The sequence below is a fragment of the Vibrio sp. 10N.261.46.E11 genome (assembly GCF_041472735.1).
In the GTDB taxonomy this organism is placed as follows: domain Bacteria; phylum Pseudomonadota; class Gammaproteobacteria; order Enterobacterales; family Vibrionaceae; genus Vibrio.
In genome coordinates, this window is sequence record NZ_JBFRQW010000018.1 from 35058 (window position 1) to 92728 (window position 57671).

Genomic DNA, 57671 nt, shown 5'->3' on the forward strand with positions numbered 1-57671 from the left:
TTCTTATCTTCTTATCTTCTACACAGGTGTATACAGTACTTTTCTGCCAAAACCACTGTATATACCTGTATAAAGCTTACATTTCTTCAACTTATGAGACAAAACAACAAATTCATTCAAATTTAATTTCTATAATACTTTCAACAACTTAAACAAAGACAGCATCTATAACCAAGCAAAATCGTCCAATAATCCTTCAAAAAACGCTTGATCTTATAAGCAACAAAAACTACTGTATACACATACAGTATGTATATAAGGACAGCAAAATGATTCCAGCACACGTTAAAGCACAACACTCTAGCCCGCTAACTCACTGCGCATTTACATCCGTCTCTCGTGACACAAAAAGTTCAAACGAAGAAGCGTTGTTTGCCAAAATGGCGTTGCTGTCCAATCAACATCAGTGGTTACTGTTTACGGCTCAAACACCAAGACCATCGGCTAAACAGCTGCAGCTACATAATGTTTGCTGTGATCGTGTTATTCACATGAAAGCCTCTAATCAAATGACAGAAGTAGAAACCGTCGAGAAAGCCATTCGATCTAAGAATGCGAGCGCGATTGTTGCGAGTGCTTCGATTGATCAATTCAGTCAGCAATACCTAAGAACATTAGGAATTCGCTTTCAATGTGAAGTCTTCTTTATCGATGCCAATTCAGAGCGTATTCACTAAACCGCCTGCCTTGCTAATAACATATTGGCTTAATAACATTGTTGGCTCAAAAACATAGCCCACAGACATGGCTTAATCTTTTAGCTAACAAATTTAAGTTAACAACATAGCTCCAAAACACAGTCCAAATATACTGCCTTCCCCTGCCCTACAATTCGCCAATTTTTTAGCGATTAGTTAAGCGGGGGTTTTTAATTAAACAACATATTTAGCAATCGTTTGCTTTTCCTCTGGAAGCAAATAGTAGATTGGGTATAATGCCCGTCTAATCATGTGCACACCGCACTTCTCTGTATGACGTTTGATAAAAGATAGGAATGTCTAAATGAGCCTTGCTGATCAAGTTCTTGCCGTAAATGATGACCTACCAATCCGTACTGATAAACCTGTCCACAGTGGCAAGGTTCGCTCAGTCTACTGGTTAACTGAAGAAGATAGCCAACGACTAATTAAAGAGAAAGGCTACGATGTAGCACCAGATGCGCCTTTAGCAATCATGGTGATCAGTGACCGTATCTCTGCATTTGATTGTATCTGGCGTGGTGAAGGGAATCTAAAAGGTGTTCCAGGTAAGGGAGCGGCTCTGAATGCTATCTCTAACCACTGGTTCAAATTATTTAAAGACAACGGCCTCGCTGACAGTCATATTCTTGATATCCCTCATCCATTCGTATGGATTGTACAAAAAGCTCGCCCAGTCATGATCGAAGCGATTTGTCGTCAATACATCACAGGCTCTATGTGGCGTGCGTACGCGAACGGCGAACGTGAATTCTGTGGTATCGAGATGCCTGAAGGCCTAGAGAAAGACAAGAAGTTACCTGAGCTACTTATCACGCCTTCTACAAAAGGGATTCTAAAAGGTATTCCTGGTGTACCAGAAGCTGACGATGTGAACATCACACGTAACAACATCGAAGACAACTTCGCAGCATTCAATTTTACTCAAGCAAGTGACATTGCGCATTACGAGAAGCTGCTAAAAGAAGGCTTCAACGTAATTAGCCAAGCGCTAGCAAAAGTCGATCAAACCTTTGTCGATACGAAATTTGAATTTGGTTACGTCAACGATGCTCAAGGTAATGAAAAGCTTATCTACATGGATGAAGTCGGTACTCCAGATTCATCTCGCATTTGGGATACTCAGGAATACAATAACGGCAACATCGTTGAGAATTCAAAAGAAGGTTTCCGCCAGTTCCTACTTAACTACTTCCCTGATCCGGACATTCTTTTGAACAAAGAGCGTATGACAGAGCGTGAAGCGTTAGCTCGTGACAATGAACTTCCATTGGATTCATTAATGTCTCTGTCACGTACTTATCTTGATATCGCGGCGAAGATTACAGGTGCGGAAATCGTACTGAGTGAGAATCCTAAGCAAGAGATCATCGATGTATTGCGTGCTGACTATGGTCTAGTTGACTGATTGCATTCTAGAAAGCGAGTAAGCTCGTAAACACAAGTTCCAGATACTAAAAGGGCCTCATCATTATTGAGGCCCTTTTTCGTGTGCGATTTTTAATATTTTTTGAGCTCGCTCCTAAGCTCTAAGCTCTAAGCTCTAAGCTCTAAGCTCTAAGCTCTAAGCAATACTGATAGATTAAAGCTTAATAGTAAACTCTTCTCCGGTATTCTCGGCAATCACCAAATGACTGCGCGATTCGATGTACTCGATCTGCTCTGCTTCAAGAGAATATGGCATAGCGACTTTGAGTTCATTGATCCCCTCTAGCTTGGCTAGCTTGAGTAAGGTAACAATGTTTGATTCATCGCTTTTACGTGTCGACATTGATTTCAATGCCATCTGCCATAATCGATCTTCAGGGCTTGCGAGCTCTTTAATACTATCTCGCCAGACGGTACTAAATACTGGCGCAATCGTGGTTAGAGCTTCCAGAAAAGTCCATTTTTTACTGCATGAGGCGCCAAGAAATGTTGTGTAATCAAACTCTACACGCGTCTCTGTCTGTTTATCCATGATGTCCCCCGACACTTTGACAACACAATATACTCAATATCTATCAACTCTTTCTTTATAGCAATAGGATATAGAAGAATAGTCTTTTATGACCTTTTGATTGGTTAAAAAGGCATATAAAAATCAAACTTGTAACAAAATAAGTACTGAAAAAACATATATGCACCTATTTGATTAATATTTTGGAGATAAAACTAATCCATCTATTTGATATCAATTATCCGACTCGCTTTTTTGTACTGAATACGCCAGCCAGACCATGTCGGGAGCTCCCAACGTTTTGGCGATAACTTTCGACTGCCCGATTGATAATGAACGTAAATCAGTTTGCGTGCTGGCAGGTATTCTACTTCGAGTTGTAAATCGGCAAGGCTCAATGAAAACGGATACTTTTCCGAAAACTCTGAATAGAGCCAAGTCGGGATACCATCGAATGGAATATCAGCATGGTCGAACATTTCCAATTCGCTCACATCAGTGACACCTAACACTTCAAGCTGCTCTATTAACCATAGCTCAAAGTTAATGTTCTCAATTTCTGGTGTGTATTGGGTTTGTTCATCGAGACCAAGTTTCACATACAACTGCCAATGTTTGATTTGTTGAGTGCGAGCTTCTGCAAAACCGGGAAGTTTAACCCCATTCGATACAAGATCGACGATCGGCTTTAACGATAGTTGCCCTTCCGCTGTCACGAGCTTGGTCGTGATCGTGCGGCCGGCATACACCAATGTCATCTCAGTAAAAACGCCATCATCATTGACCACGGTTTCACCTTGTTGCCACTCTCCCATCTCAGCTTCAATCACAAGATCCAAAGGAATAGGTGCAGTGACCGTCGCTAAGGTCAGTGTTTGCTTAACGCCTCTTCCCGGCAAACTATGGGTATCAAGCACCAACATCGCTTGTTCATTATCCGGGAAACGATTCTGACGGCCGAGAACTACTTCTAACACTCCGTTGGCAAAGGCTTCTTTCCTTTTCAGTCTGCGCACAAACACTAACTCAGGATGCAGCTGAATAATGGTTTCAAGTAGAGCGGTACGTTGGTAGCGAGAGGCAACCTCTAGCTGCGGAAGTTCAAACACCTCACGCATTTGCTTCGCCAGTCCTTGTGCTTCATTCAATGCCTGCTGGTCGATTTCTAGATTCGGATATTCGCGACCGCGAACGATCTGAATCAACAGGGATAAATCACACCCTTCTTTCTCTTTTTGCGCCAGAGCTTCAAGGTGTTCTGCATTGGTTGGTAATTGATACAAGCGAGCAGGAACGGACAGCGCCGCAGTGAGATCCACCATCGCCTCTTTGAGTGCTTTGGTTTTGATTCGAGTAACAATATCGGCATACAAAGCATCAATCGGCAACGGATACAGCTTTTTGCCATGCTCGGTAATTTGATGCTCGGCGTTAATCGCTTCCATCGTCAGCAAGGTTTGAGTAGCACTGTTTAGTGATTTTTCAGGAATAGGATCAAGGAAAGGTAAACTCTCAAGCGGAACACCACAACAGGCCGCCGCCAACATCGGTTCGATCAGCTCTTCACGCTGCAATTCAGGCGGTGTGACTAACTCTAACGCCGCATGCTCACCATATAGACGAACACAGACACCATCCATCACTCTACCCGCACGGCCAGCTCGTTGCTTGGCACTCGCTCGTGATATGGATTTAAGCATCAGTGTGGTTCTTCCGTTTCGTTGAACGGTGCGTCTTTCTAATCCTGAATCTATTACCACGCCAATGTCAGGAATGGTTAATGAGGTTTCTGCAACGTTAGTAGCAAGAATGACCTTTCTCAGGCCATAACCGTTCGCATTGATATCGATATTACGACCCGATAACGCCAAATCTCGTTCTTTATCACTGACCGATGCGTGCAGTTTCACCACTTGAATATCTGGATTCTTCGCCAAGGCTTGTTCACATTGAACGATCTCTTTTTTACCCGGTAGAAAAACCAACATATCGCCAGAAGAAGCGATCAATTGATGATTCACTTCTTCCGCGATGCGCTGCTCTAGATATCGAATATCAGGCAGTGTTCTGGATTCGTTCGCTCGGTGTTCAATAGCAACTTGATAAGTTCGCCCTTCACAGCTTATCCGACCCGCATCCAAATAGTGAGCGAGACGTTCCCCTTCGATGGTTGCAGACGTGATCACCAAGCGATGACTCGCTTTTTGTTTCAGAATCGCCACCAGCAAATCGATATCCCAACGCCTTTCGTGAAATTCATCGACAACGATGACATCAAAGCCAGCGAGTCCGTCTTCAGATAACCAACGCAGCGCGATACCAGGCGTCACAAAAACAACGTTAGTTTTCTCGTTGTATTCAGACTCAAGTTTGATCGCATAACCAATTTTGTCACCAAGCTTTTCGCCCGATTGTAGGGCGAGATATTTAGCTAATGAGGTACAAGCTATTCGTCTTGGTTCAACCACAAGCACTCGCCCATGTTGGCAAGCCCAGAGTGGTAGGCGCGTAGATTTACCCGATCCGGTTTCCGCCTCTACAACAAGGTGTGAATTAACGATTTGTTCGTGAAATACGTTTTGATAAGCATCGATGGGAAGTAATGACATAAAAAGGAGGCGTCGCGAAAAAGTGTGAGCAAAGTATAACGAATTATGGTGCTAAAATTCGATAAGTGTGGGACATGGGTAAGAATATCATTTTGTTTGCTAAGATCGCTGAGAAACTATTTACAATTGAATAACTAAACCGTTATCATTTTTCAGTTACCCTTTCTCCCATATTAGGCATCTAATGAACAACGATAAACGCCCTCTATATATCCCTTATGCTGGTCCTGCTCTACTAAGTACCCCTCTTCTAAACAAAGGCAGCGCATTCTCTGCTGAAGAGCGCAGTTCTTTCAACCTTGAAGGCTTGTTACCGGAAACAACCGAAACAATCCAAGAGCAAGTAGGACGTGCATACAAGCAATATTGTAACTTCGAAAGTGATATGGATAAGCATATCTACCTTCGTAACATCCAAGACACTAATGAAACGCTTTTTTATCGTTTAGTTCAAAACCACATCTCTGAAATGATGCCTATCATTTACACGCCAACAGTTGGCGCAGCATGTGAGAACTTCTCAAATATTTACCGTCGTGGCCGTGGTCTGTTTATCTCATACCCGAACCGCGATCGTATCGATGACCTACTGAACAATGCGACAAACCACAACGTTAAAGTTATCGTGGTTACGGATGGTGAGCGTATTCTTGGTTTGGGAGACCAAGGTATCGGTGGCATGGGTATTCCAATTGGTAAGCTAGCACTTTACACAGCTTGTGGCGGCATCAGCCCAGCTTACATGCTACCAATCGTGCTCGATGTAGGCACAAACAACCCGCAGCGTCTTGCTGACCCAATGTACATGGGCTGGCGTCACCCTCGTATCACGGGTGCTGATTACGATGCATTTGTTGAAGAATTTATTCAAGCCGTTCAACGCCGTTGGCCTGATGCATTAGTTCAGTTCGAAGATTTCGCACAAAAGAACGCAATGCCACTGCTTGAACGCTACAAAGATCGAATCTGTTGTTTCAACGATGACATCCAAGGTACAGCCGCTGTAACGGTTGGTTCTCTACTTGCAGCATGTAAAGCAGCGAACAGCAAACTGTCAGACCAACGCATCACCTTCTTAGGTGCGGGTTCTGCAGGTTGTGGTATTGCTGAAGCTATCATTGCTCAAATGGTGTCTGAAGGTATCAGCGATGCACAAGCACGCTCTCAAGTTTACATGGTTGACCGTTGGGGTCTGCTACAGGAAGGCATGCAAAACCTGCTTGATTTCCAACAGCGTCTAGTACAAACCAATGCGAACACCAAAGATTGGGAAAGTGACGGCACTGGCTTCTCTCTACTAGACGTTGTTCGTCATGCTAAACCAACTGTATTGGTTGGTGTATCTGGCGCTCCTGGTCTGTTCAGCAAAGAAGTCATCAAAGAGATGAACCTTCACTGTGAACGCCCTATCGTGTTCCCGCTATCAAACCCAACAAGCCGTGTTGAAGCGACTCCAAACGACATTATTCGTTGGACTGATGGCCAAGCACTTGTTGCAACAGGTAGCCCGTTTGAGCCTGTGACTCATAATGGCACCACTTACCCAATTGCTCAGTGTAACAACAGCTACATCTTCCCAGGTATTGGCCTTGGTGTATTAGCTGTAAATGCTTCACGTATCACTGATGAAATGTTGATGGAATCAAGCCGTGCGCTTGCTACGTGTTCTCCACTTGCTATCAATGGTTCAGGTGCTCTACTTCCACCACTGGAAGAGATCCACACCGTATCTAAGAAGATTGCTTTTGCCGTTGGTAAAAAAGCGATTGAGCAAGGTGTTGCTCTAGAGATCACTGAAGAAGCACTGCAACAAGCAATTGACCAGCACTTCTGGCAGCCAGTTTACCGTCGCTACAAGCGCACGGCGTTCTAATAGAGCGTACTTGTTCTCAAATAGCACTCTTACAAGAGCCTCTGCAATTGCAGGGGCTTTTTTCTTTTCTCTGTCTTGTCTTTTTAACTGATTTTTCTCATTTTTATTTGGTATTATCGAGCACTCAAAAATTAATGTTCAGCCAAAGGACCATACCGAGAGTGAAATTCGATTCTCACATTTTCCGTAGCTACTTATTAAAAGCTTACAAAAAACTGCAAGGTTTTCTGTTTGGCGCATTCCTCGTGTTCTTAGTAGGCAGCGCTGCGGTTATTGCGATTGATTATTGGGTTTCATGGCAAGCAAGGGATCGCATCATCTATCATATCGATGACGTGCCAGAGCGAGAAGTTGCCGTGGTACTTGGTACCAGTAAATACCTAGGTCGAACACTCAACGAATACTACAAACATCGAATTGACGCAGCGATTGAGCTATTCGATCGTGAAAAGGTAGACCAATTTCTACTGAGTGGCGATAACGCTCATCGTTCTTACAATGAGCCGTGGACGATGAAACGCGACTTATTGAAAGCCGGCGTACCCGATGAACGTATCAACCTAGATTACGCAGGGTTTAGAACCCTAGACTCGATTGTTCGCGCCAAAAAGATATTCGATACCGATAACTTCCTGATCATCACTCAGAAATTCCACTGTGAAAGAGCGCTATTAATCGCAAGCTCTTACGATATTCATGCCCAATGTTTGGCGGTTTCAGGTCCGACTAACCACTCAGGAAAAACCATACGTTTACGTGAAGTATTTGCGCGCACTAAAGCGTTCCTTGACCTTTATATTATAGGTACCACGCCAAAGTTCCTTGGACCTAAAGAGCCAATTCAACCCAGTCCGAAACCAGAGCCATTGCCGATTCCTAGTCCTATTACAGATCCCGCTGCAAATCCTATAGTAGATCCCACGGTAACCCCTATAGCTGACCCCACGGCAAACCCTAGTGAAAATCCGATTGCAACTCCTTCAGTAAGCCCTATTTTAGAACCAGCAGAGACCGATGTGTAGAAAACTACACATTTTGAATTTATTGCCTCACACTTCCCCATTGTTAAGCAAAAACACACCAACACTCCTTTATTAACTTGAGTAACATTCTCCCAACAAAGTCTGACCCTACATCAAGCTATATACCTCGAAAATAATAAGCACGACTCAACGAAGTCGTGCACCAATAAAACGAGGATAAACAAAAGGAGCGTCTTATGACGGCACTTGTTACTACACTGAAACACTGGTTGTTTACCCGCAACAGCATGATATTAATTGGTAATTTCACGCTATTTGCACTGTTGCTCAATACCCTGCCATTCGAAGCGCAAGTGAATACAGGTTTAAGTATTCTCGTGTTCGTAGCCATTCTATGGTTAACAGAAGCTATCCACGTCAGCATCACCGCTTTGCTCGTTCCCCTATTGGCTGTCTTGTTTGGTGTATTCAACACGCCCGCAGCACTGGCTAACTTTTCGAATCCCATCATCTTCCTATTCATGGGTGGCTTCGCGTTGGCTGCCGCACTGAATAAGCAAGAGCTGGATAAAGCGATAGCTGACAAAGTATTGCTGATAGCAAAAGGCAAAATGTCGGTCGCCGTGTTCATGTTGTTCGGTGTGAGTGCCGGTTTATCCATGTGGATTTCAAACACAGCCACCACAGCAATGATGCTCCCTCTTGTTCTTGGTATCATGAACAAAGTCGACCAAAGTGAAGACCGAAACACCTACGTGTTCGTGCTATTGGGTATCGCTTACTGTGCTTCAATCGGTGGTATCGCAACTTTAGTTGGTAGCCCACCAAACGCCATTGCTGCGGCAGAAGTTGGCTTGAGCTTCACAGAATGGATGGCACTTGGCCTACCTATCTCGATGATCTTACTGCCAATCACGATGATTATTTTGTACGTGATGACTAAGCCAAAACTTGACCACAAATTCGAGCTAGACCATGCACCTGTCGAGTGGACAAACAGCAAGAAAATCACACTGTCTATCTTCCTTTTAACGGTAACACTTTGGATATTCGGCAAACCAATCAACGCTATGATTGGCGGGTTCTCTAAGTTTGATAGCTTGGTAGCGATTGGCGCAATTGTACTGCTTGGGGCTTCTAGAGCCGTGGAATGGAAAGACGTTGAGAAGACAACGGACTGGGGTGTACTTATCCTGTTCGGTGGTGGTATCTGTTTAAGTAACATTCTAAAAGCGACAGGAACAAGCGTATTCTTAGCACACTCACTGAGCGGATTTTTAGAAACGGCAGGTGTACTTCTTACCATTCTAGCCGTGGTAGCCTTCGTGGTATTCCTAACGGAATTTGCAAGTAACACAGCCAGTGCTGCACTGCTTGTTCCTGTGTTCGCAACCATTGCTGAAGCACTTGGTATGTCGCCAGTTATCTTGTCAGCTCTGATTGCGGTTGCCGCTTCTTGTGCCTTCATGCTACCAGTTGCGACACCGCCGAATGCGATTGTCTTTGGTTCGGGTCATATCAAGCAGAGAGAGATGATGCGAATCGGTATGGTGTTGAACCTAGTTTGTATCCTAGTACTGACTCTATTCGCTTGGATCTTCTGGTAAGCAATAAATGCTCTAACTGAACTGGCTGCAGTTCCCCCACTCAGCCAGTATAAAAATCCCGCTCAGTGTGAAGCTATCATTTACTTGAAGTTATCACTGAGCGGGCATCAAAAAAACAATCAAACGCTTTTCCCTTTTGGTGGCTCTTTGCCACCTTTTTTGTTTTGGCTATTGGGATAAGAGCCATAAAAACGCCACACGTCACATATGCACGTGTGGCTAATAAACGAATCAAAACAATTTTCAGGTTAGTGACTCAAGATCACCTGATTTCGCCCGGAATGCTTCGCTTGATATAAGGCTTCATCAGCGCGGGCAATGGTCTCTGTCACCCGCTCTTGTTTCATCTCGGCAATGCCGATACTGCAAGTGAGAGAATCCCCATGAATCCAAAGATGTTGGCTAACCAAAAGTCGGATTTTCTCTGCCTTTCTCTGCGCTTCGCCAACTTCGGTTTCAGGGCAAAAAACGATAAACTCTTCACCGCCCCAACGCACAAGTTTGTCCGTCGCACTGATAGAACTGCCAACTACCATACTGAATTCACGTAAGATATGATCACCCATCTGGTGTCCGTATTTGTCATTCACACTCTTAAAGTAATCAATGTCCAGATAGAGCATACTTAACTTGCCGTGACCTTGCTTCACCTGTTGCGACTGCATCTTCAGCCAATCACGGATAGCGTGTCTATTCAGTATTCCTGTTAACTCATCACGATGAGCCTTTTCAAAGAATTCAAAGTTTTGCTCTCTCAATGCCCGATTGACGTTTTTTAAATGATGATGTCTTTTTTCAGCGATCGCCATACGTTTTCTGGAGCGGTGTAATTCTGAAAGTAGGAACACTGTGCCAGTACCCACCCAAATAAACAGCAAGATCAGGAACAAGCTCTCTGCTGAAATATACGAGCCCTCAAACTCAATACTTCGAATAATAATTCGATGATGGCCCAATTTAGCACCAGAAGCGGTAGCAAACTCAACCATATTGACGTTCGAGTATTCAGGTGCAGAGTGCTCTAGCGCAATCTCGTTATCCGCTAACCACCACGTCATCACTTGCAGGTTTTTGATCGGAATCTCAATCACACCATCATCGATACCTGGGGAAAACTCCATCCCGTTGTACTTATGTGTGTACTCATCATCAGGAACCGAATAAGCAGGGTTGTAATTGCGTAGATAAGTTCTCAAACGACCACTGGAGTCAGCCTCCGCATGGTAATCAATATTGACTCTAAAGGTGTGATATTGAGAAAGGTCAAGGCCCACAGTTATGTCTGGGCTGATACGAATCGATAGTCCGCAGTAAGGCCATGGATATTCGGATTTTTTAAGCTCACAATCAAGAATATACTGCCCATTTTCATAGGATAATTGGGAGGTACTCACTCCCCTATCAACTTGATCACTGGTCGCGATAAATTCATATTGTTCAGGAGTAATTGCAGTTATCACACGATTTCCGCTCACACGGTAATACTGCACAATGGCAAGCGTTGCAATAACTAAAAAGATGACAATTTTATGGATCCACTTCACATCTAAGCTTCCGAGCTAAGGTCCCTATCGTTGGGATTTGACGATATAAATGAGTAAAGCTAGTCATTAGCTTGCATACTAATAATTCACTTGGAAACGTTATATCACGCCTTAACAAAATATCATACTATAATTTAATGAACGTATTTCCGGTCAATTATTCACCGCAAGAATCAACTAATATTGCGTATAAATAAAGGCTCTATTTGTTATACTCATCGCATAATCATCGTTAATCTTAGCGCCCGCTTACCCGGCATTCGAGGCGATGAAATAATAATCAAAATACAACGAGTAATGTCATGTCTTTATTAGCAAAAGGAACACTCAAGAAGATGAGTGCTTCCCTTGATGGCGCGGTAACCTACCGTTTGCCTGTAGGGGAAGAGTTTGTAGAGCTAAACCCTCTGATAGGTAAAACTATCAACCTCACCCATACCGGCAATATTTTTTGTTGTTCGTGTGGTAAGAAAACTAAGAAAAGCTACTCTCAAGGCCACTGCTTTGTGTGCATGAAAAAGCTAGCAAGCTGCGACATGTGCATCATGAAGCCTGAGACTTGCCACTACGATCAAGGCACTTGTCGTGAGCCTCAATGGGGTGAAGAAAATTGCTTCGTCGATCACTTCGTTTACCTATCAAATACATCAAGCCTAAAGGTGGGTATCACTCGTCATACTCAGATCCCTACTCGATGGATTGATCAAGGTGCCACCCAAGGCTTACCTATCTTGAAAGTAAAAACGCGTCAGATCTCTGGCCTTATTGAAGTTGAATTAGCGAAACACATTGCTGACAAAACCAACTGGCGTACGCTGCTCAAAGGCGACGGTGACGATATGGAGTTGGTTGAAAAAGCCAAAGAACTATTGCCACTTGTAGAAGATAAGATTCAAGAGATCAGAACGAAGTTTGGTGATGATGCTATCGAGATTCTGAGCGAAAACATCACTTCATTGAGCTACCCAGTTGAACAGCACCCAGTGAAAATTGTATCGCACAACTTTGATAAGAACCCTGAAGTGACGGGCGTACTTCAAGGCATTAAAGGCCAATACCTTATCTTAGATACTGGAGTGATTAACATCCGTAAATTTGGCTCTTACGAAGTTGAAGTTTCTGATTAGTAAACCAACGTTTTTACGAAGCTTCTATTTTGATAAGCCAAACCGCTGCTCAGTAAAAGCCAAACAGCTTTGATCGCTATAAGCTATAAGCTATAAGCTATAAGCTATAAGCTATTAGCTATTAGCTATTAGCTATAAGCTAAACGCTTTGAATTGCTAAAACTAAAATGCCCTCAAGTGATTACTTGAGGGCATTTTTCGTTACGTCTTTGGCTAACGAGTATTCGGTTTAGGCGTTAAAGCACAACCACATCACCGTCTACACAATTCTTACCACTGGCTTTCGCGCGATAAAGAGATTGGTCGGTTAAATTCACTAATGCGTCAATAGTGACGCCATCTTCACATGCTCGGCTATCACTTATTCCAATACTGACACTCACATTAAATCGTACCTTTTCATCGATTTTGAACTCGGCTTGATTGAACTCTTGGCGAATTTTTTCTGAAACCTCGCGCGCTGTTTCAAGAGGCGTATTCGGGATAAATATAATGAACTCTTCACCACCCCAACGGCCTGCCACTCCGCCGACTTTCTCGGCATTACGCTTGGTGATGTCAGCCAAAGCACAAATCACCTCATCGCCGACCATGTGACCGTAAGTGTCATTGATCGACTTGAAGTCATCGATATCTAGTAGCATACAGACAAGGTGGTTGTTAGAGAGTATCTGCTCTCTAAACCATTCATAGATCGCCCTACGATTGAGCAGATCCGTCATTTCATCGTAATTCGCCTGGTGGACCAACTGCTTCTCCAGCATCACTTTTTGAGTCACATCTTCAAGCACCACTTGAACCGCCCGCTGACCTTTCCAAGTAATTGCATTATCGTAAATATTAAAAAAGCGATGAACACCATCGAAACCAATATTTTCGACCACGGTGCTGGTTCCCGACAACTCGCCCGACACGATCGCCTGATAGTGTTTATAGATGCCATCAGTATTCTGCTGTGGCACTAAGTCGAGAATCGAATCCAATGCTAAGACTTGCTCTATGGAAGATCCACCTTGCAGTTTTACCCATGATTGATTGACCATCAGTGGTTTGAAATCTCGGTGAACCAAGATGCCCTGCCCTGATTGCATGATCATGTCGTGATACATCTTATCTTGCTCACGCACTGCATTTTGCAGCTGAATCGCAGGGGAAAGATCGATAACCGTGACTTGCAGTGCAGGCCTTCCCTGCCACTCCGTCACATGATCGATAGAAAACACGGTGAACTCTCTGCCGTTGCGATCAATATTGGTATAGGTGTGAACCTGAGGGTCTCGTTGACCACTGACCGTTTCAAGGTAATTTTGATAGGCTAAAACATGGTACTCTTCTGATATGAGATCGAGAAAGCTATCGATATTAGAAAGTAGTTCTTCCGGAGATTGGTATCCATAGATGCGAGCATAATTAGCATCAACACTCACTACATTCATATCTTGAATCGTTATTACACCGTACGTGGATTCGAAATTTATTGAAGACATTGCCAACTCCGCATTCTCGCTACACTTCATAAGCCGAAGCATAACAACACATCCTGCCAACGCTTCCACACAATCTATCACGCGCTAGGGACATTAATATAATTATCTAGTATATCGTACTGCTTTAGGCTTCTCTACAACTCAATCGTATGCTTAAGTCATCAAAAGTAGACAAATAGCACCTTCTTATTACGCACATCAAAAAACAAGAAGGATATTGTATAGCTATGTAAGCATTATCTATTCGGTTATTCATTCCAATCCGAAAATAAGAGGCTAAGAAGTCGATAGCCAGCCTTGCTCTCAGTGGAAGAAAGCGACTGTTTGATATACGATCCAACTACTGGTACCTGCTCCCCAATATTCTTCTAGCACTGGAACTCACTTTCCATTGGTAAGGCAGCCATTGAAACTTGTGATCGTAGATGTACGGTTGATTACCGATCAGAACCCAACCAGTGATCACGCAGTAGGTGCAACTCTCGTTAAGCATCTGTCTTAGTTAAATCAAGGACTTAATCGACTAACGTTTGTAGTCCAGGTAGGCTTCGCTTAACCGATATAAGTTCATGAAACAAAAAGAGCATACCTCCTACTCAATATTATTGAGAGAAGTATGCTCTTTTCTGATTCTGTCGCTATTAAGTGCTAGTGACTTCGCAAGATCCCTTCAAGCACATTGAACAACAAGTCGATCTCTTCAATCGAGTTGTAATGCATACACCCAATACGCACCACGCCCAGCTCTTCAATACCCAACTGCTTTACCAGCCCTAATGCGTAAAAGTGACCATTCCAAACGCAGATATTATGCTCACCCAGCTTCTTAGCGATGAACTCTGGAGAATGGTCATCAAAGGTAATCGCAAAGGTTGGCGTTCTGAGGTTCGAATCAAACTCCGTTTTACCATAAAGCTTCGCCCCTTCAAGATCGGACAAGCGTTTTAGGAAGTACTCACTCAACTGGCTTTCATGTTTGTTATAAAGCGCGTAGCTTTGCTCTAAACGAGAACGCAGTGAATCTGTTGGCTCACCAAACTGTGCCAAGTAATCGACCGCTGCAATCACACCTGCAAGGCCTTCGAAACTTTGTGTTCCTGTCTCAAATCGGCCTGGGCCAATGTTAGTGGCAGGCTCAACCTTGTAAGGTTTTAACGTGTGTAACCATTGAGGTGCAATGTAAGCAATACCTACATGCGGGCCGAAAAACTTATAAGCTGAACACGCTAAAAAATCGCAATTCAGTTGCTGAACATCAATCAAGTGATGCGGTGCGTAATGCACGGCATCGACATAAACCTGCGCGCCATGCTGATGTGCAAGTTCGATAACTTTCGCCATGTCAACAATCGAGCCTGTCGTGTTCGAAGCAAACGTCACCGCGACAAGCTTGGTTTTCTCGTTAAGTAGCGATTCAAAGTGCGCCATATCCAAACTGCAATCAGACTCGTCTACGCGAACTTGACGAACAATCGCGCCTTTGTCGTCTGCCGCTTGCTGCCAGCTCGATACATTTGAGTAATGGTCTAGCGCAGTGACGATAACTTCATCACCCTCTTTCCAATCGCGGCTGATCGCTCGGCTAAGTTGGAAGGTCAGCGATGTCATGTTCGCACCGAACACAACGTTGCCAGAAGACTCCGCATTAAGCAGTGCTTGTGCGGCTTCTCGCGCTTGCTGCATTAAGCTTGTGGTCTTTTGGCTAGAAAAATAGTGTCCGCCTAGATTTGAATTGAAATGCCCTAAGTATTCGGTCATTGATGCTATAACATTCTCAGGCACCTGAGAGCCACCCGGCCCATCAAAAAAAGTGACTGGCTTGCCATTATGATATTGGCCTAAAGCACTAAACTGTTGGCGCACATCATTAAGAGTGAAGGACATTGCGCGCATCCTTAGCTGTTAGAACAAACACATCCATATAGCCCATTTCATCGTGGTCTATGGTGCGAATCGGTTGTGCATTGTGCCAAAGCTTACTGTCTGCCAGCATCGCAACTTCGCCATCACCTAACACCTTTCTAAAGAATGGCGCTTCATGTGAGTCTTGATACAGCATGATTTCACCACCCACAATGTTGTGACGGTTCACACCGATCAAAGCGATATGGTCAAAACCGTCTTGGTGAACCCCTTCTGGAGCAACCTGAGTTTCTTCAAAAATAGCGGCAATGCGGATCTGATGGATTTCGATTTCTTGCCCGTCTTCAAGCCCGTTGGTTTCAATAAACAGTTCACACATCTCTTGCATGCCTTCGCTGCTTAGAATATTCGCTTCAATCGGCTCGAACTGACGAACAACGTCACCTTGAAAGTGATTAATGTCTTCAGACTGAACAAAGTTATGTTTGTCTAGCTCAACGACTTGTCCATTACTGAATTCAACCACTGAGTACCTTCTCAATCGGAACTGGCCATCTGCATGCTCTGTGCTTGGTAGCTTAGAGAATGATGGTGACAACTCCTTAACTGCATGGTTACTGAGGTGGGTAATATGTAGGGTATTTTCGTGAGCATGTAACATCATCGACTCCTTAATGATTGTTAATTAACTTTCGATATTTAACGTTTTATTTACATAAAGGATACTTGAAGATCTTGCCAAATCAACATTAAACAATCATTTATCCCGTCAAATTTAATAATTCAGACACTAACTCCAACATAGAAATAAAAGGCAGTGTATAACACCAGAATAAAAGATGACCAACTCTTAAAACTAGCACACTCCACTAGCCAGTTATAAATGCCTACAAATTTAAATTTAACGATATTATTAACTGGCAGGCTATATTTCATATTGTGCCAGCCCTTTCGCTTCAATACGCCAGCCTCCTTGCATGAATTCAAGCACCACGGTTGCCATCATTCATTTCTATGATTTGCACATCGAAATACGATCTACCTATCAGTTGCCAAACTATTGACTATTTACACAACAAACTGAAATTGGTTAATTTATCAGTAAGCCAGAATCCACACGCCTTTGCTTGCGCGTCTGGAACAGGTCGAGTTCGGGGGGAACTCGGCCGCCCCAAATGGCTCATTTCTTTTAAGGAAACGAGATGATTGTTCTTTTAGTCTCGAAGATGTTTGAAGTGGAATGTTGCGGATGGGATTTGAAGCAAGAGTATGAAGCATTGGAAATCCACTATGCAATGGATATAGCTTCAAATTTATCGGCAGGCAATCATAAGCACTAAGTGTTATTAGCTAACACGTTTATGCCCCAAAGTTCGCTAGACCAAATACTCTCCAAGATCTGTGTCGTTTATTTTACCCTACAAAAAGTAATCCGATAGAATGCAACTCAACACGATTGAGTCTTCATTATGCTTGTTTAGCCTGTCAGATTACCTATTTAGCTGGTTAAATCGTCAGTTCATCTTATTGAGGATGATAAACCACTGAAAATATTGTTATTATCCTTTTTATTTATCAGTAAATCCGACTCCCATGAGATATGAACCCGCTCCTGTAGCTCCAGAAGAAAGACAAGAAACCACAAGAGAACGTGCAGCACGTCAACGTCTAGAGCGTAGGGCTGAGTTAACCTATACGGCAAAAGATTATGCTCGATGGGCTGAAGATCGAGAGAGGGTTCTTGCTGAACGCAAAGCTGCCCAGCAAGCTTATGACCTAACAGAAAAAGAATGGAACGATGATTTACAAAAGCAAGCTAAAGAATATCAGTGGGACACCTCTCAACAAGAGAACGTGAGTATTGCGGTACTGACTGTTGAAGAAGGTAACGAGTATTTAGACTTGCTCATCAAAGACTCGCATGGACAGCTTTCGAACGGCAAGGACTACACTGGCGTAGGTATGGGGCTTAAAGGCGCTTATGAGGTCGCTAAAGAGCTTGGCGGATTGGGAGCAACAGCTAAAGCGGTCGATATCAATGGAGTGACGAATATTGTGGTTGAGAACTACAATCCTCGATATTTAGATCTCGGTATTCGTTGGCAAGAAGCGACACCTCAAATGCTTAAAATCGGCTATGCACTGAATACTGTTAAAGGTAATGTTAATTTCGTGAAAGGTAACATCTATGTCGAACTTGTTTTCAGTGGTGCAGTCAATGCCGTAGATTACATACTGCATGATGAAAAAACCTTGGGTGAGGTTGTCGGTCAATATTCTGCTGACGTGGTCAAAGGGGTTGTTGCTGGCATAGTTGCACAAGGGTTTACTCTAGTTATTGGTGGGATATCTGCATTTGCTTTTGGCGCAACACTACCTGTGGCTATCGGTTTAAGTGTTTTTGCTATATCTGCCTTTGTAATTGGCGGGCACGTTTCGGATATTGATGATCATTATGAATACACAAAGCCGTTAAAAGATAAAATAAAGGAGCTGATTGATGAAAGTTAGTCGGTTTAAAGCTTTTCTTTTCATGCTGGCCTGTAGCCCAATGATTTGGATTTCTTGGGAACAATCTATAAAAATTATCCATAACTTCAATCATCTAAGTAACACAATAAAAGTTAGCGGTGCTGTCAATGATGCGTCATCTTTTGCTGGCTTCATGATCTCCGTAATAGCATTTATATTCTCAACGATACCTTTCATCACAGGAAAACAGGCGAAATGGATGCCTAAAATAGTATTTATTATTTTAGGCTTTATAACTATTTTATCGTTTATTACTGGTTGGGGTATGAATGTAGCGTTGAAAAAAGAAATTGCGAGTAGAGGCTATATCGAATGCACATCTGAGCGAGAACTCACATTAAAATTCTCAAGTCGGACCTATGTGTTAGATCCTAGCTTGTGTAAATAAGTTAACTTTAAACTCCTTGTGCTAGCGTATGTACACCCATGCGCTAGCTCTCCCAAAGCCGTTTTTCAATACTTGAAGTTATCCATTAATTGCTAATATTCTATTTGTCGTAACGCATTTTTGTCCAAGTGTGAGTTTAAGAACCTGTAACCACTAACACACCCAGATATACACGCTTCTGCAAAGTCGACTTAAAATCACAAGAAGTTGGGGGTGATTAATAGAATAAGGCCCCATCTAGTTTACTGAACACGGCCATAGCCTCTCACTCCAACACCCCATAAACCTTTAGATGGTTTCTCCGATCTTCCAGCCACGAAAACGTTTGTCTCGATTAAGTTCTAAACTATAACGATTAATTACACTTCAGCCCTTGTTTACACTTTTATTGCCTCCATATTTTCCATACAATCCTAAGCGATTATAAATAAAAACAATTTCAATTTCGGAGTCCTCATGAGCGACGTAAAGCACTGTAATTTATTGATTCTTGGTTCTGGCCCTGCTGGCTATACAGCTGCAGTTTACGCTGCTCGTGCAAACCTAAACCCAGTACTTGTTACCGGTATGCAGCAAGGTGGTCAGCTTACCACCACGACAGAAGTAGAAAACTGGCCGGGTGATCCCGAAGGTTTAACGGGTCCAGCTCTAATGGATCGCATGAAAGAGCACGCAGAGCGCTTTGAAACAGAGATCCTGTTCGACCACATTAACGAAGTCGATCTATCAAACCGCCCTTTCCGTCTTAAAGGCGATTCTGGTGAGTACACGTGTGATGCATTGATCATCTCAACGGGTGCATCAGCTAAGTACCTAGGTTTAGATTCTGAAGAAGCATTCAAAGGCCGTGGCGTTTCTGCTTGTGCAACGTGTGATGGTTTCTTCTACCGCAACCAGAAAGTAGCGGTTGTGGGTGGTGGTAACACGGCTGTTGAAGAAGCACTTTACCTATCTAACATCGCGTCTGAAGTTCACCTAGTTCACCGTCGCGACACGTTCCGCGCTGAAAAGATTCTAGTGAAGCGTTTAATGGACAAAGTAGAGAACGGCAACATTGTTATTCACACTGACCGCACGCTAGACGAAGTTCTAGGCGACGACATGGGCGTAACGGGCGTTCGTATTAAAGATACTCAGTCTGATAAGACAGAAGACATCGAAGTAATGGGCGCATTCATTGCTATTGGTCACCAACCAAACACTGAAATCTTCAAAGGCCAAGTCGACATGAAAGATGACTACATCATCGTTCAGTCTGGTCTTGAAGGTAACGCAACACAAACCAGCATCCCAGGCGTGTTCGCTGCTGGTGATGTAATGGACCACAACTACCGCCAAGCAATCACTTCTGCTGGTACAGGTTGTATGGCTGCACTGGATGCTGAACGCTTCCTAGATGGCCTTAACGATAAGTAAATCTGAGATTGCAGATTTAAATATCGAAGCCCTCACCTCAGTAGATGCAGGGCGTCATCACATTTTGTTGTAAATCCCTAGAGCCCAGTGGTATATCCACTGGGCTTTCTTTTGTATACTAGCCGCCCTCAACAAATAATAATTATCATTAAGCCTTCATAATGGATAAGAAAAAACAACGCAGCTTGAACAAGTGGCTTAAGCAACAGAGTAAGTTAGCGAAACGCTGGCTTATGATTGCGATTAGCCTTGGCGTACTTTCAAGCGTGTTCTTAATTGCTCAAGCAGCTCTTCTCGCCTCTATTCTTCACCAGCTGATCATCGAGAATGTCGATAAATCTGAACTGGTTGGTCATTTCGCAGGCTTGGCACTATCGGTCGTTGGCCGTGCTGGCTGTACATGGGGACGTGAAATCGCAGGTTATCGCTGTGGTGAACAGATCCGTGTTTACATTAGGCAGCTCATTCTCGATAAGTTACGCGAACTTGGCCCTGCTTACATCAAAGGCAAACCTGCGGGTACGTGGGCAACCCTGTTGCTAGAACAAGTAGAAGACATGCAAGACTTCTTCTCTCGTTACCTACCTCAGATGTCTCTGTCGGTAATGATTCCATTCATTATTTTGGTTGTGGTGTTCCCAGTAAACTGGGCAGCGGGACTGATCTTCTTGATTACGGCTCCACTGGTACCGATGTTCATGGCACTTGTTGGTATGAAAGCGGCCGATGCAAACCGTAAAAACTTCAAAGCGCTGCAGCGTCTTTCTGGTCACTTTTACGACCGTTTGCAGTCCATGACAACGATTCGTCTTTTCGACCGTACTAGCGCCGAAACCGAAGTATTGAAAGGTGCATCAGAGGTGTTCAGAACGCGCACCATGGATGTATTGAAGATCGCCTTCTTGTCTTCTGCTGTGCTTGAGTTCTTCACGTCTATCTCTATTGCGATGACAGCGGTTTACTTTGGCTTCACTTACATTGGCGAGCTTAACTTCGGCCACTACGGCGTTGGCATTACTCTATTCGCTGGTTTGTTTATCCTTATCTTGGCTCCTGAGTTTTACCAACCTCTGCGCGACTTAGGTACGTTCTACCATGCGAAGCAACAAGCGGTGGGCGCTGCCGAGAGTATTGTTGAGTTCCTAGAAACCGACATCACTAAGGTTAAATCAGGTGACACTGAACTAGACCCAGCTCAAGGCATCAATATTGAGGCTCAAGACCTGAAAGTGTTGAGCCCTGAAGGTGTTCAACTGGTTGGCCCTATCTCGTTTGCACTGAATACTCGCCAGTCGACTGCATTAGTTGGCCCAAGCGGTGCGGGTAAAACAAGTTTAATTAATGCCATTCTTGGTTTCATGCCTTATGAAGGAAGCTTGAAAATCAATGGTATTGAACTGCGTGATTTAGACTTGGCATCTTGGCGTAAGACGATCAGCTGGGTTGGTCAAAACCCATTGTTGCTTCATGGCAGCATTCATGACAACGTCACTCTAGGTAAGCAAGACATCACTGACCAAACCGTTCAAAACGCACTAGAGCAATCTTTTGCTAACGAATTTGTAAACGAGCATGGCTTGGATTACATGATTTCTGATCGTTCAGGAGGCCTATCTGTTGGTCAATCTCAGCGTTTGGCTTTGGCTCGTGCAATGATTCAAGACGGCCAATTCTGGTTGTTAGATGAACCTACAGCCAGCCTAGATACTCGCAGTGAGCAGCTCGTGATGAAAGGCATCAATAGCAATATTGAAAGCCGCACTGCCCTGCTTGTGACGCACCAACTTGCTCCTCTTCAATCGGTCGATAACATTCTGGTTATGCGCGATGGTGGTCTTGTGGAACAAGGTCATTACTCTCAGCTTTCGACTGCGGGTGGTTTATTCGAAGAGATGCTGAACGCGAACTTAGCTCAACAAGACAATAAGGGTAATTTAGATGCGTGATTTACTGCCTTACCTGAAACTCTATAAAAAGCATTGGTTTGGCCTATCGCTAGGCATGCTATTGGCTTTTGCTACTCTGTCGGCTTCTATCGGCTTGTTAACGCTATCGGGTTGGTTCATTTCAGCTTCTGCGGTTGCAGGCCTTACGATTGCGCGTGAAACCTTCAACTACATGCTACCGGGTGGTGGTGTACGTGGTTTGGCAATGAGCCGTACTGCGGGTCGTTGGGGGGAACGTGTTGTGAGCCATAATGCAACATTCAAACTGTTAACTGATTTACGTATATTCTTCTTCAAGAAGCTAGCTCCGCTGATCCCAGGCCGTATCTCAAACCTTCGTGATGCTGACCTTCTCAACCGTTTGGTTGCTGATGTCGACGCCATGGACCACGTTTACTTGCGCTTAGTAAGCCCTGTGACGGTGGGTGTGTTCGGGATATTCTTCCTGACTCTGTTCTTAATGTGGTTCGATAGCTCACTAGGTTTGATCTTGGGTTCTATCCTTCTGATCATGCTGTTGGTTTGGCCAATCTTGTTTTACAAGCTAGGTAAACGTAACGGTGGTGAACTGACACAGAACAAAGCCGATCTTCGTGTGACTACGCTAGATTGGATTGAAGGCTACAGCGAACTGACTCTGTTCGGTGCTGAAGAGCGTTACCGTAATGCGATTCTAGAAACGCAACACAAGCTGATGGCGAATCAGTTTGTAAACGCCAACCTAACCGGTATGGCTTCAGCAGCGCTAATGCTGTTCAACGGTTTGACGCTGGTTCTTATGCTTTGGCTTGCGGCTGACGGTGTGGGTGGCAATGCACCAGATCCGTTCATCGCGCTAATGGCGTTCGCTACTATGGCAAGTTTTGAATTGTTGATGCCAATCGCAGGCGCGTTCCAGCATTTAGGTCAGACTCTGTCTTCAGCACGTCGCTTAAACGAAGTGATTCTGTCGGAGCCTGAAGTTCAGTTTGCTGAAGAGAAACTCGACATCAACAAGCCGCTTGATATTACGTTCTCAAACGTGACGTTCAACTATCCTGATTCTGAGCGCAGTGTTCTGAACGCTGTTGACCTAACGATCCCTGCCACGCACAAGGTTGCGATTGTGGGTCAAACGGGTTCAGGTAAATCGACTCTGATTCAGCTTCTGACTCGCTACTGGGATCCTAAGAAGGGTTACATCTCAATCGCGGGCATTGAACTAACACAATGGAACGAGTCACAACTGCGTGAATCAATCAGTGTGGTAAGCCAGCGTGTCGACATCTTGAATGGCAGCCTACGCGACAACTTGTTGATTGCGAAACCAGATGCCAACGATGAGCACCTAGCGAATATTCTAAAAGATGTTGGTCTAGAAAAGCTGCTTGAGAATGACGGTCTTGATAGCTGGTTGGGTGACGGTGGTCGTCAACTGTCTGGTGGTGAGAAGCGCCGTATTGGTATCGCACGTGCCATTCTTCATGATGCCCCTATCCTGCTTCTAGATGAGCCAACAGAAGGCTTAGATAAGCAAACAGAACACAGCATTATGACGCTGTTCGAGAAGCACTTCGAAGGCAAAACGGTTATCTTCATTACGCACCGTTTGATTGGTCTGGAATCGATGGATTCTATCGTTCTGATTGAACAAGGTGAGATTGTTGAAAACGGCTCTCATGAGAAGCTATTAAACGAAGAAGGACGTTACTTCCAACTTCGTCAGGCAATCTAGCTTCTCATAAGGTATAGAGAAAACCATTCGAAGCCCGAGTTCATGCTCGGGCTTTTTTGTGTATCCATTCCATATAGTTTTATAAGCGTATGACATGTACAAACACTTACAGCCGCAGTTAGTGACCTGTTATCCTTGCACGCTTATTTGTGCTGAATGGTTGGTATTGAAGATAAAGGACCAAAATAACCAACAGCCTCAATATTGTTCTCATGCATACCCAGTCGAGGGTCTTCCTCAAGTCTTCTCAAAATATATTGTTCATTGTCATCTTTCTTGATTTTGTAAACCATGAGCGTTTGGTGTGAACGGAGAAATGCGTTCAGGTTGTTAGGCTTGCCTTCAACTACTTTATCACTACGCACAGTCATTAAGTAAATGGTATCAAGTAAGGTGCCATAATAGCCCGTGCCGACAGCATGAGTACCATCGTGATAAGCGGCTTGAGCTTTGAAACGACCATGAGAGCCAATGATGGTTACATCACGATCGTCAAAATGACTGGTTATTTTGAAGTCGCTCAACATGGCATTTGCCCAAGGTACAAGTAGTGGCAATACAAGTAAGGCAATGATGGATAGAACCTGAGTTTTTCTCGTTAATCCCATACTTTTAACCGTCCTTGAATTACGACTTGGTCGAACTTCTTCTTAATGTCGTCTTTCTGCAATAACCCAATAACTTTGCCATTTTGCTCAGCGATGCGCACGTGGGTTAAACCTCTAAAATAATTTTCCAAGTCCCTCGCCACAACCTTGGCTGCAAACTCGGGGTCAAGGTTCGCTTCATAATCACCATCTAAGGAAAAGAAATACAAAGAATCTCCCAATGATGCGTAGATGCCTCGATGAACTCGATATACCTGCCCTTCATAACTGTGGATGGTCTTATAAAAACCTGATTTTGCGTTGAGGATAATATCGTGGTCATCGTCTTCAAAGTGAGCATAGCCAGAAAAGTAAGTACCCAAAGACAAAAACCACGGCACCAAAAACAGCACCACAATAAAAAGCCCAATCCGTAGGCTCAGAGGTTTAAGGCTAACCACCAGCACCTCCACCGAAACATTCAAAGCACTCGAAGGCCTCGCGATAAACAAAGTAGAACATCATCAGGCCAATAAAGAGGGCGATGGTGACTTCCCAAACTATGGGCTTCTTGCACCAACGTTGAAACACGTTAGAGGCAGAAGACACCGGTGGTTCCTGAGTTGACAACAGTATTTCTGCAGGGTCTTCTAGTATCTGGGAAGCAAGCTCTTGAGGTGTCTCTTTTTTAAGCTTTAATTCGTGAAGATCAATGACGGTTTCATTATTTGCAGCAGATTCGTCATGCGCAATTTCGATATTTTTAGCATTGATGAACACATACCCTTCCCCTGGCAAGTTATTCACTTCAAATCCAATCTCTAAGCTGTCTAATTTTTTTCTCAACTTCATGATAGCAACAGCTAAAGAGTTGTCTCCGACGACTCGACCAGGCCAACCTTTTTCAATTAAAACCTGCTTCTCAATCACTTCTCCATGTGATTCACAAAAAGCCAACAGTAAATTGTACTCACTTCGGTTCAGTTCTAAGGATTGGTTTTCTTGTCCAGAGTCACTGCCTATCAAAGTAATTGTTCGTCTTACTGTATCTATCGATAGCTTTTTAAACATTCTTTTTCCTGAATTACCACCATCTACTAAAAGTAGACTAAAAAAAACATAAAATCAAAATTATCAATCAGTTAACAAAATAAAATCCAACAAATTAAATAATATTAACCGCACATAAAGCACTATTAACGGGCTTTTATTTCCAATTCCGACGTCATTGGAGTCAAATCAACCACATCGAAAGTATGCATGTGATTTCAATTTAAATTCAATGCACCTTTTAATTTTATACATACATTTACAAACAATAGGAAAGAAACATGAAACTTAATAACTTTCTCGTGATGGGCGCGACAGTATTCGCAATGACATCAGGTTCGGTATACGCGGCAGATGACGTAGCGACAGCAGATGCAATTTGGACTGGTGTGATAGGGAGCTCAGTTCCAAGTTCAAACCTTATCATCACTGGCTTAGGTGGTGGCGATATTCAAACTGGTGAGCTGTACATCAAATCTGACGGTACATTTACCTCTTCAGAATTGATTTTAGAGTCACGTCAATTTGACTCTGACACTTCTGAAACAGGCAACAGACAACCAGGCGCTACCTGGACTTACCTCACATCACAGGTTTTGATTGGGGGACAAGTTTCTGATGAAGCTCAAGTGAAAGTTTTCAACGACGGTGAAGAGCTAACACAGACAACTCCGACCGTAGTAGAGGAGTCATATGTAAATCTTACCGTGAAGAACGAGACTGAAGTTAAAAATATCCCAGTACAAGACAGTGCTGTTGTCTCAGTGCAAATGGCAGCTAGCTACGTAGAACAACTTTAAGTCGTTTGGGGAAAGCTGTGAATTACTTAACTCGCCCACTTCTCGTTCTGTTGACTGCAGGCGTTATGAGCTTTTATGCCAATGCAGAAACTCATACGTTCCAGTTAACGAGCGATATCGATAAAAAGAATTTTTTCTCTTATCAGATTACAGAGGTCGCGTTTTCCCCTTCTTCATTGACGCTAAGAGCCGATCCAGAGACCGACTCTTTCCGTGATGCGACAACTCAGCTATTGGTTGAAACCGACATTCCAAGTTCAGACCAATCGACTCGGTTCCAGTTATTCATGACGAGCAATACTGCGCAGTGTTTCAACATTGATAAGCAAGCATTACCAACGCCTGCTGACCTTGTCGATGTCACTGTCGCGGATCAGCCCTTAACGTCATCGAACCCAGTTCTGATGGATTTCAATACCACATCAGACGACCTAAAGAGTGGCGAGTACGACGTCACCTTATCCTTTGGGGCTTTACCGACAGGCTCAAACCTGTGTCAAGGCCAGTTATCTGTTTTAGCGGAGCTTTCACTGTGAAAAATAGCACGTTTATTACAACAACGATCTTAGGTTCGTTGACCTTGTCACAACTGGTTTTTGCTAATGGAAACACTTTAATCCCAGCGGGATTTGAAGATTTTTATTCGCAACAAGAGCGCGATGTCGAGATAAAAAACATTGATGGTCGTTACATGACGATTCCTATGTCGGTAACTTACGATTCAGTGCAATTCAGCAACCCTGAAGATGCAACTGCCGTTGCAAGTGAACTGATGTCATCAGGATTAAATGAGCATACAGCAACACAGATAGTTGCTGGGCTTACTCGTGGCCAGTCGAATACAGTCGATTGCCAAGGTGATCTGAACTTATGTAGCCTGACACCGAAAAGCTACGACACATTTTATGACTACCACTCAAACAAGCTGTACCTCTATGTGAATAAAGAACTGCTTGAGGAGAGTAAACCGAAAGCACTCAAGAAGCATTACGCGTCGACTTACAACGCAAATCCGGGCTTGATTAACAACGCAAGCTTGTACACATCAAGCGATTTTACTAATAACTTGAATGTGAATTTAAGCGATCAATTCATCTTGGGGCTGCCTTATGGCTCAGTTCATGTCGATACCTATCTGAGCAACCAAGAAGATGCATCTGAACTGAATTACGGTTACTACAACCTAGAGTACCAAAACCTGCGTTTAACAGCAGGCTACCACCAAGATCGCTTGGCGCTAAACAGCACCTCTTTCTTGCTCAACAGCACGCAATATCATGACGTAAACGTGAATTTGTCTTCGAGCAAGAACCTAAGCCGTACACCTAAAAACGAAGACCAATCGCTGTACTTCTATGCGCAAACACAAGGCGTACTCAAGATATTCCGCGATGAACAAATCATCGTGCAACAGTCTGTACAAGAAGGCCAAGGCAGCATCAGCTACTCAGAGCTACCAAATGGCGTTTATGACGTAACCGTTGAGATCTCCGTGGGTACCCAAGTGGTTTCTTCTGAATCGGTACGAATTTATAACGCGAATACAGACACATTGAATACTGGCGAATTCGATTACTCGATCGCCGCGGGCCAATTTCAAGACAACGACACTTATCAAAGTGACGAAGACCAACCATCAGGGATGTCTTCAACGAATGAATTCGAAGGCGTGGCATTCCTTCAAGGTGGGTTGGCTTATAAATGGTCGGACACACAAACGGTCGCGATTGGTAGCACTTTGACCAACGAACATGCGATGGGCCAATTGGGTTTTAAAGGCTACCTGCCATTCGATAGCCGTTATGAAATGTTCCTTTCGAACATCGATAGCGAAGCTTGGTATTTGTCTGGTTATTGGAACCTTGGCAGCTTGGGCTTTACCTATGAGCGCCTAAACAACCCAGACCAAAACCCATTTGCAGAATACTTATACGGCGTAAGTGACAAAGAACAGCTCGGTATTTCCACCAGCTACACCATTGGTGAGACGGTGCGTGGGTATAGCTCAGTGAATTACATCGAACAAAGTAATTTATACAACAGTTCGCTAAGTAACTGGTCACTGTCTTCTGGTTTAAGTTCGCCGTTTATTGTCGATTCAACTCTCGACCTGAACGTCACTTTTAACAATGAGCAACTGACATCCAATTGGGACGATGGTGAGCTCTCCATCTCTCTAAATTGGTCGGTACCTCTTTCATCGAAGCTGACTGGCAACACGGGTTTCACCGTCACAGAGAATGGCTTTAGCCAATACACCAACAGCTTAGAGACACAAGATTTAGTCGAAGATCAAGATACAGATTTACGACTTACTGCCAGTAACAGTTACTACGTTAACTCGCCTAATGCGGCGGTGACAAATGTAACAGCGTATGCCGCACAACGTGATGAGCATTACCAAGCTGACGGCTTTGTCTACGCGGCGAACAATGGCGAAAAAGCGTTAAACGCGACATTACGCAGTACCCAAATTATTGGTGGCGAGAGCGTGAGTTTCACTACAGCACAAAGTGATGCTTATGTGATCGTAGATACCCAAAATAACATCCGCTTTGATGCCGATGAACGCAAAACCAAAGGGTTGGTGGTAGTAAGAAGCGATGACCAAGTGATGAACAAACAATACATCTACGACGACCGAGCGGTCATTACGTTAGATGATTACCAAGCCGCAACCATCGAGCTTGATGTCGAGAGCGTTGCTTTGCACAACACTGGCCAACAATCAGTGACGGGATATACACACCCAGGTTCGGTGATTGAATTGAACTCAAATGTGAGCCGTGTGATCAGCTTTGTTAGCAAATTCAAAGATATTTTCGGCAATGATGTACACGACATTGCATGTGAAGGCCCGGCTTGTTTGAACGTATCAAGCATTACGTCTGGCATTCACAAAGTCGATGTACAAGAAGGTCAACAGTTCGCGCTAACCAGTAACGGCCAGCAATGTTACTTACCGTCTGTCGATGATGCGAAACAACTGAACTTTGGTACTAACTTCTGCCAACCAAACTTGAATCCAATGGAATCAATGATGTTGGTAAGTAACAACGAAGAAATAAACGTGATGTACATCGGTGAATTCGATGACATCAACACACTGAACGAACAATTGCATGCACTGACTGACAGCGGGATGGAGTTGATTACCACGCGTCTAGGTCGTACTTCTTTTGTTTACCTGACTGTAAATAAGGATCTTCAACTCAGTCATCAACAACGTCAACACATAGAAAATGTTGCTCGCTACGCCAATTCGGAATCGCTACGAGAGCACAACTTTGTACTTAACCGACCTGAAGGTAACTGATTATGAAAAAGCTTCCTATTTTACTGACTGCTGCTCTTGCAACCTCTGTTAACGCGATGAACGTTGATACCATGTTGTTGGTTGGAGACGAATACGGTAACGGCGTATTCACTTTGACTAACAGCAACAAGATCACGGAATTCATCCAATCCAACATTACTCAATTGGTGGTTGAAAACGGCGAAATCACGCGTGTTCCGTACTCAGAAAACAACTTTGAAGATTGGCGAGTAACGCTGACTCACAACAAAACCATCCTAGAACCACATCGTCAAAAGCAAATTGGCGTGCGCTCTTTGTGTGGTAACAAATGTGACTTCACTGAAGACCAGTACTACCTCGTCAGCTTTGAGCCTTCTCCATACGATCCAGAAGGCAAGCTTAATTCAGCTGTGACGATTAACTTTGGCTACCGTCCTTTGTTTGTTATCCCAGCACAAGTTCAAGATATTGATTATTCGATTTCTTTAGACCAAGGCCAACTGCACATCAACAACACAGGTAACAGCTTTGTGCGTGCCTATATCGATCAATGCACTGATGAAGTAACAGAAGATTGTGAAGTCACGATCATGTCTCTAGCTGGCCGTAAACGTAACTACCCTCTGCCGGAAAACATTGACCTATCGGATCTAAAAGTCACCGTTGTTAACCACGACGAAAGTTACCGCCAAGATGAAACTCTGAGCGAGAACAAATAATGAAACGACTAGTTCTATGGTCGCTACTGTTCGCGGCTATGCCAAATTACGCAGCCACTCTCAACATTAAGATTGAGGGACAACAGATACGCTTTGAAAACGCCATCACGCTCGGTGGAAATAACTACACTTTGAGTGATTGGTCTATCGCGAGTGGCCTCTCGACAACGAGTCAGTTTTTGCCAAGTGCGTTTGTTACCGACAAGCCTGACACCATGACATTAACCAGTAATGCTGGTCAAAGTGTGGAAGCGGCAATTGCGGTCAATGGTCTGCAATACAATACGGCATCAAACCCTTTCACGCGCGGTGACAACCTGTTCGTGACACCGGTATGCAGCCAATCTCAATTGTCAGGAAACATCGTTACGCTTCATGACAGCGATACACAAAACTGCAGTGCGGATTTCTCACTGGAGTATCCGCAATCCATCACGCCGTTTTATTTTTATCGCCCGACCTTCGAGATAGACACAGCCTCACTATTGAACGCACTTCAAGGTCAGGCAAAAGGTGTCTACACGGCAACGATCCCTGCAGACATCAAATACTACTACCGCTCTGCCGGTGGCGCGCTAACCTACCGAATTTTGCCTGACGTTTTTACCGTCAATATCGACTACACACCGAACAGCTTAGAGAGCATCGATGTGGTAGGTGATGGCGTACTGAGCCCAGTGTACGACACAACCAACCATACCGTCTCAGCTCAAACCACATTCAATATCACGGCAATTGGCCAGTTCAGTACTGGCTTATCGATGACGCTACTCACCAATGAGTTTGATCTGACATCTGCGTCAGGTAAAACATCGATTCCCTATTCCATCCAGTGCAATGAAGCGAACTGTGAGGATACAGATTGGGTTAAAAATGGCGTCAATCAACTCGACAATAATCAAACCAGCTATGTGATTCAGTCACCGAGCTCAGTGATCAATTTCGATCTTAGTGTTAACTACCAGAATATTCCTTCGACAGACGTTGAAACCGGTACTTATTCAGGAAACTTCACTGTGATGTTTGAGGAATTGTACTAATGAAACTATCGACTTTTTCTTTCGGTGACGCCTTAGCGACGAAATACGTTATCGCCGGAGCCTTAATCCTGCCTAACCTATGCTTGGCCGACACTTCTCCATTTTACATCGGAGCTGACGTCACTAATGCAGGCAAGACAAACTCTGAGGTGTCTGACACCGCCTTTGGTGGTCAAATTCTATTGGGTTACGACCTAAACAAAACGTGGTCTGTGGAAGCCAGCACTGGCTTTTACGGACACATTAAAACCATCAAAGAACCAGACTACCCTTATTCGGAAGTTGAGGAACAGAGGTTCAACAGCACCGATATTTCGTTACTCGGGACAATCCCACTGTCACACCATTACAACCTATACGCAGGCGCGGGGTCGTTACTGGAGGGCAATACATGGTCTCCTATCAGCCAACTTGGTTTGGAGTATGAATTCGACGAGCATCTCACCATGAAGTTCGGTTATAAGTTCATCTTCAGCGATGACCCAGAAAAAGATCTGCAAGTTCTCAGTGTGGGCATGCGCTACCATTTCCCGACACAAAATGAATCAGTCCCTGAACCGGTGGTGTACGACGACATTTCAGTCTCTTCTACGTCAGAAATGACAGTGTATGAGCCCAAGCTGGAACCTCAAATCTGCGCGTCTATTCGCTACGTTGTGAAGCAAGACGACTGGTTGATGAAAATCGCTAGGGAACACCAGATCAGTTTTGAAGATTTCAAACAGCTAAACCAAGGCTTTAACGACCTTACAGACATAAATTTAATCTATACCGGGGATGTCGTGTTAATTCCTAATACACACTGCGAATAAACTATGTTGTTGTACCTAAATTCAAAGCGAGATGCATTAGAACTCTATGACGGAGAACCACTCGCTCTGTTGCACTCCGTTTCTCTAAGCACCATCGAGTTTAATGTTCTGCATGTTCTCTATGACAACAGTTATAAGCCGTGCAGTCGTCAAGAATTGAAAGATGCGGGCTGGCCAGATCGTGTTGTTGGTCCTAATTCGTTGAATGTCTGCATTATGCATCTGAGGAAGAAGCTTAAAGGCATCATTGATGACTCAGAAATAAGAGTAGTGCCGTCACATGGCTACAAGCTGTTAATTCCGACTTCCATTCAGTTGGTTGGAGAAGGCGAATTGCCCAACATCAAACGGAGTGCGAATTCTAAACGACTTAAAGTCTCAGGTACTGATCCTTTAAGCCCTCTATCAGTGGAAAACAGAGCGAAGAGAAAACATATTAAACCGAGCATTGCCAGTTGCCGTCATTCTCGCCAGCAAACTCGCTGGGAAGACCTGATACTGACGATAGGTATCTGGATTTATGCTTTTGCGCTTTATCACTCAATTTACAACTGAGGTTGCCATGCGGCTCAAACGACCATTACTCATTATCTTCGCCATTTTGGCTATTCCCTATATCAATGCCACAGGCGGAGAGTTTTCAATTTATGGCTTCACCAACAACCAGCATGTTGAAACGCACTTGCAGTTTACCCATGGTTTCTACTCATCAGTGCAGTTCATGCCAAATGAAGTAGTCAGAAATGGTTATGGGGTTTACGCCGTGTTTAACGACACTGTGTTTATGCTGTCCTTGAATAAGAACTACCAATTTCTAAACCAGAAACTCGATGACAGCCAAGTACTTGAAACCGATTCAATCCAACATTTATCAAAAATCAACATTGCACAGTTGAGCTCAGATGAACACACTATTTATATACAACAACGACTAGAATATGAAAAGATCGATAATATCCAATTTAAAGGTGAGCTGGGGTTCTGGTAAATTTTCATTGTGGAAGATTTCGTTAATCCTCTCAGTTCTCATGATATTTAGCCCTTGGTTACGACTAGTTGGCTATCAATTTACCCTCGAGAGCCAACTGACTAACCCTGAACGCTCACTTTATGTGTATGCTAACCACGGATTCTTCACTTTCGTATCCACATTGTCAGACGGCACAACAAGAAAAAGCTCAGGCCTTGTCGGCTTAACCAATAACACTCTTTATTTCCTTACCTTGAAAAGCGATTATCTTCATATGGGGGATAGTTTATCACCAGCTCTAAAACGCGATCTTATCAATGTAAATAATCATTTTTTCGATGCTCGCCTAAAGAACAGATTCAATGGAGAAATACAGATGTCTTACGATGAAGAGATCGCATATGAAGGTGTCCAAACTCAAATTGCAATAATAAAAGGCACGTATCCAGCTATCCGATAATTCATTAATAACGCAACCTACGGCTACATTCAGGCCGAAAAATATCTATCTACCTCAATAATTAGGGAGCTGAAAAGCTCCCTAATCTGATCGTTGACTCTTATTTATAAGTGAACACCGCTACTCACTATGAATTTCAGCCACAGGCTTAATTTTCTATTCATCAGTAGTACAAGCCCCTATAAACACGACAAACACTCGGCGATTAACGCGCCGGCTTTCTTTAACGCTTATTGAACGCAGGTTGCCATTGATACCAATCTTAGTAAATAACTGGTTATTCTATCTGGTTAAAGCTCTCGATAACGGTGTTAGAATTTTGGCTGTAGAATCACTACTTATCAATAAATACGTTAAATTTTCGATAGCGACGATTAATAAAAAGCCCCCAATAATTGGGGTTCCAACTCTTGGGGGCAGTTCATATACGGTGGCTTTTAAATAAACAAGTAACTATTCAATTTTCTGTAAAATATAATTGGGACATTTTTCTTTAACTTAATAATTAGTAAAATATGCATCTGTTACATAAGTATCGATACCAACAGCAGCATCATGCCCAGTGTAAATTCTACTACCTATTTGTATCCAATACGTTTGGTTTGGGTTTATACCCGACCAGTTCATATCACCTTTGTAAATTGGATTTTCAGGCTTATCTGATGTAGCAGCATTGTATATTTCTAACATACCATCGTTCACTTGGATCCATAAGTGACGCTCTGGTGTTGAAAGATCCATATTCGTTTGGTCATACAGCTCCCAACCAGAAACTACTTTTGCATTTTGGTACCAGTAATCATTCACAACCTCAAAAGATTTACTTGTTTTAGGAGAAGATGGCCAGTTTGTACTTCCCCACTCAACAGATGGTTGGGATGACTCTTGCTGTACCGCAAAGGAAAATCGGCCATTTTGAGGCGCCAGTCCCCCCGCATCTTCAACCTTCATATAGACAACAAAGTTTTCACCGACATAATCTTGCTGATAAACATTGATTGTACGTAAGTTTCCACCACCATTGCGACCTTCTAATATTGGTATGCCAAAATCAGTTAAAGGCTTTAATGCCTCTTGCTCAGCAGCAAGTCGTTTCCATTTATCGCTATCGGTTAAATCCAACTGAGAATCTGCGGCTTCAGATTTAAACACTATAGAATCGACTTTCGAAGCACTCGAATGACCGGAAAGTACCGCATTATTGAACGAAGTATCGGTGTAAGAGTCGCTTAACGCCCCGGTAGCATCAGTTACTACTTCCAATTCCGATTGGTAGTTTGAAAATACACCCTTATTTCGTTCAGAGACTAATTTAACGTTTTGAAAAGGTGCTCGGTTGCCATCTGGATCCGTAATAACACCATCTAGATTAAACTTAACACCATTGATAAAGCTATATTCTAAAGTTGTCGTAAAATCTTGAACGGCTTCGCTGTCTAACATCACACAAGTCGCGAAACCTACGTCTCCATCCTTCAAAAATTCAGACGTAACTCCATCAGTAGCACCAAAGCTAGTACCTGATACTTCAGAGGCCATATCTGCACTCAGAAATAGAGTCCCTGCTGGCCAGTTTTTAGACTCGAATAAGTTTCCTTGATTCGTCAAAAGCAATTCCCATTCACGCCTTATCGGTAAACGTCCGTTTCTCGATGCACAATAGGCTTGCGCTTGTTCTAAATTCATTGTGACAACTTCTGAACCTTTAGGGCCAGAAGTCCCATCTTGAGTCTGGTAACTTGTATAAGCGGAATTCGTGTAGTCCGCTAATACCTTGCTTGTAGGTGCCGTAAAGGTAAGATCGGCACCTATCGTTGAATCATAAATCGTAATATCATCCCAATCTTGCATGAGACTAAAATCAGGCTCTACTTCAATATAAACCTGTCCAACAGCATACCCACCACGTCCGTCTGTTACCGTATAAGCGACTTCATGCGGACCCGCTTCTGATGATTGAAACGTAAAAGTGTGCTCAGTTGTTGAGGTGATTTCCGTTTCTGCGTTATAAGCGCGCACAGAATCTAATACCACACTATCTTCAGCGTCCGATATAGAGTCGGTTAGGTCGATTTCAACCGACATATCTTTGGCAAGTTTACCTTCTCGAATATAGTTATTAGCTATTGGTGGTGTATTTCCAGTATCAGAAACCGCTACGTCAATATTTCCAAGTTTGGTGGAAGAATCGTCACTCATTGAGTACATAATACGTGTCACACCAACCTCTACCGGTGTATATGTGATCGTATTGTTTATTGAGTCGACTTCAACTGACCCCGATCCTAATAAGCTTATCTCTTCCGACACCGAATATGTCGAAGTATCTAAATCACTCTCTAGCTCTTCAGAAAGGTCGATCGTTACTGGCGTCTCAATATTGGTCGTTTCTGACAAGTTCGGTAACGTATTTTCTTCAGCGGTTTCAGAAACTGATACCCTTACGAGTGATGAAGCTTGCCCAGCGTAAACATCTTGCTCAACGGGTTCTATTGTATATTCAAATTGACATTCGCCGATTTCACTCGACAAGGTGGTAAACGACATATCTTCAACTGACGTTATTTCACAAGTCGCGCCATGATTAACTTGCTTCACTGACGTTAAACGAAAATCAATGCCTGAATCTACTTTGACAACAGTTTGAGACTCAATATTGACTAACGCTTTTGATTGAATTACTGAAGCTTCAATAGGTACTTCTAAGGGAGAAGATGGTTGTTGAGGTTGAGAAGTTGAACCAGAATCACCAGAGCCACCACCACACCCAAATAAGGCTGAAGTACCGGCCGTGATCAAGACGTATTTTAATAATTTCAACACAAACGCTCCTATAGATATGCGGCAAAGTTAGCCGTTACAACATAAGCTTCAACATCTTCATAATTCGTTGAGCCTCCAGCGCCAACCCAATAAGGCTTGTTCGGATCGATCGCCCCCCAATCAAAAGGAACGATAAAGTCAGGTTCTGCAGGTCTTACCGCTGTAGATGATGAATAGTGATAGAGGCGATCTCCTTTCTTTTGAAACCACAAGTATCTATCGACATGTTGAACATCGGCATTTGTAGCCCCTACGAAATTGTTAAAACCCAAGTAAAAATTGAATTCATTCTTAAAAAAGTGAGTGACAATATTGAATGTATCGTTTGTCAGAGGCGCTCCAGGCTGCGATCTAGTTACGTCATACCAACTCGTATTCGGCATGTTTCCCTGCTGTTGTATAAAAAACGAAGTAGCACCATGAGTAACATTTCCGAGGTTTCGGATGAGCAAAGACATAATGAAATCGTTGCCATCGAAGCTCTCTTTATAAACCGAGCTGCTGCCCATGCCATCTGGTGAATTATATGAAAACAGAACAGGGAGACCATTTGAGCCTATTTCAGGCAGTGACAGATCATATCGAATATCAACATGATTCCACTTAGTCGGTTCTTTGGTATCAAGAGATGATGCACCCTCGTCCGGTAAAAATGGGTATAACTCGTTAATAGAGCTGACTTTTAGCGATATCACCGACTTATTGAAGGCGGTATCAAAGTAACTCACTTGTGCTAAACCACTTTCATTTAGAGTGAGATGTTCGGAAGATAGCCCTGAATCAAAAACACCGTTCTCATCCATAGCTTCTAGCTCTATGTCCTGAAAGACACTCATTCCACCATCAGGATGAGTTACGGCGATTTGGTATTTATACTCATTTCCAGAAGCTGAGATTAATTGAACGTCTGATGAAAAATCACTCACACTCGGATTACTCAAATCCACACAAGTCGTGTACATACCAACAGTCTTTGACTGGTCATCGGTTGATCCATCATTTAAGTGAACAGTGACAGCGTTTGTTTCACTGACATTTTCCGCAGTCCAATACTTCTTACTTGTAGGCCAATTGTGGTTGGTGAAGGCACTGGTTTCGTTAGTAATGAGCGTTTCAAGCTCTCGCTGTAGAGGCAAACGACCACCTCGCACTTTGCAGTATTGGCGAGCTTGGCTAAGTGTTTGAGTCACAACTTCAGCGTCTTTCAACCCTTGCGTGCCATTTTCGACATAGGTGCCTGTATAAGAGGCATTGACGTAGTCTGCATACACTTTTGTCATTGGCGCAAAGAAGCGGATGTCTGAGCTGATCACAGGATCATGAGTAACAATATCTTCCCAATCTTGAATCAAAGAGAAATCTGGTTCGACTTCTATACGTGCCACTCCAGTGGTATAACCACCCATGTGATCGCTGACTGTGTACGCCACATCGTGCGAACCTGGCTGTGTAGACGAGAACTCAAATTTCGTATTGGTTACATCGGTTGGATCGTAAAGTGATGTTGTTGAATTGAAGTCTTGTACGCCGACAAGCTGTACATCATCGGAATCAACATCTGATATATAATCGGTTACATCCACGACAATTGTCTCACCCAATAATGCTAAATCACCAAAGGCGAAGTCTTCCGCTGTAGGTGCGGTATTGGAGGTCTCTTCCGAAGTCGCGATCGACAGTGAGCCTTGTTGAATCGACTCTCCGTTCTGGTAGCTGTAATACACCTCGGTTGGGCCTTTCGCCGTTGGCGTAAACTCAATTTGATGCTCGCCTGAGACGCGAGCTGTACCTGAGCCTAGGCTGATCACACTTTCTTGCAAGACAAAGTCATCACTTGGTAACGATGAACCTAACTCGCTCTCTAGATCAACAATAATCACCTGTGATTCGTGTGTTGATGCTGTAATACGTGGAAGAGTGGTAGATGAGTAATTCAGCCCCATAGCAACACGAGCGTATGAGGTTGCCACTGAAGTACCAGTTGTAGTGGTGACTTCATACTCGAATAAACAGTCATTAACATCAGACGAATAGACATTGAAACTGTCGTCATTAATACCTTGAACTTGGCAAGTATCACCAGATAGAGACTGAGCATTGCTTACGAAAAAATCTTGGTTATTTGATGTATGAACATACTCAATAAGGCCAATAGTGAGGTTTTGCTTTACCAGTGAGTTATCTTGAATATCTTGCGCAAAAATAGAGGCTGATTCTGTTGGAAATGCAATAACACCTTGCTCTCCACCGGAGTTAGATTCGCTACCACAACCTACCAGCAATACCGCTAAGCTGACTGAGGTAAACACATTTAGTGTTGAATTCCGTTTCAACAAATCACTGTTGAATAGATACATTAAAAGCACTCTGATTTATGAAATAGAGGGGTATAGTGCCCTCAGCTTCACTCCCACTCCATTAAATAGCTATGATTCATTGTTAAAATATAAGTCACTGAAAAATAGGAGTATTAAATCAAAATTAATTCCACACCAAAGTTCTAAATTTATCTAAATCTCGCTGTAAATATCGTTATAGACTCTTTAATAACGATTCAATCACATTTAGTTCATTCGCTAACTGCCCACCACCATACTGCACACTCTCTCATCAACAGCGAGTCACATATCATGTGCAATATACAAATTGAAAAAGTCTATACCATGGCCCTCGAGCACCAACATTCCCTTGACGCATTGAAGATGCTACAGCCCATGGTGGAGTATTCTAGAGAAACCTTTGAGCATACTATTCGTGTTTGTTTATTGTCATACCGTTTCGGGAAACATCTTGGTTTTGTCTCTAAACAGCTAGAATTGATTTTCGATGCCACACTCGTACATGATTTAGGAAAACTCAAAACACCGTTAGCTATCTTGCATAAAGTAGGGAAGCTAACACCATTAGAACGTCAAGAAATGAATCAACACGTTCAACACTCTTACACCATGGTCCGAGACGTACCACACCTTGAATACGCTTCAATCTTAGGCTCACTTCATCACGAACGATGGGATGGGAACGGCTACCCTTTAAGACTCAAAGGTGACGAAATACCTTTTGAAGCGCAAATCATTGCAATCGTGGACACGTGGGATGCAATGACATCAACACGCGCATATCGTGAAGGGATGCCTACAGAAAAAGCACTACGTATTCTTTTTGACGAAAGAATGAAAGGACAATTCAACCCAGTTCTGATCGAAAAATTTATCTCCTATATCGTTAATACGTCACGGTCAGAAGCAGCGTAGTTGAACAAACAGTATTCTAGTTGAACAAACAGTATTCTAGTTGAACAAACAGTATCCTAGTTGAACAAGCAATAGCGTAGATGCTTATACATAATATGGAAACGAAGTACACGCTAGAACCTCATGCTCAAAAGAGCTAACGACAGTACTCCAACCATCACAAAATAGGGTTAGCAGTATTTAAGCAAAGCCATATTCGAGCTTCTCTTCTAACGCTTGGACGCACAGTGTGATGGCAATCGGCGTGTTTGAGGCGAATGGGTTCAACGCATAAACCGTATTAGTGGGTAGTTGAAAGCTTGGCAAGATGTCGACCACTTTATTTGATAGCTGATGAAGATAGAAGTCAGGGATCACACCGATGCCAACGCCAGATTTGATCAAGGCAAGGCAGCTGTGAAATGAGTTAGTGGTGCAACTTGCTTGTTGTTGGTAAATAAAGTCTTGATCTGTTTGAGAAGTAAAGTGATGAGAGACTTGCTTACCTTGCCATGAGTTAGCAATGTAAGGAATAGCGTCCAGCTCACGAGAACGCAGGCTTTCAACGCCACACAACACATCTTTGAACTCGCCCAAACGTTTTTGCTTTAAGTTACTGTCACGAGAAGTTCCTACTCGTACTGCGAGATCAATATCATGCTCCATGAAATCCAAGTGCTGATCATCGCTGATCAGTTCTGGTTTTAACTTCGGGTATTGCTTCATCAAGTCTGCAATAACAGGCGCGACCAATAAATCCATCAACGCATTCGGAGCAGTAATTCGAATTCGACCTTGTGGCTCCTCTAGCTCAGCTTTGGCCATATCCCAAGCCGAGTCAGCAATCACGTTGATGTCTTTGCAACTTAAATAAAAACGCTCACCCATACTGGTCAGAGATTGCCTCCGTGTTGTGCGCTTGAGAAGTGAAGCCCCTAACTCTTGTTCCAGAATTTTGAGGTGCTGACTGACGACGGACTTAGACAACTCAAGCTTTTCAGCCGCAGCTGATACTGAACCCTGCTCTACAATATGAGCGAAAATCGACATCTGCTTTAGCTTGCTCATCTTATTGTTCTCTTTTTACATACAGTATTTTCTATTATCTCTGTTTTTCAATTTAATTTCCAAGACTAAACTTAATCCAACTTATCGAGATAACCAAATCAAAGACACAGTGTTTGAAAGAAGACTGTTATGGAGAAAAGCAATGTTAAACAACCAAGTATTAGAAGCATGTAAGAAAGGCATTAACGCATGGCAGAAGGCATTCAACAGCCAAGATGCGAAAGGTTGTGCAGATCAGTACACTGAAACGTGTGTGATGGAAGCTCGTCCATTTGGTACTTTTGAAGGTCGTGAAGCGATTCAAGCATTTTGGCAAAACATCATCGACCAAGGCTTCAAAGACGTTGATTACACAGACGTTACGTGGGAAGAGCACCCAGAAGGCGGCTACATTTTGACGGCTAGTTGGACAATGAACAAAGCGTTTGGTGTTGTGCATCGTGAGCACTGGGCACTAGAAGGGGATGGTTGCGCTCGTTTAGTCAGCGATGACTTTGAGGTTCAAGGCGAACGCTAACCTGCTCGTTTTTAAAAGAACAAGCCGCTTTAAAAAATAATGCGATAATAGTAGTTATGTCGCTAAAAATAGTTATGTCGCTAAAAAATAGTTATGTCGCTAGAAAAACAAAGGCCGGTAGTCTGAATCAGACTGCTGGCCTTCTCTTTTTATTACAGCCTGTCATCGACTGCTTACGAAAAAAACCGTTATAGTGCCGCTTTCTTCGCTTCTGTAATCCAAGCATCAAACGTATTTCGGTTCGCTTTAATCCAACCGTTAACGTGTGCTTCGATATCCGCTGAGCTGTTTTTACCTTTGCTCATCATCATGTTCTGAGCACTTACATCATTGATGTTAAGTTTGATTATTTCGAAAAGCTTCGCTGCTGATGGGTTGTTCTTAGCAAACTCTTTGTTCGCAATAATGCGCATTGAGTTCATTTCGAAGCCGTAGTTTTTACCATTAGACAAAGTAGTATCGACATCCGAACGCTCGCCAGGAAGTGAAGAGAATGGAACTTCTAACCAAACTACATCTTCGTTAGGAACCAATACACCACTCACCCAATAAGGTGTCCACGTGTAGTAAAGGACTGACTCGCCCTTTTGGTAACGTGAAATTGTATCTGCGATGATCGCTGCATAGTTACCTTGATTATGAGTAACGGTATCGTCCAATTTGAATGCAGAAATTTGGTGTTCGATGACCATCTCACAACCCCAACCTGGGTTACAGCCTGTCAGGTCTGCTTTACCATCACCGTCTGCGTCAAACAGCTTAGCGATTTTTGGATCAGTCAGTTGACCAATGTTAGTGATGTTGTATTTTTCAGCCGTTTTCTTATCGATTAGGTAACCTTGAGCGGCACCACTTACATATTGGCCTTCACGGTAGAATTTGTCATCGCCACCCGCCATTTTGTATTTATCAGCGTGTAGTGGGAACCAACCTACGGTTAGGAACGTTGCATCACCTTTTGCAATTGAGGTGTAAGCTACGTTGTAGTCCACTTCTTGTGTTGATTTCACGTCGTAACCAAGCTCTTCTAAAGCACGGTTAACAATCAGTGTTTGGAACGTTTCTTCAGCAACTGAAGATTGAACAGGCTGAACTGATACACCTTCACCCGGTAAGCTTGCAGCCCACACGTTCGTTGATACAGCCAGTGTCGAAACGATGCCAACGGCTAGCTTACTCTTCCATGAATTATTCATTGGTGTTTTTCCTTAGTTGTAGTTCTGATTGTTTACCGCGATTTAAAGCTTTTAGCACAAGGGAAACAGGCCCCATGTGATACCAGCGTAATTTTGTATTACCTGCATTTACCCCAAGAACTTGGGTAATGCGGTCAAGTAGGATTGCAAGAATAACAATGCCTAGGCCACCAACAGCGGCCAATCCCATATCCAGTCGGCCAATACCTCTCAGTACCATTTGACCTAATCCACCTACCGCAATCATTGATGCGATAACCACCATCGATAGCGACAACATTAGTGTTTGGTTTACGCCCGCCATAATGGTTGGCAATGCCAGTGGCAGTTGAATTCGATATAGCATCTGCTTTTTGCTTGCACCGAATGAGTGACCCGCTTCGATCAAATCTTCCGGCACCTGTTGAATACCCAAGATAGTCAAACGTACAACAGGAGGAAGTGCGAATATGATGGTCACCACCACACCCGGAACGTTACCGATACCAAACAACATTACGATGGGTACAAGATAAACGAAGGCTGGCGTCGTTTGCATGGCGTCGAGAATTGGGCGTACGAATTTAGCCGCAGTATTACTACGCGCGAGCCATATCCCCATGGGTAAGCCAATCAATAGGCAGAAGAATACCGATGTCATGACCAGTGAAAGTGTGGTCATCGCTTCAGACCAAGCGCCAATCAAGCCAATAAAAGTCAAAGAAACGGCTGTAGCCAAACCAAGCTTCAAGTTTGAAAACTGCCATGCGACGAGAAACAAAATGATCAACATGAATGGTGCAGGTGTCGACACCAACGCCGTTTCAAATGAACTTAAAATGAAATCGATAGGCACACGGATTGCTTGAAACAATGGACGTCCGTGCTCAACTAACCAATTCAGCCCTGATTCAACCCAAGTGTCGACGGGCAGAACTGCTTCTGCAAAAGGGTTAAGCGGATCAAAAGGTGTCGTTTCGACTGTTTCGCTGCTTAACCAATCCGTAGATGGCGCAGTCTCAGTTGTTTGCCCCCAAGGATCACTTGCTGGTTGAGTAGATGGAGCTGCTTGCGACCATGGGTCATTATTTGTTTGTTCCGACGACATGATCTACCCCTTATCCAATGTTTGTAGAAGTCGTGATTTAGTCACCACGCCAAAGTAATTACCTTGCTCGTCCACAACAGGAACGGAATAAGGCACACCGCCAACAAGGCCAAGCACATCATTGATTGGTAAATCTGGATTCAGAGTTAAGCCATCACTTAGCTGAGCGCTAACCAAAGATTTGTTCTCTTTGTGGGCTTTACGAAGGGAGTCGATAGAAACAATGCCTGAGTAGTGACTGCTCTTCTCAACAACGATGCCATATTCACGGTCGTTATCCATCAAGATTTGCAGAGCCGAAGCTGGACCATCGTGCTCAGATTTCTTAAATACCGCTGCCGGCTTCTTACGCGCAATATCTTTCACAGTAAGCACGCTTGCGACATTCACACCACGGAAGAAAGCTTCAACGTAGTCGTTCGCTGGGCTGTTTAAGATCTCGTCAGGAGTACCGACTTGAACCACTTCGCCATTTTGCATAATCGCAATTCGATCACCGATACGCATCGCTTCATCCAAATCATGTGAGATGAAAACAATGGTTCGTTTATCGTCATTTTGCAGTCGAATTAACTCGTCTTGCATTTCAGTACGAATCAAAGGATCGAGTGCAGAAAATGCTTCGTCCATTAACAAAATATCAGGGTCACATGCTAAGGCGCGAGCCAAACCAACACGCTGCTTCATACCACCAGACAGTTCATCTGGGTAAGACTCCGAATACGCGCCAAGGCCAACTCGTTCTAACGCGGCCAGTGCTGACTCTTTTCGTTTATCTACATCAACACCCGCAAGCTCAAGGCCAAACGCGGCGTTTTCGATCACAGTCATGTGAGGCATCAATGCGAAATTTTGGAAAACCATGGAGATGTTATTGCGGCGAACTTCGCGGAGTTCATCTTCTGAGATGTGGGCAATATCTTTGCCTCGTAAAAGCACATTGCCTTTGGTAGGTTCAATCAAGCGGTTAAGAAGGCGTACTAGGGTTGATTTGCCAGATCCTGACAGTCCCATTATGACGAAAATCTCGCCTTCTTGAATACTAAGAGAAACATCGTTAACGCCGATCGTTAGACCTGTTTCTTCGAAAACTTTGTCTTTGTCCGCACCTTGATTAATCATCGTAAAAGCACGGTCGGTGTCTTCACCAAACACCTTGTACAGTCCCTTAACTTCCAGTATGGGATCCATGTAATCTAATCCTTTCTTAGTTATTTAAACTAATAGTTATTTAAACTTGAAACCGGTTATTTAAACTCAAAAACGGTTGTTTAAACTTTAAAATGGTTATTTAAACCCGAAAAACGATTAGCACTCTAAGCAATTAACCCATGCAAATCAAGGGGCATCGTTCTGTAAAGTCTATAAAAAACCGTTAAAACCCCAGCCCAAACAAAGGTCAAACACCAAGCCAAGATAAAGCAAAATATTGATAATAAAGAAATTTAAATCACATTCAACACCTGCGACATTATGTATTACTTACTGATAGATTATTGAATATTTATTTTACATCAGAACAATTAATAGGCTAAATAGACCAGAAACATGCACAAATAGTTCGTGTACAAATAATTCGAATACAAACCAATTAAGAGGATTTAAACGCCACCAAGACCGGTAAATTAACACCATTACGAGGCGCGCACTCCCAATGACTTTTACACACATATGAAGGACAATCTGGATAGAGTCCGTCCAATCAGGCACAGATCAGATTGATACCTTCATCTCCGATATAGAAGACATAACACCAACTGTGATACTTGCTGCAAACTGTCAAAAGTCGATTACCCAGGCCGAAAGACAACTTGTAGAGTACACATTGCTGATCCATTCTTTATCTAAAGGCTGGATACTCTTTCGGACGGATAAAAGGACAGGTATTAGAATGATAAAAATGCTGGTGTGTGACTTTGATGGAACGCTTGATGGCGGCTCGTCTCATGGGGTTGATCAGTTGTTTAACTACTTAACAAAACAACCGGATATCCGCTTTATCATCGCGACAGGTAGAACACTGCCGTCAATTCGAGTTGGGTTGGCGTCTGATAACTACCCGAAACCACACAGTATTATCAGCGATGTTGGTACTAGAATTCATCATGTTCATTCCCAAAAACCAGACCATGTTTGGCACAACCAATTAGAAGCGTCGTGGAACAAATCCAAAGTAGAGACAGCACTCGCACCACTCGACTTTATGGGCGAACGCTTTGAAAATCATCAAGGTGATTACAAGATTACTTTTGAAGGGAAGCTGTCTGAGCCTCAACATGAGCTGATCGCATCTCGTCTGGAATCACACGGTTTAGATGTACACCTTACTTATTCCCACGATTGGTACTTAGATATCACGCCTAAGGGTGTCAACAAGGCCACAGCGATTCATCATCTACTTAAACAACATCAATTAAGCATTGAAGAGGTATGCGTGGCTGGCGATTCAGCGAACGACACCTCGATGCTAACCATAGATGGCGTAAATTCAATATTGGTCGCGAATCATTACCCTGAGATCGCTCACCTCTCCGATCGAGATAACGTATACACCAGCAGAGCAACACATGCAGAGGGCGTGTTAGAGGGGCTCAGATACTGGCAAAGGCGAGCGTCGAATATCCGATAAACGCCAGTTCGCCATTAACACCAGATTCGAATCAAACAGGCTTCTAGCCCTACTTCCAGCCTGGGAGCCAATTTTGATTATCAGTAAGGTCTCGCCAATTGATGTCTTCTTCTCGTTTGGTCATTACCGCCTCTATCATACAGCGCACTACCTCCCCTTCATCAAATTCAACTTCTGTGACCATAAAGTGCTTTTCTTTCTTCAAAGGGCTAACGGCCGTCCATTTACTGCGAAGTAGTTTCTTTGGATTGATTCGATTCATTGATTCCCCTATCTGGCTTGGTAGTTGTTACTGTTCGTTAGTACTTTATCTATAATCCTCAAAGAGTTAAAAAGATCACTTCAAGTTAAAAAAGCCCACGATTCAAACCCAGGTAAGTCATAACTAAAATCAATAAAACAAATCGTAAACTCGATACAATAGTTGTCACCAGAACAGAAACCTACTTCCCATGAGCCAAACAGAACTCCAGCAAAAAATAGCGAGTTTCACCTCCATCGAACAAGCGCTTGATTACTTTGAAATTGGGTTTGATAGCAAGTTCATCGAGCAAAACAGAATCGAGCTCGTTAAACGATTTAATGGTTATCTGATTCTTGCGAAACCCGATGATTGGTTTTCTGGACGAAGAGCATTGAAAAACGCTTACTGCAAGGTGCAACGTAGCAAGTTAGATCGCCACACACGTTCTGCCTGCCGCGGGTGTACCACTTGCCAGCGCCGATAGTTAGAAGCTGGGTTGCTGAAAAATAGACAACTAAAAAGTAGATAGTTGAAATAACATCTCATTACGATTTAGTTAGTGGTTTGCTCGAAAAAAAGTGTGCTAGTCTTATGGCAACTCAACTACGAGATAAAAACTACAATGAAAATTTTCAGCAATTTCGAAAGCGGCAACATTCACGTCGTTTCAGCAGATTCACCACAAAACATTCAACTGACTATCCCAGCAGACAACCAGACTGAAATCTCTCAGTGGTTTCACTTCCGTTTAGAAAGCGATGCTCAACAAGCACACCACTTTGAAATCGGTCAATTGGCAACGTCTGCATACCCTGAAGGCTGGAAAGATTACGATGTAGTTGCATCGTACGACCGTGAAGAATGGTTCCGTATTCCATCTCAATTCGATGGCGACACATTAAGTTTCGATATCATTCCTGAACACGATTCAATGTACTTCGCGTACTTCGCACCGTACTCATACGATCGTCATCAAGACCTTCTGCACAGCGCACAAACGCACCCTGCTTGTAAACTTGAAACATTGGGTCACACATTAGACAACAACGACATCACTTTGCTAACCATCGGTGAGCCAAGTGCAGAGAAGAAAAACATCTGGGTCATTGGTCGCCAACACCCTGGCGAGACCATGGCTGAATGGTTGATCGAAGGTCTGCTACAACGCTTGCTTGATGAAACAAATACAGTAGGTCGTTCACTGCTAGACAGCGTTGTATTCCGCGTTGTTCCTAACATGAACCCAGATGGCAGCATCCGTGGTCACCTGCGTACTAACGCAATTGGCGTTAACCTAAACCGTGAATGGCAGTCACCTTCTATGGAACGTAGCCCTGAGGTTTTCCTTGTACGTGAGCGCATGCTAGAAACTGGCGTTGACCTGTGTCTAGACATTCACGGCGACGAAGCAATCCCGTATAACTTTGTAGCGGGCAGCGAAGGCACACCTTCATACAACGAGCGCATTGCTAAGCTAGAGAATCACTTCAAGCAAGCTCTTCTGACTATCACGCCAGAGTTCCAAGATGAATTTGGTTACGATAAAGACGAACCGGGCAAAGCAAATATGACAGTCGGTACAAACTGGATCGGCGAACAGTTCAAGTGTTTGGCATACACTGTCGAGATGCCATTTAAAGATCACATCAGCCACGCTGACGAACTGTACGGTTGGTCTCCAGAGCGCAGTGTTGCATTTGGTCACGACATGCTAGCAGCGGTTTGGGCAACAGTAGACGAGCTATAAGATGAAACAAACTCGTTAGTTTGTCGTTAGAAACAGTTTGTCTTTATAGTTCATATAGATAACAAAGCCCAGTACTCGTCAAAGTGCTGGGCTTTTTATATCAGATAACTGTGAGTTACTTGGGGTTTTAGGCGTTTAGATGCTTTGCTTATGCCACTCTGAGGTTCGCGAAGAAAACCGGGTACCTTTGCCTAATGTGTCGTTGTTCAGCCACCATATCTTTAAAGCTTGGACCTTGTGATAACTGAACGATAACTTCGTCCCCTTCTTGTCGTAACACCGCACCACTAATATTGATACTGTTGTTGTCATGCAACCTTAGGGTGCCTGCCATTGAAAAGCCGCGATAAACAGGAATGATGTTACGCACCATTAGGCGTACGCCCTTTTCAGACACTTCACTGACATGAAAAAGTTCATCTTTGATTCGTATCACCGGGCGCGCCTTTTTGGGATACTTCAGGCGGTAATACTCACGTTTCTGGGTGAATGACTCTTCACTCATCGATGACTCCCTGTCTCTATGTTTATTTCTATTTATTAAAACACAAGCTAGTAAAACAACTCAAAAATACCCAATACCGTTGGCTCTAATCATCCTTTTAACTTCTAATCTAGATTCAAAACAGAGATGCCAACCAAATGGATAACTAATAATTATATCGACTTTATGACCAATTGCTTTAGGTTTTTACTACAAAATATCCATAGCCCTTGGGGTTCAATAAAAAATGAGATGTAAGTCGTCTATCTCAAGTTTGATTTCCCTATATTGAGATTAAAGGGCAAGCTGAAGTTTACCGATAAACTGATTTCCTAACTTTTGACGTCCTGTTAAACTCCACCTCCCTTTTGATACGTGGTTCATTTATGTCATTTGATAACCTAACCCTTAACCCAAAAACCGTCGCGGCCATCCCTTCTCTATTCGCTAAACCGACAGAGATACAACAAGCGGTAATTCCTACAATTATTGCGGGGAAAGACGTGCTGGCGTTGGCTCAGACGGGTAGCGGAAAAACGTTGGCATTCGGCTTACCTTTGCTGAACAACATCAAGCATGATGTAAATGAACTGCAAGCGCTGGTTATCGTTCCAACACGAGAACTTGCGTCTCAAGTTGCGGAGTCTTTAGAACCGATCGCGACAGCGCTCGATATCAAAATGGTAACGCTAACGGGCGGTGTGAATACAGATGAGCAACAGCAACAATTAGCATCTAAGCCACGATTGGCAATCGCCACACCGGGACGCTTGCTTGCTGTTATCAAGAGCGGCGAATTGGAGTTAACTCAATGTCTATCCTTGGTTCTTGATGAAGCAGACCGATTAATCGACATGGGCTTTTGGCCAGATATTCAAGCGATCACCGAAGCTCTGCCAGCGAAGCGCCAGTCATTGCTATTCTCAGCAACACTTCCTCCAGAGTTGGTTAATCAAGCTGAAACGCTTTTATCAAACCCAGAGAAGATCACGACTCACCAAGAAAATAGCGTTGTCGAAACTATTGAAGAAACACTGTATCTCGTGAACAAAGGCAGTAAGGCTCAAGCACTGATTGCTCTGCTTAATCAGAACCAATGGCCACAGGTGTTGGTTTTTATTGGCGCCAAGGACAATGCAGACGCATTAACTAAGCGATTAAACAAAGCTAAGATCAGCGTGAGTGCGTTACATGGCAACAAGAGCCAAGAAGAACGAGCGCAGACGTTAGAGAGTTTCAAAAATGGCGAAACTCGCGTGCTTATCGCAACCGATGTGATGGCTCGTGGCATTCATATTGATCAGCTACCTGTTGTGATCAACTTTGAGTTACCTTCTCACTCTGCAACTTATGTACATCGCGTAGGAAGAACGGCGAGAGCAGGAAGCGCAGGCTGTGCTATCTCGTTGGTTAGCCACAGTGAAAACGAGCACCTCAATGCGATTCGAACTCTGACCAATAAGCCACTGCCGCTGCAATCGTTGGAAGGTTTCCCTGTAACGGATAAACCGGCATCAGAATCAACAGCTCGTAAGCGTCCGCCAAAAGACAAAATGGCCAACCGACGAACAGCAAAAAAGAAAAGCATCAAACAATTTAAGAGCAAACCAAGCAGCTCAAAGTAACCAGAAATAGCTTTAAGTAACCAGAAATAGAATAATTAGCTCAGTTTTTACTGGGCTTTTTCATATGCAATCAAACATAAAATCACACCCAAAAACTGCTCTAAACATGCCAACTTAAATGACACTTTTGTGAATTATGATGCCAACGTATTGATTCTTGGTTGCTCAAAAAAAATACTCTTAAATCACGTTGACGCCCCTATATCTGGCAACTAGATTTTTCTATTAGTGTCTAAAACAGGAGGTCATTAAAATGAAACGTGCTAGCTCTGCATATCGATTACAACTGATTAAGGAAGTGGCAACCCGCCGAGATCGTCAACATTGCAATGACCCGATGGCAAACTACATACAAACCCTAATAGATAACAAAGATGACTGCGATACTTCGGTTGAACGTAACCAGAGATTCAGTGGCAGCCATTTTGATGAGCACATAGGTGGTTGGGTTAGCGACCACTGGGGTAGCAAGTAGGCAAATACGTTAATAAGCTAATAAGCTAATAAGCCGCTAGTTTAACCGCTGTAGAATTTATCTCCGCATTAACCTATCATCTGCAACAATTTCCTTTCATTGAGTAAGCAGAAAGTGTCTGAGTTAAAAAGAGAAAAAGAAGTGATGGTTGCCTTCCAAGTGATCCCTCGCGTTAAAGAAGGCAACAATTTCGAAGTTGTTGATAAAGCCATTGAAGTGGTAAAAGCGGCCGATGTTCCATTCCAAGTCGGCGCAATGGAAACCACGATGAAAGGTGAACTCAACCAACTCCTCGATATCGTTAAAAAAGCAGAACAAGCTTGCTACGATGCAGGGGCTGTAGAAGTGATCACAAACATTAAAATTCACAGTAAAACCACCGAAGCCGATGATACATTTTGCACGTACCATCGTGGTGTAACGAAAGCGAATCACATGTTTGTTTAGCAATATGTTTATTTAAGAAAACAGGGCTTTAAGAAAGACTCTGAAGAACCAGCGGTATTATTGAAAAGGCATGTCTGAAAGGTGAGAAAGGATTTCCATTCGCTCTTCTTCTGACATCGAATACCAATCACGCGGAGTCTCTTCAGGGTCATCTTTCGCCCCGATTGGTTTTCGATCCAGTGCTTCAACTGGCTCTTTTTTGAATTTTCCGTTCTTATTATTCATACCGACACCACTCCTTCAGGTACCTACCTTAATATTACACCCCAACCATTATGTAAAGTAATAGTTACCTCGAGGTTAAATGAAATCTCAATACTTCCTCTTTAGCCGAAAAGATCTCTTTGGGGACTTGTACTTCCCTCTTCGTCGACCGAGTTACCAACCAAGTTTTTTTGCTTCATTATTTTTCTTCTATAGCGTTGACGACACAGCTTTATGACGTGTAACTGTTCTGACGGCGTCATCGACATCCAATTAAAGCGCTCCTCCCTTTTACGCATACAGCCATTGCAATAGCCTTTGTCATCGCTTGAGCAAACCCCAACGCAAGGGCTTGGAACTTGGAAAAACTCTAACTGCTCCACCGCGCCTCCTTACATATTCAAAATTACGCTTACTATCTCAAAAACAAGCGATTAATTTGTCGCCTAGCTCATGAAATCCATACTAAACTATGACCTTATACTGACACATATAGTGTTTTGTAAACTATACTTTGAACCTATCAAGTTACATATATTCAGTAACTTCGTTCTTTCCTTTGGAGCCTTACAATATGAAGTTTAGTTCAAAAAAATTACTAGCAGTAGCCGCTTTACCTATGATGCTAGCAGCATGCACAACAACAGGTGATAACGCGATGCAAGTAACACCAACCGATCTACAGCACCATAATTGGGAACTTGCGCAAATTGATGGCAAGGACATTGAGAAAAGCGAACATCAAGCAACACCTCGTCTAGAGATCGGCGAAAAGATGACGGCCAACGGCATGGCTGGTTGTAACAATTTCTTCGGTCAAGGCGAACTAAAAGACGGTCAATTCCGCATTAAGCAAATGGGCATGACAATGAAAATGTGTCACGGCTCAGCAATGGAAATCGAACAATCGGTTTCCGCTACTCTAAGCGAGTGGAGCGACGTAACACTAACAAACGATACGCTAGTACTGAAAAACGATGTACACACGCTAACCTACACAATTCGTGACTGGGTAAACTAATCCGTCATCGAAACCAAAGATTGATTAAAGGAGCCCTAGTGGCTCCTTTTTTATTGCTTTCTTACACTCATGACTCCTTCAAAACTGACACTCATCGCTTACTTTTCGAACCAAGCCCAATAAACCTAAAAAATCTATCATTTGAGTGCAATAAATTCATCAGTTCAACGGTCTGTTGCTAGGATGGTAAGAGCCCTTAAGTAATTGATTGAATTTACTGTTGAATTAGAAATTATTTCAGAAACAGATAGAATAACTATAAGGGAGTTCGAAATAACAATGCTCTTACCCGTTCACTACCAAATGGAAAAGTTTATGAACAAGATAGTAAGTACGTTAGGAATCATGGCAACCGTTGCATACAGCGCAACCATTTATGCTGACGAAGCAACATCAACCGACAACTGGAACCAAATAGAACAGCAGGCAGAGGGACAAACTGTCTACTTTCACGCTTGGGGCGGAAGCCAAGAGATCAATCGTTACCTACAATGGGCAGGCAAGGAGTTACAAAGTGACTTTGGTGTTACCTTAAAGCATGTGAAAGTAACCGATATTGCAGAAACCACGACTCGCTTACTTGCAGAAAAAGCAGCAGGCAAGAACAGCGAAGGCAGTGTTGATATCGTTTGGATCAATGGCGAAAACTTCCGTTCGATGAAAGACAACGCTTTGTTGTTTGGCCCGTTCACAGAGTCGCTTCCAAACTGGCAGTACGTCGATAAGTCTTTACCGATTGATGTCGACTTCTCTGAACCAACAGAAGGCCTTGAAGCACCTTGGGGCGTTGGACAATTGGTGTTTATTCACGACCAAGAGACACTACACAACCCTCCACAATCGTTTTCAGAGATGTTGAGCTACGCTCAAGCTTTCCCGAATCGCTTAAGCTACCCTCGCCCACCTGAATTTCATGGCACCAGCTTCATCAAGTCTCTACTGATTGAGCTAACAGACAACAACCCTGCACTGGCTCAACCTGTTTCGGAAGACAACTTCCAAGAAGTTACAGCACCACTGTGGGCTTACTTAGATAAATTCCATAAAGTGGCATGGCGAGGCGGAAAGCAATTTCCTGCAGGTACATCTGAAAGCATTCAACTTCTGGATGACGGTCAGCTCGATTTAGCGATTACCTTTAACCCAAACTCTGTCTATTCAGCACAAGCAAGCGGCCGCCTAGCGGAAACCACCAAGGCCTATGCTCTAGAAAGCGGCGCTCTGTCTAACATTCACTTCCTTGCGATTCCTTGGAATGCCAATGCAACCGCAGGAGCTCAAGTGACCATTAACTTCTTGCTGAGCCCAGAAGCGCAATCTCGTAAAGGTGACCTCAATGTTTGGGGCGACCCTTCGGTACTGAGCAGCAAGTACCTGACCGGTAGCGCTAAAAATACCCAGCAATTTAAATCGGTTGATGAACCACACCCTAGCTGGCAAAACGCGCTCGAGAAAGAGTGGCTGAAGCGATACGGTAACTAATCTTTATGCTACGCGCTCTATATTTTGTTGTTATAGCTGTGTGCATTATCCCAACCATTCCCGGGGTGGCGGGAGTCGTGGCTTCGTCACTGAGTTTCATCCCGCCCCTAGGTTTAGAGGAACCAACACTCAACGGTTTTAGCCAAGTCTTTCAATGGGAAGGAGCTTGGCACTCTATTGGCTTGAGCCTAGGTTCAGCGATTGCAAGCAGCTATATTGCCTGCTTCCTAACCTTTTGTATTCTTCAAGCCTCTTGGGGAAACAAGTTTTGGAGAAAGATTGAGTTAACGCTATCGCCAATGCTGGCTATTCCGCATGTGGCTTTCGCTATCGGCTTTGCTTTCCTATTCAGCCCGACAGGGCTTGGAGCCAGAGCCGTGCATCACTTGCTTGACGAATCGGCTACGAGCTCAGAATTGGCGTTATTGGTGAAAGACCCATACGCGTTCGGCTTGATCATTATGCTCGCACTCAAAGAAGTACCTTTCTTGTTGCTAATGAGCATTTCGATACTGCAGCAAATTGATGTAGAACGTATCACTAAGGTCAGTGCATCTCTGGGTTATAGCCGTGCTCAGATTTGGTGGAAATGTATTTTCCCACAATGGTTTACTAAGCTTCGCTTCCCAATGCTGGCGGTACTCGCTTACAGTGTCTCGGTTGTCGATATTGCTTTGATCATTGGCCCGACAAACCCGCCAACCTTTGCGGTATTAGTATGGCAATGGTTTAACGATCCAGATCTTAACCTACTGCCGCGAGCAGCAGCCGGAGCTATTGTTCTATTTGGTTTAGCGTCGTTAATCATCGCCTTAGCACGTTTCGTTGAATGGGCGATCCTTAAATACTTTCGAATTTGGCAATATTCAGGCAGAACAGGCACGAACCTTCCTGGGAAAACTGTATTCACAGCTCTTGCAGCTTTGTCACTGATGATCATTCCGTTGATGATTTTCTGGAGTTTTGCGCAGCGTTGGCGTTTCCCTGACCTACTCCCTAGCAGATATAGCATGCGTTTTTGGGAGTTTGAGTGGGATGGCATCATGAGCACTGTTGGGCAAAGCTTGTGGATTGGTCTGATTGCCGCTTCCGTTGCTTTATTACTCGCGTTGGTTGCTCACGAATACCGAATAAAATACAAGTGGCAAGTTCCGGGCTTCATTATCGCTATCCCAATGTTGATACCTCAACTCTCGGTATTATTCGGCATGCAAGTCACCACCCTATACATAGGCAGCAACGCTTATGAGTTCTGGGTGATTTGGGCGCATGTTTTCTTTGCTTTCCCGTTTGTGTATCTGTCTTTGGATGGCCCTTGGAAAAGCTTCAATGACAGCCTGATAAAAGCCTCGTTGAGCTTGGGTAAATCGCCATTTCAAAGCTGGTACTCCATCAAGCTGCCTATCTTGTTACCCGCTATTGCCTTTGCTTGGGCGGTCGGGATCAGCGTGAGTTTGGCTCAGTACTTACCTACCTTGATGCTCGGCGCGGGCCGTATTAGCACAATCACCACAGAAGCCGTTGCCCTTACCAGTGGTTTCGACCGCAGGGTGACTGCAATTTATGCTATCTGGCAGGCCTTATTGCCGCTGTTCTTTTTCTCTTTAGCGATATTGGTCAGCCGACTTCAACTCAGATATCGCCGTCTTACTTTTAAAGGTTTTCTAACGAATGAGTCTGCACCTCAACGACCTCGCCATCCATAAAAACGATGGTGTATCGCTGTTCTCAGCGCTAAATGTAACATTAGAATCAGGCCAAGTATTGGCTTTGATGGGGCCGAGCGGCTGCGGAAAATCGACGTTGTTAGACGCCGTAGCAGGTCACCTTAATGAAGAGTTTTCATATTCTGGCACCGTTATTTTGAACGACATTCAGCTGGATGACCTGCCTTCACATCAGCGTGAAGTCGGTATTCTTTTTCAAGATGACTTGTTGTTCCCTCACCTCAAGGTATGGGAAAACTTGGCGTTCTCTCTGCCTAATTCAATTAAGGGCTCCGCTCGTCAACAGCAAGCGATGGCTGCACTAAAAGACATAGAGCTAACTCACTTGGCAGAGTCTTTCCCGGATCAAATATCTGGTGGTCAACGTGCAAGAATCAGCTTAACTCGTATGTTATTGGCGAAGCCGAAGCTCGCCCTACTCGACGAACCGTTTAGTAAGTTAGACCAAGAGTTAAGAGCACAATTTCGCGATTGGGTCTTCGAACAGCTGACAAAAGCAAATATCCCAACATTAATGGTCACGCACGACGAAGCTGACGTACCTCAAGGGGCGCAAGTGCTGTCTTGGCCATGGAGGAGTCATCATGCTGGATAAGTACTCCATCAAGGTCATTAAGTGGCCATTAAACCAATCAGCTAAGTTACTGAACCAATTTGGTATCACAGCTAATCAAACCACCTTGTTTGGTTTTCTGGTCGGGTGTTTAGCACTTCCAGCGTTGGCATTTCAACAATATGAATGGGCTCTAGGTTTCATTGTATTCAACCGAGTATGTGATGGGCTTGATGGGGCTTTGGCTCGAATCCAAGGCATCAGTGATGCAGGTGGCTTCCTCGATATCAGCTTGGATTTCCTTTTCTATTCGCTGATTCCTTTTGGCTTTGTGATTGCCAATCCAGAGCACAACGCCATTGCCGGTGCGTTTTTGATCTTCTCTTTTATCGGTACTGGCAGCAGCTTTTTGGCGTTTGCCGTGATGGCAGGCAAACGAGGCATCGAAAACCCAGTCTATAAACATAAGTCTCTCTACTACATGTCTGGGTTAACCGAAGGTACAGAAACCATTGCTTGTTTCATTGCTTTCTGTATTTGGTCTCAACACTTTGCTGTTATCGCCTACACCTTTGGCACCGCATGCTGGCTAACTACGTTCATGCGAATTTATTTTGGGTTTCAGACACTCAAAAATCAAACTGAGTAGCCTATTGCTTATGTGTTAACAGTCCCGACTAGAGGCTGTATTCCTCATAAAAAAGCGCCACTCAAATGAGCGGCGCTTTTTTTCATAACGTATTTCTAAGAATTAGCCATTAAAACCCAAAACACAACTTATGAAGAATCATTTAGTAAGCAATTACTTAATAAGCAGTTATTTAATAAGCAAAGCGAGTCTCTTCTTTAAATAAGCTAGCTATAACCTCTTGGTATTGCATAAGGTTAAACGTAGAGTTGTCATTGTTATATTTTTGTTGCTTATTTGCTAAATATGGTTGAGACACTAACGACGTAACCAACATCTGGTAATAATGAAAGTTTGACTCGTTACAGCCATCAACTAAATAAAGAAGATTTTCAAGAGTCTTATTGTAGGTGTAACCAAACTTCGACTCTTTCAGTCGTTGAACATTGTCGTAATTGTATGAGCTACCGCCAAAAGTGAATAGTAAAAAGATGTTAGGCGCAGCTTCCCAAAACTCTATAAGTTCAGAAAGTAAGTGTTGTAGTTGAATTCCATCTACTCTCTGATACTTCGAGAATTGATGTTGGAAACGACTCGTATGCTCTTCGATGAGCTGATCAAACAGTTGCTCTTTGTTATTAAAGTAATAAAGAATTAACGCGGGGCTTACACCCGCAGACTTAGCAATAGACCGAATTGAAACTTTACTATAAGGCTGAGAAATAAATAGCTTTTCTGCTGAGCTCAAGATTTTTGTTCTTTTGTCATTTAGCATCAGATTGTATCCCCACCTATTTGTTTATATTACCCGCGCATTCTATAAGCCAAGCAGATAATCTCAATATGCAAGGATAAGCACTTACTAATCCCAATGCTTAAAAATGCAAAGTCAGTGTATTTTTTGTAAATTCAATAAAAACGCAACTTGATAATTACGATGAAAAACAGAAGGATAGGTATTTGTCCGAGAAGTGTAAGGATTGTGTAAGATATATAACGACAAACGTAAGCAAATGTAA

General features: G+C 43.4%; 53 protein-coding genes and 1 pseudogene. 33 read left to right on the forward strand and 21 right to left on the reverse strand.

Features of this window, described 5'->3' with window-relative positions; genetic code table 11:
• Positions 1-269: 269 nt before the first annotated feature.
• A complete protein-coding gene (locus AB4407_RS05930; protein ID WP_372119533.1) occupies positions 270-677 on the forward strand; it encodes a SulA-like leucine-rich domain-containing protein in 408 nt (135 codons plus the stop codon).
• A gap of 325 nt (positions 678-1002) precedes the next feature.
• Entirely contained in the window at positions 1003-2106 is a 1104-nt protein-coding gene (locus tag AB4407_RS05935; protein WP_372119535.1) for a phosphoribosylaminoimidazolesuccinocarboxamide synthase, read from the forward strand.
• Positions 2107-2280: 174 nt separating this feature from the next.
• Here AB4407_RS05935 and AB4407_RS05940 read toward each other — a convergent pair whose 3' ends face one another.
• Together AB4407_RS05940 and AB4407_RS05945 are read right to left on the reverse strand one after the other, a co-directional pair.
• Positions 2281-2658: a transporter gene (locus tag AB4407_RS05940; RefSeq protein WP_372119537.1), complete on the reverse strand. Its 378-nt coding sequence runs from the start codon at positions 2656-2658 to the stop codon at positions 2281-2283.
• Between the two features lie 203 nt (positions 2659-2861).
• Complete coding sequence (locus AB4407_RS05945) at positions 2862-5246, reverse strand: helicase-related protein (protein WP_372119539.1); 2385 nt, start codon at positions 5244-5246, stop codon at positions 2862-2864.
• Between the two features lie 184 nt (positions 5247-5430).
• On the opposite strand from AB4407_RS05945, the gene AB4407_RS05950 reads away from it, so the two are divergent.
• The 3 genes from AB4407_RS05950 (at position 5431) to AB4407_RS05960 (ending at position 9709) form a co-directional block, all read left to right on the forward strand.
• On the forward strand, positions 5431-7119 hold the full coding sequence (locus AB4407_RS05950) for an NAD-dependent malic enzyme (RefSeq protein WP_372119541.1): 1689 nt from the start codon (positions 5431-5433) through the stop codon (positions 7117-7119).
• Between the two features lie 161 nt (positions 7120-7280).
• The gene (locus AB4407_RS05955) at positions 7281-8141 is read left to right on the forward strand and encodes an ElyC/SanA/YdcF family protein (RefSeq protein WP_372119543.1); all 861 of its coding nucleotides are present in this window, start codon (positions 7281-7283) and stop codon (positions 8139-8141) included.
• Between the two features lie 197 nt (positions 8142-8338).
• Positions 8339-9709, forward strand: a complete 1371-nt coding sequence (locus AB4407_RS05960; RefSeq protein WP_372119545.1) for a DASS family sodium-coupled anion symporter — start codon at positions 8339-8341, stop codon at positions 9707-9709.
• A gap of 248 nt (positions 9710-9957) precedes the next feature.
• Here the strand turns inward: AB4407_RS05960 and AB4407_RS05965 are convergent, their stop codons facing one another.
• Positions 9958-11253, reverse strand: a complete 1296-nt coding sequence (locus AB4407_RS05965; RefSeq protein ID WP_372119547.1) for a GGDEF domain-containing protein — start codon at positions 11251-11253, stop codon at positions 9958-9960.
• 302 nt (positions 11254-11555) lie between these two features.
• Here AB4407_RS05965 and AB4407_RS05970 point away from each other — a divergent pair, with 302 nt between their 5' ends.
• A complete protein-coding gene (locus AB4407_RS05970) occupies positions 11556-12380 on the forward strand; it encodes a DUF2797 domain-containing protein (RefSeq protein WP_372119549.1) in 825 nt (274 codons plus the stop codon).
• Between the two features lie 236 nt (positions 12381-12616).
• Here the strand turns inward: AB4407_RS05970 and AB4407_RS05975 are convergent, their stop codons facing one another.
• The 4 genes and pseudogenes from AB4407_RS05975 to AB4407_RS05990 form a co-directional block, all read right to left on the reverse strand.
• Complete coding sequence (locus tag AB4407_RS05975) at positions 12617-13867, reverse strand: diguanylate cyclase (protein ID WP_372119551.1); 1251 nt, start codon at positions 13865-13867, stop codon at positions 12617-12619.
• A 248-nt stretch (positions 13868-14115) separates the two neighbouring features.
• A pseudogene (locus AB4407_RS05980) lies at positions 14116-14284 on the reverse strand (LysR family transcriptional regulator); the annotation flags it as partial.
• A 231-nt stretch (positions 14285-14515) separates the two neighbouring features.
• Positions 14516-15751 carry a cysteine desulfurase-like protein gene (locus AB4407_RS05985; RefSeq protein ID WP_372119553.1) on the reverse strand — a complete coding sequence of 412 codons (1236 nt, stop codon included), beginning with the start codon at positions 15749-15751 and terminating at the stop codon, positions 14516-14518.
• Complete coding sequence (locus AB4407_RS05990) at positions 15735-16391, reverse strand: 2OG-Fe dioxygenase family protein (RefSeq protein ID WP_372119664.1); 657 nt, start codon at positions 16389-16391, stop codon at positions 15735-15737. Before AB4407_RS05990 ends, AB4407_RS05985 begins: the two co-directional genes overlap by 17 nt.
• 932 nt (positions 16392-17323) lie before the next feature.
• Between AB4407_RS05990 and AB4407_RS05995 the strand changes: the two genes are divergently transcribed.
• The 5 genes from AB4407_RS05995 (at position 17324) to cydC (ending at position 23726) form a co-directional block, all read left to right on the forward strand.
• Entirely contained in the window at positions 17324-18241 is a 918-nt protein-coding gene (locus tag AB4407_RS05995) for a hypothetical protein (RefSeq protein WP_372119555.1), read from the forward strand.
• On the forward strand, positions 18231-18650 hold the full coding sequence (locus AB4407_RS06000; RefSeq protein WP_372119557.1) for a hypothetical protein: 420 nt from the start codon (positions 18231-18233) through the stop codon (positions 18648-18650). Before AB4407_RS05995 ends, AB4407_RS06000 begins: the two co-directional genes overlap by 11 nt.
• Before the next feature lie 456 nt (positions 18651-19106).
• Positions 19107-20066 carry a thioredoxin-disulfide reductase gene (gene trxB, locus AB4407_RS06005; protein WP_372119559.1) on the forward strand — a complete coding sequence of 320 codons (960 nt, stop codon included), beginning with the start codon at positions 19107-19109 and terminating at the stop codon, positions 20064-20066.
• 161 nt (positions 20067-20227) lie between these two features.
• Positions 20228-22012: a heme ABC transporter permease/ATP-binding protein CydD gene (gene cydD, locus AB4407_RS06010; protein ID WP_372119561.1), complete on the forward strand. Its 1785-nt coding sequence runs from the start codon at positions 20228-20230 to the stop codon at positions 22010-22012.
• Entirely contained in the window at positions 22005-23726 is a 1722-nt protein-coding gene (gene cydC / locus AB4407_RS06015) for a heme ABC transporter ATP-binding protein/permease CydC (RefSeq protein ID WP_372119563.1), read from the forward strand. The genes cydD and cydC overlap by 8 nt, the downstream gene beginning before the upstream one ends.
• A 143-nt stretch (positions 23727-23869) precedes the next feature.
• Here the strand turns inward: cydC and AB4407_RS06020 are convergent, their stop codons facing one another.
• Genes AB4407_RS06020 through AB4407_RS06030 form a run of 3 tightly spaced genes read right to left on the reverse strand, consistent with a single transcriptional unit; the run spans position 23870 to position 25384 of the window.
• The gene (locus AB4407_RS06020; protein WP_372119565.1) at positions 23870-24334 is read right to left on the reverse strand and encodes a hypothetical protein; all 465 of its coding nucleotides are present in this window, start codon (positions 24332-24334) and stop codon (positions 23870-23872) included.
• A complete protein-coding gene (locus AB4407_RS06025; protein ID WP_372119567.1) occupies positions 24325-24774 on the reverse strand; it encodes a hypothetical protein in 450 nt (149 codons plus the stop codon). The genes AB4407_RS06020 and AB4407_RS06025 overlap by 10 nt, the downstream gene beginning before the upstream one ends.
• A complete protein-coding gene (locus AB4407_RS06030; RefSeq protein ID WP_372119569.1) occupies positions 24767-25384 on the reverse strand; it encodes a transcriptional regulator in 618 nt (205 codons plus the stop codon). The genes AB4407_RS06025 and AB4407_RS06030 overlap by 8 nt, the downstream gene beginning before the upstream one ends.
• Before the next feature lie 260 nt (positions 25385-25644).
• On the opposite strand from AB4407_RS06030, the gene AB4407_RS06035 reads away from it, so the two are divergent.
• The 9 genes from AB4407_RS06035 to AB4407_RS06075 are packed head-to-tail and all read left to right on the forward strand — an operon-like array spanning position 25645 to position 33462.
• A complete protein-coding gene (locus AB4407_RS06035; protein WP_372119571.1) occupies positions 25645-26163 on the forward strand; it encodes a hypothetical protein in 519 nt (172 codons plus the stop codon).
• Positions 26164-26180: 17 nt separating this feature from the next.
• Positions 26181-26699 (forward strand): hypothetical protein, encoded by a 519-nt coding sequence (locus AB4407_RS06040; RefSeq protein WP_372119573.1) that lies wholly within the window; start codon positions 26181-26183, stop codon positions 26697-26699.
• Positions 26696-29479 (forward strand): TcfC E-set like domain-containing protein, encoded by a 2784-nt coding sequence (locus tag AB4407_RS06045; RefSeq protein WP_372119575.1) that lies wholly within the window; start codon positions 26696-26698, stop codon positions 29477-29479. Before AB4407_RS06040 ends, AB4407_RS06045 begins: the two co-directional genes overlap by 4 nt.
• Before the next feature lie 2 nt (positions 29480-29481).
• Positions 29482-30180, forward strand: coding sequence for a hypothetical protein (locus AB4407_RS06050; RefSeq protein WP_210449488.1), 699 nt, complete (start codon positions 29482-29484; stop codon positions 30178-30180).
• Positions 30180-31220, forward strand: a complete 1041-nt coding sequence (locus tag AB4407_RS06055) for a hypothetical protein (RefSeq protein ID WP_372119577.1) — start codon at positions 30180-30182, stop codon at positions 31218-31220. The genes AB4407_RS06050 and AB4407_RS06055 overlap by 1 nt, the downstream gene beginning before the upstream one ends.
• Positions 31220-32032: an outer membrane beta-barrel protein gene (locus tag AB4407_RS06060; protein ID WP_372119579.1), complete on the forward strand. Its 813-nt coding sequence runs from the start codon at positions 31220-31222 to the stop codon at positions 32030-32032. Before AB4407_RS06055 ends, AB4407_RS06060 begins: the two co-directional genes overlap by 1 nt.
• 3 nt (positions 32033-32035) lie before the next feature.
• The gene (locus tag AB4407_RS06065) at positions 32036-32587 is read left to right on the forward strand and encodes a transcriptional regulator (RefSeq protein WP_372119581.1); all 552 of its coding nucleotides are present in this window, start codon (positions 32036-32038) and stop codon (positions 32585-32587) included.
• 7 nt (positions 32588-32594) lie between these two features.
• Positions 32595-33020, forward strand: a complete 426-nt coding sequence (locus AB4407_RS06070; protein ID WP_372119583.1) for a hypothetical protein — start codon at positions 32595-32597, stop codon at positions 33018-33020.
• Positions 32971-33462 (forward strand): hypothetical protein, encoded by a 492-nt coding sequence (locus AB4407_RS06075; protein WP_372119585.1) that lies wholly within the window; start codon positions 32971-32973, stop codon positions 33460-33462. Before AB4407_RS06070 ends, AB4407_RS06075 begins: the two co-directional genes overlap by 50 nt.
• 498 nt (positions 33463-33960) lie before the next feature.
• On the opposite strand, the gene AB4407_RS06080 is transcribed toward AB4407_RS06075, so the two are convergent.
• Positions 33961-36285, reverse strand: coding sequence for an Ig-like domain-containing protein (locus AB4407_RS06080; RefSeq protein ID WP_372119587.1), 2325 nt, complete (start codon positions 36283-36285; stop codon positions 33961-33963).
• An 8-nt stretch (positions 36286-36293) separates the two neighbouring features.
• Positions 36294-38642, reverse strand: a complete 2349-nt coding sequence (locus tag AB4407_RS06085; RefSeq protein WP_372119589.1) for a hypothetical protein — start codon at positions 38640-38642, stop codon at positions 36294-36296.
• 306 nt (positions 38643-38948) lie between these two features.
• On the opposite strand from AB4407_RS06085, the gene AB4407_RS06090 reads away from it, so the two are divergent.
• Complete coding sequence (locus AB4407_RS06090; RefSeq protein WP_372119591.1) at positions 38949-39539, forward strand: HD-GYP domain-containing protein; 591 nt, start codon at positions 38949-38951, stop codon at positions 39537-39539.
• Positions 39540-39719: 180 nt separating this feature from the next.
• On the opposite strand, the gene AB4407_RS06095 is transcribed toward AB4407_RS06090, so the two are convergent.
• The gene (locus AB4407_RS06095) at positions 39720-40586 is read right to left on the reverse strand and encodes a LysR family transcriptional regulator (RefSeq protein WP_372119593.1); all 867 of its coding nucleotides are present in this window, start codon (positions 40584-40586) and stop codon (positions 39720-39722) included.
• A 142-nt stretch (positions 40587-40728) separates the two neighbouring features.
• Between AB4407_RS06095 and AB4407_RS06100 the strand changes: the two genes are divergently transcribed.
• Positions 40729-41103, forward strand: coding sequence for a nuclear transport factor 2 family protein (locus AB4407_RS06100; protein WP_372119595.1), 375 nt, complete (start codon positions 40729-40731; stop codon positions 41101-41103).
• A gap of 188 nt (positions 41104-41291) precedes the next feature.
• Here the strand turns inward: AB4407_RS06100 and proX are convergent, their stop codons facing one another.
• Genes proX through proV form a run of 3 tightly spaced genes read right to left on the reverse strand, consistent with a single transcriptional unit; the run spans position 41292 to position 44577 of the window.
• Entirely contained in the window at positions 41292-42299 is a 1008-nt protein-coding gene (proX, locus tag AB4407_RS06105; RefSeq protein ID WP_372119597.1) for a glycine betaine/L-proline ABC transporter substrate-binding protein ProX, read from the reverse strand.
• Positions 42292-43386 carry a glycine betaine/L-proline ABC transporter permease ProW gene (proW, locus tag AB4407_RS06110; protein WP_372119599.1) on the reverse strand — a complete coding sequence of 365 codons (1095 nt, stop codon included), beginning with the start codon at positions 43384-43386 and terminating at the stop codon, positions 42292-42294. Before proW ends, proX begins: the two co-directional genes overlap by 8 nt.
• A 3-nt stretch (positions 43387-43389) precedes the next feature.
• The gene (proV, locus tag AB4407_RS06115; protein WP_019824229.1) at positions 43390-44577 is read right to left on the reverse strand and encodes a glycine betaine/L-proline ABC transporter ATP-binding protein ProV; all 1188 of its coding nucleotides are present in this window, start codon (positions 44575-44577) and stop codon (positions 43390-43392) included.
• 700 nt (positions 44578-45277) lie between these two features.
• Between proV and AB4407_RS06120 the strand changes: the two genes are divergently transcribed.
• Positions 45278-46015 carry an HAD-IIB family hydrolase gene (locus tag AB4407_RS06120; protein WP_372119602.1) on the forward strand — a complete coding sequence of 246 codons (738 nt, stop codon included), beginning with the start codon at positions 45278-45280 and terminating at the stop codon, positions 46013-46015.
• A 49-nt stretch (positions 46016-46064) separates the two neighbouring features.
• Here the strand turns inward: AB4407_RS06120 and AB4407_RS06125 are convergent, their stop codons facing one another.
• Positions 46065-46277 (reverse strand): TIGR02450 family Trp-rich protein, encoded by a 213-nt coding sequence (locus tag AB4407_RS06125; RefSeq protein ID WP_372119604.1) that lies wholly within the window; start codon positions 46275-46277, stop codon positions 46065-46067.
• A gap of 190 nt (positions 46278-46467) precedes the next feature.
• On the opposite strand from AB4407_RS06125, the gene AB4407_RS06130 reads away from it, so the two are divergent.
• Together AB4407_RS06130 and AB4407_RS06135 are read left to right on the forward strand one after the other, a co-directional pair.
• Positions 46468-46743 (forward strand): nitrogenase-stabilizing/protective protein NifW, encoded by a 276-nt coding sequence (locus tag AB4407_RS06130; protein WP_123305333.1) that lies wholly within the window; start codon positions 46468-46470, stop codon positions 46741-46743.
• 138 nt (positions 46744-46881) lie between these two features.
• Positions 46882-48006: a M14-type cytosolic carboxypeptidase gene (locus AB4407_RS06135; protein ID WP_372119606.1), complete on the forward strand. Its 1125-nt coding sequence runs from the start codon at positions 46882-46884 to the stop codon at positions 48004-48006.
• Positions 48007-48154: 148 nt separating this feature from the next.
• Here AB4407_RS06135 and AB4407_RS06140 read toward each other — a convergent pair whose 3' ends face one another.
• Positions 48155-48511: a PilZ domain-containing protein gene (locus AB4407_RS06140; RefSeq protein WP_372119608.1), complete on the reverse strand. Its 357-nt coding sequence runs from the start codon at positions 48509-48511 to the stop codon at positions 48155-48157.
• Between the two features lie 365 nt (positions 48512-48876).
• On the opposite strand from AB4407_RS06140, the gene AB4407_RS06145 reads away from it, so the two are divergent.
• The 3 genes from AB4407_RS06145 to AB4407_RS06155 all read left to right on the forward strand — a co-directional run bounded on the left by AB4407_RS06145 (position 48877) and on the right by AB4407_RS06155 (position 51037).
• On the forward strand, positions 48877-50115 hold the full coding sequence (locus tag AB4407_RS06145; protein ID WP_372119611.1) for a DEAD/DEAH box helicase: 1239 nt from the start codon (positions 48877-48879) through the stop codon (positions 50113-50115).
• A gap of 253 nt (positions 50116-50368) precedes the next feature.
• Positions 50369-50590 carry a hypothetical protein gene (locus AB4407_RS06150; RefSeq protein ID WP_372119613.1) on the forward strand — a complete coding sequence of 74 codons (222 nt, stop codon included), beginning with the start codon at positions 50369-50371 and terminating at the stop codon, positions 50588-50590.
• A gap of 144 nt (positions 50591-50734) precedes the next feature.
• A complete protein-coding gene (locus AB4407_RS06155; protein ID WP_017065764.1) occupies positions 50735-51037 on the forward strand; it encodes a thiamine-binding protein in 303 nt (100 codons plus the stop codon).
• A 57-nt stretch (positions 51038-51094) separates the two neighbouring features.
• On the opposite strand, the gene AB4407_RS06160 is transcribed toward AB4407_RS06155, so the two are convergent.
• Together AB4407_RS06160 and AB4407_RS06165 are read right to left on the reverse strand one after the other, a co-directional pair.
• Entirely contained in the window at positions 51095-51262 is a 168-nt protein-coding gene (locus AB4407_RS06160) for a hypothetical protein (RefSeq protein WP_372119615.1), read from the reverse strand.
• A gap of 101 nt (positions 51263-51363) precedes the next feature.
• Positions 51364-51624 (reverse strand): DUF1289 domain-containing protein, encoded by a 261-nt coding sequence (locus AB4407_RS06165; RefSeq protein ID WP_009846445.1) that lies wholly within the window; start codon positions 51622-51624, stop codon positions 51364-51366.
• 191 nt (positions 51625-51815) lie between these two features.
• Here AB4407_RS06165 and AB4407_RS06170 point away from each other — a divergent pair, with 191 nt between their 5' ends.
• From AB4407_RS06170 to AB4407_RS06190, 5 genes are all read left to right on the forward strand, one after another.
• Entirely contained in the window at positions 51816-52262 is a 447-nt protein-coding gene (locus AB4407_RS06170) for an META domain-containing protein (protein ID WP_372119617.1), read from the forward strand.
• A gap of 315 nt (positions 52263-52577) precedes the next feature.
• Positions 52578-53744: an ABC transporter substrate-binding protein gene (locus AB4407_RS06175; protein ID WP_372119619.1), complete on the forward strand. Its 1167-nt coding sequence runs from the start codon at positions 52578-52580 to the stop codon at positions 53742-53744.
• Between the two features lie 5 nt (positions 53745-53749).
• A complete protein-coding gene (locus AB4407_RS06180) occupies positions 53750-55450 on the forward strand; it encodes an ABC transporter permease (RefSeq protein ID WP_372119621.1) in 1701 nt (566 codons plus the stop codon).
• On the forward strand, positions 55416-56066 hold the full coding sequence (locus tag AB4407_RS06185; protein WP_372119623.1) for an ATP-binding cassette domain-containing protein: 651 nt from the start codon (positions 55416-55418) through the stop codon (positions 56064-56066). Before AB4407_RS06180 ends, AB4407_RS06185 begins: the two co-directional genes overlap by 35 nt.
• Complete coding sequence (locus AB4407_RS06190; protein ID WP_372119625.1) at positions 56056-56673, forward strand: CDP-alcohol phosphatidyltransferase family protein; 618 nt, start codon at positions 56056-56058, stop codon at positions 56671-56673. Before AB4407_RS06185 ends, AB4407_RS06190 begins: the two co-directional genes overlap by 11 nt.
• A gap of 172 nt (positions 56674-56845) precedes the next feature.
• On the opposite strand, the gene AB4407_RS06195 is transcribed toward AB4407_RS06190, so the two are convergent.
• Positions 56846-57400, reverse strand: coding sequence for a TetR/AcrR family transcriptional regulator (locus AB4407_RS06195; protein ID WP_372119627.1), 555 nt, complete (start codon positions 57398-57400; stop codon positions 56846-56848).
• Positions 57401-57671 lie beyond the last annotated feature (271 nt).

Coding starts and splice junctions, on each gene's coding strand:
- AB4407_RS05950 (WP_372119541.1), top strand. CDS start 5,431: ATGAACAACGATAAACGCCCTCTATATATCCCTTATGCTGGTCCTGCT.
- AB4407_RS06155 (WP_017065764.1), top strand. CDS start 50,735: ATGGTTGCCTTCCAAGTGATCCCTCGCGTTAAAGAAGGCAACAATTTC.
- AB4407_RS05945 (WP_372119539.1), bottom strand. CDS start 5,246: ATGTCATTACTTCCCATCGATGCTTATCAAAACGTATTTCACGAACAA.
- AB4407_RS05930 (WP_372119533.1), top strand. CDS start 270: ATGATTCCAGCACACGTTAAAGCACAACACTCTAGCCCGCTAACTCAC.
- AB4407_RS06140 (WP_372119608.1), bottom strand. CDS start 48,511: ATGAGTGAAGAGTCATTCACCCAGAAACGTGAGTATTACCGCCTGAAG.
- AB4407_RS06055 (WP_372119577.1), top strand. CDS start 30,180: ATGAAACGACTAGTTCTATGGTCGCTACTGTTCGCGGCTATGCCAAAT.
- proW (WP_372119599.1), bottom strand. CDS start 43,386: ATGTCGTCGGAACAAACAAATAATGACCCATGGTCGCAAGCAGCTCCA.
- AB4407_RS05990 (WP_372119664.1), bottom strand. CDS start 16,391: ATGTTACATGCTCACGAAAATACCCTACATATTACCCACCTCAGTAAC.
- AB4407_RS06065 (WP_372119581.1), top strand. CDS start 32,036: ATGTTGTTGTACCTAAATTCAAAGCGAGATGCATTAGAACTCTATGAC.
- AB4407_RS06185 (WP_372119623.1), top strand. CDS start 55,416: ATGAGTCTGCACCTCAACGACCTCGCCATCCATAAAAACGATGGTGTA.
- AB4407_RS06020 (WP_372119565.1), bottom strand. CDS start 24,334: ATGGGATTAACGAGAAAAACTCAGGTTCTATCCATCATTGCCTTACTT.
- AB4407_RS06150 (WP_372119613.1), top strand. CDS start 50,369: ATGAAACGTGCTAGCTCTGCATATCGATTACAACTGATTAAGGAAGTG.
- proX (WP_372119597.1), bottom strand. CDS start 42,299: ATGAATAATTCATGGAAGAGTAAGCTAGCCGTTGGCATCGTTTCGACA.
- AB4407_RS06070 (WP_372119583.1), top strand. CDS start 32,595: ATGCGGCTCAAACGACCATTACTCATTATCTTCGCCATTTTGGCTATT.
- cydC (WP_372119563.1), top strand. CDS start 22,005: ATGCGTGATTTACTGCCTTACCTGAAACTCTATAAAAAGCATTGGTTT.
- AB4407_RS06130 (WP_123305333.1), top strand. CDS start 46,468: ATGAGCCAAACAGAACTCCAGCAAAAAATAGCGAGTTTCACCTCCATC.
- AB4407_RS05995 (WP_372119555.1), top strand. CDS start 17,324: ATGAGATATGAACCCGCTCCTGTAGCTCCAGAAGAAAGACAAGAAACC.
- AB4407_RS06095 (WP_372119593.1), bottom strand. CDS start 40,586: ATGAGCAAGCTAAAGCAGATGTCGATTTTCGCTCATATTGTAGAGCAG.
- AB4407_RS05935 (WP_372119535.1), top strand. CDS start 1,003: ATGAGCCTTGCTGATCAAGTTCTTGCCGTAAATGATGACCTACCAATC.
- AB4407_RS05985 (WP_372119553.1), bottom strand. CDS start 15,751: ATGTCCTTCACTCTTAATGATGTGCGCCAACAGTTTAGTGCTTTAGGC.
- AB4407_RS06120 (WP_372119602.1), top strand. CDS start 45,278: ATGATAAAAATGCTGGTGTGTGACTTTGATGGAACGCTTGATGGCGGC.
- AB4407_RS06180 (WP_372119621.1), top strand. CDS start 53,750: ATGCTACGCGCTCTATATTTTGTTGTTATAGCTGTGTGCATTATCCCA.
- AB4407_RS06060 (WP_372119579.1), top strand. CDS start 31,220: ATGAAACTATCGACTTTTTCTTTCGGTGACGCCTTAGCGACGAAATAC.
- proV (WP_019824229.1), bottom strand. CDS start 44,577: ATGGATCCCATACTGGAAGTTAAGGGACTGTACAAGGTGTTTGGTGAA.
- AB4407_RS05960 (WP_372119545.1), top strand. CDS start 8,339: ATGACGGCACTTGTTACTACACTGAAACACTGGTTGTTTACCCGCAAC.
- AB4407_RS06075 (WP_372119585.1), top strand. CDS start 32,971: ATGAAAAGATCGATAATATCCAATTTAAAGGTGAGCTGGGGTTCTGGT.
- trxB (WP_372119559.1), top strand. CDS start 19,107: ATGAGCGACGTAAAGCACTGTAATTTATTGATTCTTGGTTCTGGCCCT.
- AB4407_RS06090 (WP_372119591.1), top strand. CDS start 38,949: ATGGCCCTCGAGCACCAACATTCCCTTGACGCATTGAAGATGCTACAG.
- AB4407_RS06135 (WP_372119606.1), top strand. CDS start 46,882: ATGAAAATTTTCAGCAATTTCGAAAGCGGCAACATTCACGTCGTTTCA.
- AB4407_RS06030 (WP_372119569.1), bottom strand. CDS start 25,384: ATGTTTAAAAAGCTATCGATAGATACAGTAAGACGAACAATTACTTTG.
- AB4407_RS06035 (WP_372119571.1), top strand. CDS start 25,645: ATGAAACTTAATAACTTTCTCGTGATGGGCGCGACAGTATTCGCAATG.
- AB4407_RS05970 (WP_372119549.1), top strand. CDS start 11,556: ATGTCTTTATTAGCAAAAGGAACACTCAAGAAGATGAGTGCTTCCCTT.
- AB4407_RS05975 (WP_372119551.1), bottom strand. CDS start 13,867: ATGTCTTCAATAAATTTCGAATCCACGTACGGTGTAATAACGATTCAA.
- AB4407_RS06175 (WP_372119619.1), top strand. CDS start 52,578: ATGAACAAGATAGTAAGTACGTTAGGAATCATGGCAACCGTTGCATAC.
- AB4407_RS06000 (WP_372119557.1), top strand. CDS start 18,231: ATGAAAGTTAGTCGGTTTAAAGCTTTTCTTTTCATGCTGGCCTGTAGC.
- AB4407_RS06145 (WP_372119611.1), top strand. CDS start 48,877: ATGTCATTTGATAACCTAACCCTTAACCCAAAAACCGTCGCGGCCATC.
- AB4407_RS06100 (WP_372119595.1), top strand. CDS start 40,729: ATGTTAAACAACCAAGTATTAGAAGCATGTAAGAAAGGCATTAACGCA.
- AB4407_RS05940 (WP_372119537.1), bottom strand. CDS start 2,658: ATGGATAAACAGACAGAGACGCGTGTAGAGTTTGATTACACAACATTT.
- AB4407_RS06085 (WP_372119589.1), bottom strand. CDS start 38,642: ATGTATCTATTCAACAGTGATTTGTTGAAACGGAATTCAACACTAAAT.
- AB4407_RS06125 (WP_372119604.1), bottom strand. CDS start 46,277: ATGAATCGAATCAATCCAAAGAAACTACTTCGCAGTAAATGGACGGCC.
- AB4407_RS06170 (WP_372119617.1), top strand. CDS start 51,816: ATGAAGTTTAGTTCAAAAAAATTACTAGCAGTAGCCGCTTTACCTATG.
- AB4407_RS06160 (WP_372119615.1), bottom strand. CDS start 51,262: ATGAATAATAAGAACGGAAAATTCAAAAAAGAGCCAGTTGAAGCACTG.
- AB4407_RS06050 (WP_210449488.1), top strand. CDS start 29,482: ATGAAAAAGCTTCCTATTTTACTGACTGCTGCTCTTGCAACCTCTGTT.
- AB4407_RS06190 (WP_372119625.1), top strand. CDS start 56,056: ATGCTGGATAAGTACTCCATCAAGGTCATTAAGTGGCCATTAAACCAA.
- cydD (WP_372119561.1), top strand. CDS start 20,228: ATGGATAAGAAAAAACAACGCAGCTTGAACAAGTGGCTTAAGCAACAG.